Source organism: Motilibacter aurantiacus (assembly GCF_011250645.1).
GTDB lineage: Bacteria > Actinomycetota > Actinomycetes > Motilibacterales > Motilibacteraceae > Motilibacter_A > Motilibacter_A aurantiacus.
Genome location: NZ_JAANNO010000001.1, coordinates 159486 through 216553 on the forward strand (window position 1 = coordinate 159486; position 57068 = coordinate 216553).

51 protein-coding genes and 1 riboswitch (2 of these 52 cut by a window edge) are annotated in these 57068 nt (G+C 75.7%); of the genes, 24 read left to right on the plus strand and 27 right to left on the minus strand.

The window, feature by feature from the left end:
- The 5 genes from G9H72_RS00765 to G9H72_RS22715 form a co-directional block, all read right to left on the minus strand.
- Positions 1 to 113 carry the 5' end (the start) of a hypothetical protein gene (locus G9H72_RS00765; protein WP_166166187.1) on the minus strand. 130 nt of this gene lie to the left of the window's left edge, so the window shows 113 of its 243 coding nt (coding positions 1-113); it begins with the start codon at positions 111 to 113; its stop codon lies off the left edge, out of view.
- 104 nt (positions 114 to 217) lie between these two features.
- Entirely contained in the window at positions 218 to 2434 is a 2217-nt protein-coding gene (locus G9H72_RS00770) for an MMPL family transporter (RefSeq protein WP_166167638.1), read from the minus strand.
- A 153-nt stretch (positions 2435 to 2587) separates the two neighbouring features.
- Positions 2588 to 3274, minus strand: a complete 687-nt coding sequence (locus G9H72_RS00775) for a response regulator (RefSeq protein ID WP_166166189.1) — start codon at positions 3272 to 3274, stop codon at positions 2588 to 2590.
- Positions 3271 to 4473: a sensor histidine kinase gene (locus G9H72_RS00780; protein WP_166166191.1), complete on the minus strand. Its 1203-nt coding sequence runs from the start codon at positions 4471 to 4473 to the stop codon at positions 3271 to 3273. Before G9H72_RS00780 ends, G9H72_RS00775 begins: the two co-directional genes overlap by 4 nt.
- A gap of 55 nt (positions 4474 to 4528) precedes the next feature.
- Positions 4529 to 4786: a WhiB family transcriptional regulator gene (locus G9H72_RS22715; protein WP_166167641.1), complete on the minus strand. Its 258-nt coding sequence runs from the start codon at positions 4784 to 4786 to the stop codon at positions 4529 to 4531.
- Positions 4787 to 5236: 450 nt separating this feature from the next.
- Here G9H72_RS22715 and cofD point away from each other — a divergent pair, with 450 nt between their 5' ends.
- The 3 genes from cofD (at position 5237) to G9H72_RS00800 (ending at position 8022) form a co-directional block, all read left to right on the plus strand.
- Positions 5237 to 6226: a 2-phospho-L-lactate transferase gene (cofD, locus tag G9H72_RS00790; protein WP_166166193.1), complete on the plus strand. Its 990-nt coding sequence runs from the start codon at positions 5237 to 5239 to the stop codon at positions 6224 to 6226.
- On the plus strand, positions 6223 to 7533 hold the full coding sequence (locus tag G9H72_RS00795) for a coenzyme F420-0:L-glutamate ligase (protein WP_166166195.1): 1311 nt from the start codon (positions 6223 to 6225) through the stop codon (positions 7531 to 7533). The genes cofD and G9H72_RS00795 overlap by 4 nt, the downstream gene beginning before the upstream one ends.
- 141 nt (positions 7534 to 7674) lie before the next feature.
- A complete protein-coding gene (locus tag G9H72_RS00800; protein ID WP_166166197.1) occupies positions 7675 to 8022 on the plus strand; it encodes a helix-turn-helix domain-containing protein in 348 nt (115 codons plus the stop codon).
- 6 nt (positions 8023 to 8028) lie between these two features.
- On the opposite strand, the gene G9H72_RS00805 is transcribed toward G9H72_RS00800, so the two are convergent.
- The 3 genes from G9H72_RS00805 to G9H72_RS00815 form a co-directional block, all read right to left on the minus strand.
- On the minus strand, positions 8029 to 8310 hold the full coding sequence (locus G9H72_RS00805; protein WP_231126159.1) for a PspC domain-containing protein: 282 nt from the start codon (positions 8308 to 8310) through the stop codon (positions 8029 to 8031).
- Between the two features lie 126 nt (positions 8311 to 8436).
- Complete coding sequence (locus tag G9H72_RS00810; RefSeq protein WP_166166199.1) at positions 8437 to 9177, minus strand: ABC transporter permease; 741 nt, start codon at positions 9175 to 9177, stop codon at positions 8437 to 8439.
- Between the two features lie 25 nt (positions 9178 to 9202).
- Positions 9203 to 10144, minus strand: coding sequence for an ABC transporter ATP-binding protein (locus G9H72_RS00815; RefSeq protein ID WP_166166201.1), 942 nt, complete (start codon positions 10142 to 10144; stop codon positions 9203 to 9205).
- 109 nt (positions 10145 to 10253) lie between these two features.
- Between G9H72_RS00815 and G9H72_RS22720 the strand changes: the two genes are divergently transcribed.
- From G9H72_RS22720 to G9H72_RS00830, 3 genes are read left to right on the plus strand one after another with little or no spacing between them, the layout of a single operon-like run.
- The gene (locus tag G9H72_RS22720) at positions 10254 to 11435 is read left to right on the plus strand and encodes a sensor histidine kinase (RefSeq protein ID WP_166166203.1); all 1182 of its coding nucleotides are present in this window, start codon (positions 10254 to 10256) and stop codon (positions 11433 to 11435) included.
- Positions 11432 to 12049, plus strand: a complete 618-nt coding sequence (locus tag G9H72_RS00825) for a response regulator transcription factor (RefSeq protein ID WP_166166205.1) — start codon at positions 11432 to 11434, stop codon at positions 12047 to 12049. The genes G9H72_RS22720 and G9H72_RS00825 overlap by 4 nt, the downstream gene beginning before the upstream one ends.
- A gap of 45 nt (positions 12050 to 12094) precedes the next feature.
- The gene (locus tag G9H72_RS00830; RefSeq protein WP_166166207.1) at positions 12095 to 12580 is read left to right on the plus strand and encodes a DUF427 domain-containing protein; all 486 of its coding nucleotides are present in this window, start codon (positions 12095 to 12097) and stop codon (positions 12578 to 12580) included.
- Positions 12581 to 12888: 308 nt separating this feature from the next.
- Here G9H72_RS00830 and G9H72_RS00835 read toward each other — a convergent pair whose 3' ends face one another.
- Positions 12889 to 13899: a DNA-3-methyladenine glycosylase family protein gene (locus tag G9H72_RS00835; protein WP_231126160.1), complete on the minus strand. Its 1011-nt coding sequence runs from the start codon at positions 13897 to 13899 to the stop codon at positions 12889 to 12891.
- A gap of 118 nt (positions 13900 to 14017) precedes the next feature.
- Here G9H72_RS00835 and G9H72_RS00840 point away from each other — a divergent pair, with 118 nt between their 5' ends.
- The gene (locus tag G9H72_RS00840) at positions 14018 to 14752 is read left to right on the plus strand and encodes a DUF3105 domain-containing protein (protein ID WP_166166209.1); all 735 of its coding nucleotides are present in this window, start codon (positions 14018 to 14020) and stop codon (positions 14750 to 14752) included.
- Between the two features lie 357 nt (positions 14753 to 15109).
- Positions 15110 to 16435, plus strand: a complete 1326-nt coding sequence (locus G9H72_RS00845; protein ID WP_231126161.1) for a peroxidase family protein — start codon at positions 15110 to 15112, stop codon at positions 16433 to 16435.
- Positions 16436 to 16492: 57 nt separating this feature from the next.
- Here G9H72_RS00845 and manB read toward each other — a convergent pair whose 3' ends face one another.
- Both manB and G9H72_RS00855 read right to left on the minus strand, forming a co-directional pair.
- Entirely contained in the window at positions 16493 to 17569 is a 1077-nt protein-coding gene (gene manB / locus G9H72_RS00850) for a mannose-1-phosphate guanylyltransferase (RefSeq protein WP_166166213.1), read from the minus strand.
- Positions 17570 to 17691: 122 nt separating this feature from the next.
- The gene (locus G9H72_RS00855; RefSeq protein WP_331271865.1) at positions 17692 to 18681 is read right to left on the minus strand and encodes a lysylphosphatidylglycerol synthase domain-containing protein; all 990 of its coding nucleotides are present in this window, start codon (positions 18679 to 18681) and stop codon (positions 17692 to 17694) included.
- Between the two features lie 94 nt (positions 18682 to 18775).
- On the opposite strand from G9H72_RS00855, the gene G9H72_RS00860 reads away from it, so the two are divergent.
- Genes G9H72_RS00860 through G9H72_RS00870 form a run of 3 tightly spaced genes read left to right on the plus strand, consistent with a single transcriptional unit; the run spans position 18776 to position 21712 of the window.
- Positions 18776 to 19831 (plus strand): hypothetical protein, encoded by a 1056-nt coding sequence (locus tag G9H72_RS00860; RefSeq protein WP_166166215.1) that lies wholly within the window; start codon positions 18776 to 18778, stop codon positions 19829 to 19831.
- Positions 19832 to 19838: 7 nt separating this feature from the next.
- Positions 19839 to 20972, plus strand: a complete 1134-nt coding sequence (locus G9H72_RS00865) for a glycosyltransferase (protein ID WP_166166217.1) — start codon at positions 19839 to 19841, stop codon at positions 20970 to 20972.
- Complete coding sequence (locus tag G9H72_RS00870; protein WP_166166219.1) at positions 20969 to 21712, plus strand: class I SAM-dependent methyltransferase; 744 nt, start codon at positions 20969 to 20971, stop codon at positions 21710 to 21712. The genes G9H72_RS00865 and G9H72_RS00870 overlap by 4 nt, the downstream gene beginning before the upstream one ends.
- A gap of 97 nt (positions 21713 to 21809) precedes the next feature.
- On the opposite strand, the gene G9H72_RS00875 is transcribed toward G9H72_RS00870, so the two are convergent.
- Genes G9H72_RS00875 through G9H72_RS00885 form a run of 3 tightly spaced genes read right to left on the minus strand, consistent with a single transcriptional unit; the run spans position 21810 to position 26346 of the window.
- Positions 21810 to 22736, minus strand: coding sequence for a glycosyltransferase family 2 protein (locus G9H72_RS00875; RefSeq protein ID WP_166166221.1), 927 nt, complete (start codon positions 22734 to 22736; stop codon positions 21810 to 21812).
- 53 nt (positions 22737 to 22789) lie between these two features.
- Positions 22790 to 24916: a hypothetical protein gene (locus G9H72_RS00880; RefSeq protein ID WP_166166223.1), complete on the minus strand. Its 2127-nt coding sequence runs from the start codon at positions 24914 to 24916 to the stop codon at positions 22790 to 22792.
- A complete protein-coding gene (locus G9H72_RS00885; RefSeq protein WP_166166225.1) occupies positions 24913 to 26346 on the minus strand; it encodes a DUF2079 domain-containing protein in 1434 nt (477 codons plus the stop codon). The genes G9H72_RS00880 and G9H72_RS00885 overlap by 4 nt, the downstream gene beginning before the upstream one ends.
- Positions 26347 to 26398: 52 nt before the next feature.
- On the opposite strand from G9H72_RS00885, the gene G9H72_RS00890 reads away from it, so the two are divergent.
- On the plus strand, positions 26399 to 27160 hold the full coding sequence (locus G9H72_RS00890; RefSeq protein ID WP_166166227.1) for a TIGR03089 family protein: 762 nt from the start codon (positions 26399 to 26401) through the stop codon (positions 27158 to 27160).
- Between the two features lie 25 nt (positions 27161 to 27185).
- Here the strand turns inward: G9H72_RS00890 and G9H72_RS00895 are convergent, their stop codons facing one another.
- On the minus strand, positions 27186 to 28793 hold the full coding sequence (locus G9H72_RS00895) for an amidohydrolase (RefSeq protein WP_166166229.1): 1608 nt from the start codon (positions 28791 to 28793) through the stop codon (positions 27186 to 27188).
- Positions 28790 to 30289 (minus strand): APC family permease, encoded by a 1500-nt coding sequence (locus G9H72_RS00900; RefSeq protein ID WP_166166231.1) that lies wholly within the window; start codon positions 30287 to 30289, stop codon positions 28790 to 28792. Before G9H72_RS00900 ends, G9H72_RS00895 begins: the two co-directional genes overlap by 4 nt.
- Positions 30290 to 30410: 121 nt before the next feature.
- Here G9H72_RS00900 and G9H72_RS00905 point away from each other — a divergent pair, with 121 nt between their 5' ends.
- The 3 genes from G9H72_RS00905 to G9H72_RS00915 all read left to right on the plus strand — a co-directional run bounded on the left by G9H72_RS00905 (position 30411) and on the right by G9H72_RS00915 (position 31962).
- Positions 30411 to 31028 carry a TetR/AcrR family transcriptional regulator C-terminal domain-containing protein gene (locus G9H72_RS00905; RefSeq protein WP_166166233.1) on the plus strand — a complete coding sequence of 206 codons (618 nt, stop codon included), beginning with the start codon at positions 30411 to 30413 and terminating at the stop codon, positions 31026 to 31028.
- Positions 31029 to 31147: 119 nt separating this feature from the next.
- The gene (locus tag G9H72_RS00910; RefSeq protein WP_166166235.1) at positions 31148 to 31768 is read left to right on the plus strand and encodes a LysE family transporter; all 621 of its coding nucleotides are present in this window, start codon (positions 31148 to 31150) and stop codon (positions 31766 to 31768) included.
- Between the two features lie 32 nt (positions 31769 to 31800).
- Positions 31801 to 31962 carry a hypothetical protein gene (locus G9H72_RS00915; protein ID WP_166166237.1) on the plus strand — a complete coding sequence of 54 codons (162 nt, stop codon included), beginning with the start codon at positions 31801 to 31803 and terminating at the stop codon, positions 31960 to 31962.
- On the opposite strand, the gene G9H72_RS00920 is transcribed toward G9H72_RS00915, so the two are convergent.
- Genes G9H72_RS00920 through G9H72_RS00935 form a run of 4 tightly spaced genes read right to left on the minus strand, consistent with a single transcriptional unit; the run spans position 31910 to position 37337 of the window.
- A complete protein-coding gene (locus G9H72_RS00920) occupies positions 31910 to 32446 on the minus strand; it encodes a WapI family immunity protein (protein ID WP_231126163.1) in 537 nt (178 codons plus the stop codon). The two genes, G9H72_RS00915 and G9H72_RS00920, sit on opposite strands and share 53 nt — an antisense overlap.
- A 9-nt stretch (positions 32447 to 32455) precedes the next feature.
- Entirely contained in the window at positions 32456 to 33571 is a 1116-nt protein-coding gene (locus G9H72_RS00925; RefSeq protein WP_166166241.1) for a hypothetical protein, read from the minus strand.
- Positions 33568 to 35361, minus strand: a complete 1794-nt coding sequence (locus G9H72_RS00930) for a SpoIID/LytB domain-containing protein (RefSeq protein ID WP_166166243.1) — start codon at positions 35359 to 35361, stop codon at positions 33568 to 33570. The genes G9H72_RS00925 and G9H72_RS00930 overlap by 4 nt, the downstream gene beginning before the upstream one ends.
- Complete coding sequence (locus G9H72_RS00935; protein ID WP_166166245.1) at positions 35358 to 37337, minus strand: N-acetylmuramoyl-L-alanine amidase; 1980 nt, start codon at positions 37335 to 37337, stop codon at positions 35358 to 35360. Before G9H72_RS00935 ends, G9H72_RS00930 begins: the two co-directional genes overlap by 4 nt.
- 676 nt (positions 37338 to 38013) lie before the next feature.
- Between G9H72_RS00935 and G9H72_RS00940 the strand changes: the two genes are divergently transcribed.
- Both G9H72_RS00940 and G9H72_RS00945 read left to right on the plus strand, forming a co-directional pair.
- Entirely contained in the window at positions 38014 to 39498 is a 1485-nt protein-coding gene (locus G9H72_RS00940) for an LCP family protein (RefSeq protein ID WP_166166247.1), read from the plus strand.
- Between the two features lie 67 nt (positions 39499 to 39565).
- The gene (locus G9H72_RS00945) at positions 39566 to 39892 is read left to right on the plus strand and encodes a tetratricopeptide repeat protein (RefSeq protein ID WP_166166249.1); all 327 of its coding nucleotides are present in this window, start codon (positions 39566 to 39568) and stop codon (positions 39890 to 39892) included.
- A gap of 80 nt (positions 39893 to 39972) precedes the next feature.
- Here G9H72_RS00945 and G9H72_RS00950 read toward each other — a convergent pair whose 3' ends face one another.
- Positions 39973 to 42180, minus strand: a complete 2208-nt coding sequence (locus tag G9H72_RS00950; protein WP_166166251.1) for a sensor domain-containing protein — start codon at positions 42178 to 42180, stop codon at positions 39973 to 39975.
- A 120-nt stretch (positions 42181 to 42300) separates the two neighbouring features.
- Positions 42301 to 42414: riboswitch (TPP riboswitch) on the plus strand.
- Here G9H72_RS00950 and thiO point away from each other — a divergent pair.
- The 4 genes from thiO (at position 42405) to G9H72_RS00970 (ending at position 45187) form a co-directional block, all read left to right on the plus strand.
- Positions 42405 to 43577: a glycine oxidase ThiO gene (gene thiO / locus G9H72_RS00955; RefSeq protein ID WP_166166253.1), complete on the plus strand. Its 1173-nt coding sequence runs from the start codon at positions 42405 to 42407 to the stop codon at positions 43575 to 43577. (Overlaps the previous riboswitch by 10 nt.)
- An 8-nt stretch (positions 43578 to 43585) precedes the next feature.
- The gene (thiS, locus tag G9H72_RS22150; RefSeq protein WP_166166255.1) at positions 43586 to 43774 is read left to right on the plus strand and encodes a sulfur carrier protein ThiS; all 189 of its coding nucleotides are present in this window, start codon (positions 43586 to 43588) and stop codon (positions 43772 to 43774) included.
- A gap of 1 nt (position 43775) precedes the next feature.
- Complete coding sequence (locus G9H72_RS00965) at positions 43776 to 44585, plus strand: thiazole synthase (RefSeq protein WP_166166257.1); 810 nt, start codon at positions 43776 to 43778, stop codon at positions 44583 to 44585.
- Positions 44582 to 45187: a thiamine phosphate synthase gene (locus G9H72_RS00970; RefSeq protein ID WP_166166259.1), complete on the plus strand. Its 606-nt coding sequence runs from the start codon at positions 44582 to 44584 to the stop codon at positions 45185 to 45187. The genes G9H72_RS00965 and G9H72_RS00970 overlap by 4 nt, the downstream gene beginning before the upstream one ends.
- Positions 45188 to 45205: 18 nt before the next feature.
- On the opposite strand, the gene G9H72_RS00975 is transcribed toward G9H72_RS00970, so the two are convergent.
- From G9H72_RS00975 to G9H72_RS01000, 6 genes are all read right to left on the minus strand, one after another.
- A complete protein-coding gene (locus G9H72_RS00975) occupies positions 45206 to 46453 on the minus strand; it encodes a hypothetical protein (protein WP_166166261.1) in 1248 nt (415 codons plus the stop codon).
- A 79-nt stretch (positions 46454 to 46532) separates the two neighbouring features.
- Positions 46533 to 48341, minus strand: a complete 1809-nt coding sequence (locus tag G9H72_RS00980) for a hypothetical protein (RefSeq protein WP_166166263.1) — start codon at positions 48339 to 48341, stop codon at positions 46533 to 46535.
- Positions 48338 to 50044, minus strand: coding sequence for a glycosyltransferase (locus tag G9H72_RS00985; RefSeq protein WP_166166265.1), 1707 nt, complete (start codon positions 50042 to 50044; stop codon positions 48338 to 48340). The genes G9H72_RS00980 and G9H72_RS00985 overlap by 4 nt, the downstream gene beginning before the upstream one ends.
- Entirely contained in the window at positions 50041 to 50928 is an 888-nt protein-coding gene (locus G9H72_RS00990; RefSeq protein WP_166166267.1) for a hypothetical protein, read from the minus strand. The genes G9H72_RS00985 and G9H72_RS00990 overlap by 4 nt, the downstream gene beginning before the upstream one ends.
- 14 nt (positions 50929 to 50942) lie before the next feature.
- A complete protein-coding gene (locus G9H72_RS21080) occupies positions 50943 to 51632 on the minus strand; it encodes a class I SAM-dependent methyltransferase (RefSeq protein ID WP_166166269.1) in 690 nt (229 codons plus the stop codon).
- On the minus strand, positions 51629 to 52927 hold the full coding sequence (locus G9H72_RS01000; RefSeq protein ID WP_166166270.1) for a nucleotide sugar dehydrogenase: 1299 nt from the start codon (positions 52925 to 52927) through the stop codon (positions 51629 to 51631). The genes G9H72_RS21080 and G9H72_RS01000 overlap by 4 nt, the downstream gene beginning before the upstream one ends.
- 124 nt (positions 52928 to 53051) lie before the next feature.
- On the opposite strand from G9H72_RS01000, the gene wecB reads away from it, so the two are divergent.
- From wecB to G9H72_RS01015, 3 genes are all read left to right on the plus strand, one after another.
- The gene (wecB, locus tag G9H72_RS01005; protein WP_166166272.1) at positions 53052 to 54119 is read left to right on the plus strand and encodes a non-hydrolyzing UDP-N-acetylglucosamine 2-epimerase; all 1068 of its coding nucleotides are present in this window, start codon (positions 53052 to 53054) and stop codon (positions 54117 to 54119) included.
- A 125-nt stretch (positions 54120 to 54244) separates the two neighbouring features.
- Positions 54245 to 56230 carry a heparinase II/III domain-containing protein gene (locus G9H72_RS01010; RefSeq protein ID WP_166166274.1) on the plus strand — a complete coding sequence of 662 codons (1986 nt, stop codon included), beginning with the start codon at positions 54245 to 54247 and terminating at the stop codon, positions 56228 to 56230.
- Positions 56231 to 56354: 124 nt separating this feature from the next.
- A protein-coding gene (locus G9H72_RS01015) for a hypothetical protein (RefSeq protein WP_166166276.1) crosses the window boundary here: on the plus strand, positions 56355 to 57068 show its 5' portion. 396 nt of this gene lie beyond the right edge of the window; 714 of the gene's 1110 nt are visible here — the first part of the coding sequence; its start codon is at positions 56355 to 56357; its stop codon lies off the right edge, out of view.

A 57068-nucleotide genomic window follows, 5' to 3' on the forward strand; every position in this document is an offset into this window, starting at 1 on the left:
GCGGACGCGCTGGTCACGTCCCGGACCGGCATGACCACCTCGTGCGATCTGTCCGAGCCCGACACGGCCACCCGCTCCTGCAGCTGTGGCCCCGTGGGGAACTGGCTCGCCATACCGCCCGCCTTCCGCCTCCGCGACTGCGCCTACGTCCGGAACGGGACGGGCGGCCCCGGCATTCCACACCGAGGCCAGCCTCTCCCGCCCCTTCGCCGCCCGCTCACCGCAGCACGAGCTCCTCGTCGCGCGGGTCGTCCCGCTCGGCCGCCTGCCTGAGGCCGTGCCGCTCCAAGCCGGCGCCCTCGATGTCGACGTTCGGCAGCAACCGGTCGAGCCAGCGCGGCAGCCACCACGCCCGCGTGCCGAGCAGCGCCATCACGGCGGGCACGATGGTCATGCGGACGACGAAGGCATCGACGGCGACCCCGAACGCCAGCGCGAAGCCGATGCTCTTGATGGTCGCGTCGTGGCCGAAGACGAAGCCGGCGAAGACCGAAGCCATGATCAGGGCTGCAGCGGTCACGACCCGCGCCCCGTGGCGGAAGCCCCCGACCACCGACTCGTCCGGTGCGGCCCCGTGCACGTGGTCCTCGCGCATCCGGCTCACCAGGAAGACCTCGTAGTCCATGGCGAGGCCGAAGAGCAGCCCGATGAGCAGGATCGGCAGGAAGCTCAGGATCGGGCCGGTCTGCTGGACGCCGATCGGCTCGGCCAGCCAGCCCCACTGGAACACCGCGACCAGCGCGCCGAACGTCGAGGCGAGGCTCAGCAGGAAGCCGAGCGTCGCCTTGAGCGGCACCAGCACGGAGCGGAAGGCGACGGCGAGCAGCAGCAGGGCGAGGCCGACGACGACGGCGAGGAAGACCGGCAGGGCGCCGAGCAGCTTGGCCGACACGTCGATGCCGATCGCGGTGTTGCCCGTGACGTAGACCTCGGCCCCGGTCGCCCGCTCGAGGGCCGGCCGGTCGTCCCGGATCGCCTCGACGAGGTCGTTGGTGGACTGCTCGGACGGCCCACCGTTCGGGATGACCGTCACGATGGCAGTCGTGCCCGCCGCGTTGAAGACCCCGTCGGTCACGTTCACCACGTCGGGGAGCTCGCGAACGGTCGTGACGGCCTGCGCGACGGCAGCCCGTGGGTCGGGGGCCGAGGCCGCGTCCACGACGACGGTCAGCGGCCCGTTGAAGCCGGGGCCGAACCCCTCCGAGAGCAGGTCGTACGCCTTGCGCTGGGTGGTCTCGGCGGCGAGGTTGCCCTCGTCGCCCATGCCCAGCCGCAGGTCCAGCGCGGGCACCGCGACGACACCGAGCCCGATGACCGAGGCCAGCAACACCGGAAGCGGACGTCGGGTGATGCCGCGCGCCCAGCGCGTGCCGAAGCCGTCGCGCGTCTCCAGCCGTGCCTGCCGCTTGCGCAGGCCGGGGACGGGCCAGCGGTTGAAGCCCGCACCGGCGAAGCCGAGCATGGCGGGCACGAGGGTGAGCGAGACGAGGACGGCGACGCCGACCATGGCCGCCGCGACGAGGCCCATGGTGGACAGGAAGGGGATCCCGACGACGGAGAGCCCGGCCAGCGCGATCATGACCGTGGCACCGGCGAACACGACGGCGCTGCCGGCGGTGCCGACCGCCCGGCCGGTCGACTCCTCCGGTGACATGCCCTCGGCGAGCTGCTGCTTGTGCCGGCTGGCGATGAAGAGCGCGTAGTCGATGCCGACGGCCAGGCCGATCATCAGCCCCAGCGTCGGGGCGGTGCTCGTCAGGTCGACGACGGCGGACAGGGCGAACGTCCCGGCCATGCCGACGGCGACGCCGAGGAGCGCGGTGAGCAGCGGCAGGCCCGCGGCGAGCAGCGAGCCGAACGTCACGGCCAGCACGAGCAGCGCGACCAGCACTCCGATGGCCTCGGCGGCGCTCTGCCCGGGCACGGCCTGGGTGGCCTCGCCGCCGAACTCCACCTCGAGCCCCTCGGACCGGGCCGGCTCCGCCGTGGCCAGCAGCTGCTCGCGGGCCGTGTCGGTGATCTCGTCGGGCTGCACGCCGTACGTGACGGTCGCGTAGGCCACGCGGCCGTCCTGCGACACGGCCTGCGCCTGGTAGGGGTCGGTGACCGCGACGACCTGCTGGGCGGAGGCGGCGGCGTCGAGCACCGCGGTGACCTGCGCCCGCACGGCGGGGTCGGTCACCCGCTCCCCCTGCGGGGCGGCGAGGACGACGCGCGCCTCCGCACCACCGGCGCCGCCGTCCGGGAAGCGCTCCTGCAGCAGCTCCATGGCGGTGACGGACTCCACGCCCGGGATGGTCAGCTGCGCGTCGGAGTTGCGGGAGAACGCCCCGGCGAGCCCGCTGAGCACGACGAGCAGCAGGACCCACGCGCCCACGAAGGACTTCTTGCGGCGGAAGGCGAGCCGCCCCAGCCGATACAGATAGCGCGCCATGTACGCCTTTCCCGAGGTCGAAGCGGACGGCACGTCGCGCAGGTCGCGACGGGGCTGCCGAGCCTCGACCAGCATCGCCGTGCGGCGGCGTCCCGTCGTCGTCCGCGAGACGGCGATCCCGCCTACTGCAGCTGCAGTACGCCCGGCCTCCGGCTACGACCTCGGCAGGGGCTCGCCGGCGCGCACGAGCCCGGACTGGTACGCCATGACGACCAGCTGCGCGCGGTCCCGCGCGCCGAGCTTCGTCATGGCGCGGTTGACGTGGGTCTTCGCGGTGAGCGGGGAGACCGTGAGCCGGGCCGCGATGTCATCGTTGCCGAGGCCCAGTGCCACGAGCACGACCACCTCGCGCTCGCGCTCGGTGAGCGAGGCCAGCTCGGGGGCGACCACCTGCGGCGCGGCCTCCTGCGGCTGGGCGAGGAAGCGGGCGATGAGGCTGGCGGTCGCCCGCGGCGAGAGCAGCGCGTCACCGGCGGCGACGACGCGTACGGCGTCGAGCAGGTCGACCGGCTCGACGCCCTTGCCCAGGAAGCCGCTCGCGCCGCTGCGCAGCGCGGCCAGCACGTACTCGTCGGACTCGAACGTCGTCAGCACGACGACGCGGACGGCGCAGAGCTGAGGATCGGCCGTGATCTGCTCGCAGGCCGTCAGCCCGTCGGTCCCGGGCATCCGGATGTCGAGCAGCACGACGTCGGGCCGCAGCTCGCGCACCTGGCGCACCGCCTCCCCGCCGTCCGCGGCCTGGCCGACGACCTCCATGTCCGGTGCGCTGCCGACGAGGGCGGCGAACCCCGCTCGGATGAGGGCCTGGTCGTCGGCGAGCACCACCCGGATCGTCATCGCCCCGCCCCGGCCGGCACCGACGCGCCGTCGGCCGCGGCGGCGAGCGGCAGCTCGGCGCGCAGCAGCCAGCGGCTGCCGCGCGGGCCGGCGGTCAGACCGCCGCCGAGCGCGTCGACCCGCTCGCGCATCCCGACGAGCCCGTGGCCCGCGCGCCCACCCGTGCCCACGGAGCCGTCCGCCCGCAGGGGGCTGGTGACGAGCAGTACCAGCACGTCCGCCTTATATCTGATCTCCAATTCGGCACTTCCACTGCCGTGCTTCGAGGCATTCGTGAGCGCCTCCTGGACTATCCGGTACGCCGTGAGGTCGAGCAGCGGTGGCAGCGGACGCGCCGCGCCCACCACCTCGCAGCTGACGCGCAGCCCCGCCCGGCCCATGGACTCGACCAGCTCGCCGACCCGCTCGAAGCGGGGCGCGGGCGCGACCGGGGCGCCGTCCTCGTTGGTCCGCAGCACGCCGAGCAGGTGCGCCATCTCGTCGAGGACCTGCCCGCTCGCCCGGCGTACGTGGGTCACGGCGTCGCGCGCCTGCTCGGGGTCGCTGTCGAGCAGGTGCAGCGCGACGCCGGACTGGACGTTCACGACCGAGACGTGGTGTGCCACCACGTCGTGCAGCTCGCGTGCGATGCGCAGCCGCTCCTCGGCCACCCGGCGCTGGGCCTCCTGCTCGCGGGTCTGCTCGGCCCGCTGTGCGCGCTCCTCGGCCGCGGCGAGCACCGCGCGGCTGCTCTGCACCGCCAGCCCGATGGCGGTGGACAGCGCGCTCCAGGTGAAGGCGCCGTACGTCGTGGGGCTCTGCCAGTTCGACGGGTCGGAGACCATGAGCCCGCAGACGGTGGCCACCGCCGTCGTGAGCGCGAAGCGAACGGCCTGCCGGCGGGGCCACCGGGTGGCCAGGGTGTAGAGAGCCACGGCCGTCGGGAACGTCGCGGTGGTGGCGCCGGCCGAGTGCCCGACGCCGACGGCGCCCACCAGCACGGTCGCGGCCCAGACGTGCACCGGGCGCCGTCGCCGGAAGACCAGGAGCACGCAGCCGAGCACGATCAGGGCCGTGGTCTCGGCGTCCGGCGGGGCGATCCGGCCGGGCTTGTCGGCCGGGACCAGCAGCGCCAGCACGAGCACATGCCAGGCGAGCAGGGCGTCGGCGGCCAGCGGGTGTGCGCGCAGCCACGGCTTCACCGCGGCGAGGAGGCGCATGGCGCCCACGATAGGCGGGCCGGGAGGGCTCAGCCCCCGACGGCCGGGGGCCGGGTCAGACGGCCTGCCGGCGCAGCTTGCGCCGCTCGCGCTCGGACAGCCCGCCCCAGATGCCGAAGCGCTCGTCGTGCGCGAGGGCGTACTCCAGGCACTCGACGCGGACCTCACAGCCCAGGCAGACCTTCTTCGCCTCGCGGGTGCTGCCGCCCTTCTCCGGGAAGAACGCCTCCGGGTCGGTCTGCGCGCAGAGCGCGCGCTCCTGCCACCGGAGCTCCTCGTCCTGCTCCTCGGCGGTCAGCTCCACCAGGCGCAGCGGGTCGGCGGCGGAGAGCTCCTCCAGCCGGCTGTCGAGCACACCGTCGAGCGCGTCCTCCAACCCGCTGTCGAGCCCGCTGTCGAGCCCGCTGTCGAGCCCGGGCACGCGGTGCGCCGGCGAAGTCGCGAGCGAGACGCCGCGCGACACGTCCTCGACCCGCCCGGCGCCCAGGGCCCCGTCGATCTCGTGCATTGCGCCTCCCGTACGTCTGCCTGACGCCCGGCCCGGTGGGCCGGGCGAACTTCCCGGACGATCACTGACTCGACCCGCCGGAGGGGTGGCCCCGGCCTCAGCGCCTCCGGAGCCGATCAGGCCGCCGGAATGACACGCCTGAAATTACACGCGCGTCGCTGCCTTCCCGTCAAGCCCGGGGGTGGTAGTGACCGGGAGCACCCCCCTCCGGCACCCTCTGCCGGGCCTGCCACGGGGGTGGACGAGGATGGGCCGGTGCGCATCGTTGTCCCGGCCGGCGGTACCGGCGGCGCTCGCTTCGTGCGCGGCCTGCTGGCGGCGCTGGCCGGGCCCGCGGGGTCGCCCGGCTCGACCGTCACGGTGATCGGCAACACCGGGGACGACCTCACGATGTGGGGGCTGCGGGTGTGCCCCGACATCGACACCGTGCTCTACACGCTGGGCGGCGGGATCGACGACGAACGCGGCTGGGGCCGGCTCGGCGAGACGTTCACGGTCAAGGAGGAGCTGTCCGCGTACGCCGTCCTCCCCAGCTGGTTCGGCCTCGGCGACCGTGACCTGGCCACGCACCTGACCCGCACGTCCCTGCTCGCCGGCGGGGCGACGCTGTCGGAGGCCACCGCCGTCCTCGCGTCCCGGTGGGGCCTGCCCGAGCGGGGCGTGCGGCTGCTCCCGATGAGCGACCAGCCGGTCGAGACCCACGTCCGGCTCACCCCGCCCGGGGAGGCGACGTCCCGGCTGGTGCACTTCCAGGAGTACTGGGTGCGCTGGCGGGCCGAGCCCGCGGTCGAGGGGGTCGTGTCGGTGGGCGCCGAGGCGGCCTCGCCCGCGCCCGGGGTGCTCGAGGCGATAGCCGAGGCCGACGTCGTCCTGCTGCCGCCGAGCAACCCCGTCGTGTCGATCGGCAGCGTCCTGTCCGTGCCGGGCATCCGGGACGCGATCCGGGAGAGCCTGGCCCCCGTCGTCGGCGTCTCCCCCATCGTCGGCGGGCGCGTCGTCCGCGGGATGGCCGACAAGCTGCTGCCGGCGATCGGGGTCGAGGTGACGGCGGCCGGGGTGGGGCTGGCGTACGGCCCGCAGCTGCTCGACGGCTGGCTGGTGGACACCTCGGACGCTGCGGACGTGGAGCAGGTGGCGGCCGCCGGCATCGCGTGCCGCGCCGTCCCGCTGCTCATGACCGACGTCGCCGCCACGGCGGAGATCGCCCGGCAGGCGCTGGCACTGGCGCAGCTGGTCGAGCGTTGACCGAGGGCCTGCGCGTCCTCCCGGTCACCGGGCTGCCCGAGGTGCGCGCGGGCGACGACCTCGCTGCCCTCCTCGACGCGCGCCTTCCCGAGCTGGCCGAGGACGACGTGCTCGTCGTGTCCAGCAAGGTCGTCGCCAAGGCGGAGGGCCGGCTGCGTCAGGGCCTGTCCCGGGCCGAGGCGGTGGCCGCGGAGACCGTGCGGGTGGTCGCGTCGCGCGGGGAGACGCGGATCGTCGAGACCCGGCACGGCCTGGTGATGGCGGCGGCCGGCGTCGACGCGAGCAACGTCGACGCGGGGGCCGTCCTGCTGCTGCCGGAGGACCCGGACGCCTCCGCGCGGGCCCTGCGCGCGGCGCTCCGGGCGCGGCGGGGGCTGCGCCGGCTCGGGGTCGTGGTCAGCGACACGGCCGGCCGCACATGGCGCGAGGGTCAGGTGGACCTGGCCGTCGGGGCGGCGGGGGTGCTCCCCGCGCTCGACCTGCGTGGCACGCCGGACGCCGGTGGCCGTGTGCTGGACGCGACGGTCATCGCGCTCATCGACGAGCTCGCGTCCGCCGCCGAGCTGGTGAAGGGAAAGTCCGCGGGGGTGCCGGCGGCGATCGTGCGCGGCGCCCCGGGCCTGCTCGACGACGACGGCCCCGGCGCGCGGGCGCTGGTCCGCCCGTCCGCGGGCGACCTCTTCCGGCTGGGCACCCGGGAGGCGATCGCGCAGGGCCGACGGGAGGCGGTGCCGGCCCGGCGCACCGTCCGCAGCTTCACCCCGGAGCCCGTCGACCCGGCGGCCGTCCGGCGGGCGGTCGCGTCGGCCCTGACCGCTCCCGCCCCGCACCACACGACGCCGTGGCGCTACGTCCTGCTCGAGAGCGCGCCCGCGCGGGTGCGGCTGCTCGACGCGATGCGCGACGCCTGGGTGGAGGACCTGCGAGCCGACGGCCGCTCGGCCGACGAGATCGAGCGCCGGGTGCGCCGCGGCGACGTGCTGCGCCGGGCGCCGTACCTCGTCGTGCCCTGCCTGGTCACTGACGGCGCGCACGCCTATCCCGACGCCCGACGGGCCGCGGCTGAGCGCGAGATGTTCCTGCTGTCGGGCGGGGCCGGGGTCCAGGCCCTGCTCGTCGCGCTGGCGGCCGAGGGCCTCGCCTCGGCGTGGGTGTCCTCCACGCTGTTCTGCCCGCACGTCGTCCGCGCCGAGCTCGGGCTGCCCGCCGGCTGGGAGCCGCTGGGCAGCGTCGCCGTGGGGCACGCCGCCGCGCTGCCTCCCGAGCGGGCGCCGCGCGACCCCGGCGACTTCTGCGTGGTGCGCTGACCCTGGGAGCCCACGTTCACCTGGGTGCACCGCCGGCCCGGTCATCACCCGGCGCCACCGCGCAGGAGGTCGCGGCGGGCGGGCCGGCGGCCGGAATGCCATGCTGGGAGGCTCCAGCTGCCGAGCCACCCGGAGGCCCTGATGATCCTGCTGCGCCGGCTGCTCGGGGCCACGCTGCGGCGTGCCCGCCAGGAGCAGGGCAAGACGCTGCGCGACGTGTCCGCGGCGGCCGACGTGTCGATCGGCTACCTGTCCGAGATCGAGCGCGGCCGCAAGGAGCCGTCGTCGGAGGTGGTGGCCGCCGTGTGCGGGGCGCTCGGCCTCAGCCTGTCGGACCTGCTCGGCGAGGTGCACGGGCAGGTGCGGGTGCTCGAGCTGCAGGCCGCGGGCACCGGCACACCGGTGCACACGTTGCGCCCGCACGCCGTCCCCGCGCCGGCTGTCCCCGCGCCGGCCGGCACGGGGCAGGCCTCGCTGCGCGCCGCCTGACGTCCCTCAGCGGGCCGCCACCGGCCCCACGTAGCCGCGGGGCAGGCGCTCGTCGGGCAGCAGCGCCCAGAGCAGCGGGTAGACCAGCAGCTGGCTGCCGGGCACCAGCAGCAGCGCGAGGACGAACACCAGCCGTGCCTGCCACGGGCCCAGGCCGACCCGGCGTCCCAGCCCGGCGCACACACCGGCCAGCAGGCGCCCGCTGTCCGCACGGACGAAGCCTTCGCGGCGGAGCCGGTCGTGGATGCGCGTCATCGTGTTCCTCAGGTCGTCGGTCGTCGTCTGCATGCGTCGACCATGCCCGGGGAGCCGGCTGCGGCGCATCGGGGAACGCCCCTGGCAAGCCCCTGACCCTGCCCCGAGGAGCGGGTCCGGGACCTCCCGGACGGAGAGCCCGGAAGCAGGAGATGCGGGTCAGGTGCGGGCGTCCCAGCGGAACGCGCGCCGAGCGGCCCAGGCGGCCAGGTACGCCAGCAGGCAGGTCCCGACGACGGCCGGCACCGCGTCGGCGAGGCTGCCCGCGCCGGTCATCGCGCGCTGCACCAGCTCCGCCGTCGCGCCCCCGGGCACGAGCCGGTGCCAGACCTGCAGGTCGTCCGGGTCGACCGTGAGCACCCAGAAGGCGCCGCCGAGGAACACCACGTAGAACGGCATCGTCACCCACTGCGCGGACTCCGCCGTCCGGGTGTACGCACTGGTCAGGACGGCGGCGGCCACGCACAGCGCGGCGGCGGTGACCGCGGCGGCGACGAGCAGGGCGGGGGCGACGGGCAGGGGGACCTGGATCGCGAAGGTCACCGCGAGGAGCGCGGCGACGAGCAGCAGGCCGAGCAGCACGACGGGCGCCAGCAGCCCGGCGAGGATCTCGCCGTCGCTCGCGTCCGAGGTCCGCAACCGCGACAGCTGCCGGTCCTGCCGCCGGGCCACGAGCGTGGAGGTCGCGGTCTGGTAGACCGCGAACAACAGGACGAACTCGAGCTGGAGCGTGATGACGGACGCCCAGCCGCCGAGTGCGCCGTCCTCGGGCAGTCCTTGCAGGGCCATGAGGCCCCCGAGGGCGAGCGGCAGCGCCGTCGCCGTCAGCAGCACGGCACGGTTGCGCCACACGAGCAGAGCCTCCGAGCGCGAGAGTGCCAGCACATGGTGCAGGTTCATGACTTCTCCTTCAGCAATCGTGGGTTCAGGCGTCCACTGATCGGAACACGTCGTCCAGCGACGCGCTCCGCGCCTGCAGCCGGGCGAGGGGCAGCTGACGGCCCTCGGCCCAGGACAGGAGCGCCCAGAGGTCCGCCTGGACGTCCACGGAGCCCAGCTCGACCGTGTCGACGCCCGGCCGCGGCCCGGCGCCGGCGGTCACCGGCAGGGGACGCGAGGTCCGGGGCAGCTCCCCGGCGGACACCCCTGCGGGAAGCACGAAGGAGATCTGCGAGGGCACCGCGGCGAGCACCTGCGCCACGGTCCCGGACAGCTGGATGCGGCCGCGGTGCAGGATCGCGAGCCGGTCGGCGAGCGCCTCGGCCTCGTTGAGGTAGTGGGTGGTGAGCAGGACCGTCGTGCCCGACGCGACGAGGTTGCGCAGCACGTCCCACGTGTGCTGCCGGGACGTCGGGTCGAGGCCGGTGGTCGGCTCGTCCAGGACCAGCAGCTCCGGCTCGCCCAGAGTGGCCAGCGCCAGGTCGAGCCGCCGGCGCTCACCCCCGGACAGCTGGCGCACCGGGACGTCGCGACGGTGGGCGAGCTGCAGCACCTCGAGCTGGTCGTTCCAGTCCGCGCCGTGGGCCGTCCGGCGCAAGGAGGACCACAGCCGGCAGGTCTCCGCGACCGTCAGGTCACCGGCGAAGCCGCTTTCCTGCAACACCTCTCCGGTACGCGAGCGCAGCTCGCGGGCCTGCGTGCCGGGGTCGAGCCCGAGCACCCGCACACTCCCGTCGTCGGCGCGCCGCCGCCCGGCGAGCGTGTCGAGGGTCGTCGTCTTGCCGGCGCCGTTGGTGCCGAGCAGCGCGAACACCTCGCCCCGGCGTACCTGCAGGTCGATGCCGTCGACCGCGGTGTGGTCGCCGTAGCGACAGATGAGGCCGCGGACGGTCACGACGTCGTCGGTGTCGGGCGGGGTCGTCGTCATGTGGCCCAGCGTCGTGCGGGCCGGCGCCGGCCACCAGTGGCCCGGTGTCACGCCTCCTCGTGACATCTGTCAGTCGCCCGCGCGACACGGGCAGGGTTAGGTTCGCCTGGTGGACGACGTACGCAGGCCTCTGGTGGCGGTCCGGCGCTTCGTGCTCTGGTCGCTCTGGCCCGCGGCCGTGGCACTGCTCGTCGTCCAACTGGTCTGGGTGGCACTGCTCGCTGGGGAGTCTGCGCTCGCCGCCGCCGTCGCCCTCCCCCTCCTCGTCGCGGCGACCTGGGCCCAGGTGCGGCAGACCCGCAGCGCGCTGGCCGAGCCACCGGGGCCGCCGCCGCCTACGCGGGCAGCCGTCGCGCAGGTGGCCGCCGTCGCGCTGCTCGCGGGGCTGCTGCCCGCGGCCACGGACGAGTCCCCCCGCTGGTACGGCTCGCTGATCGTCGGCTCCATGGTCGGCCCTCTGGTCGAGCTGGTGCCCCGGCGCCGTCGGCTTCCTCTCCTGGCGGGCTTCGGCACGCTCACCGCGCTCGCCGCATGGCAGCTTCCGGACCGGGCCCTCGGCGGCGAGCCCGGGCCCCTGCTGGCCGCCGGGCCCTTCGCGGCGGGCCTGGCGGCGCTCTTCATGGCCGGCGTGACGTGGTCGAGCTTCTGGTACTGGTCGACCGTCCGCACCCTGGACGAGGCGCGGCGGCGGGCGGCCCAGGCCGAGCTGGAGGCCGAGCGGCTACGCTTCGCCGCCGACCTGCACGACGTCCAGGGGCATCACCTGCAGGTCATCGCGCTCAAGGCCGAGCTGGTGAGCCGGCTGATCGAGGTCGACCCCGCAGCCGCCCGACGGGAGGCGGACGAGGTGCGGGCACTGGCCGCGCAGACGCTCGCCGACACGCGCGCGGTGGTGCGTGACTACCGTCGCGTCGGCCTCGCGACCGAGGTCGACAACGCGGTCGCGGTGCTGCGCTCGGCCGGGGTGGACGCCGTCGTCGACGGGGACGCGACGCTCGTCCCGACGGCGCTGCAGGGGGCCGCCGGGCACCTGATCCGCGAGGGGACGACGAACGTGCTCCGGCACGCCCGCGCCCGTCGCGTGCGGGTGAGCCTGCACTGCGGGCACGAGGGCGCGGTGGTCGCGATCGAGGACGACGGGGCACCGACGGCAGGCCGTGTCACGCGCGACGGGACCGGGATCGCCGGGCTCCGGGAGCGTTTCGCCGCGTTGGGCGGCGACGTGGAGGCCGTCCCATTGCCCGAACGCGGCTTCCGGCTCGAAGGCCGTCTCCCGATGAGCCGGGCATGAGCGGCACAGGAGGCATCCGACTGCTCCTCGCCGACGACGAGGTCCTGATCAGGGAAGCGCTCGCCGCCCTGCTCGCCCTCGAGCCCGACTTCGCAGTCGTCGGGCAGGCGTCGGACGGCAGCGAGGCGGTCGAGCTCGCTCACCGGCTGACGCCGGACGTCGTCGTGCTCGACCTGGAGATGCCGGTGCTGGACGGGATCGAGGCGGCCATGCGCATCGCCGCGGGGACGGACGCGGCGACCGTGATCGTCACCCGGCACGCCCGCCCGGCCGTGCTGCGCCGTGCGCTGACGGCGGGCGTCCGAGGCTTCGTGCCGAAGACGACGCCGGCGCAGGAGCTGTCCCGCATCCTGCGGGAGGTCCATGCCGGCGGGCGCTACGTGGACTCGGAGATCGCGGCGTCCGCGCTCACCGAGAACGCCTGCCCGCTGACCGACCGGGAGCTCGAGGTGCTGCGCCATGCCCGCGACGGCGGCACCGTGGCCACCATCGCGGCCCGGGTGCACCTGGCCCCCGGCACGGTGCGCAACTACCTCTCCTCGGCCATCACCACCCTCGGCGTCAGCACGCGCGCGGAGGCGGCGCGGCGGGCGTGGGACGAGGGGTGGATCTGACGGTGCCGACGTGCGAGGGCCGCTGAACCGGCGCACGATGGGCCCGTGGACGTGCGACGAGTAGGCCTCGAGTCCGTGTGGGACTACCCGCGCCCCCCGGCGGCTGTGCCGTCCGACGAGCACGTCGTCGTGCGGCTCGGCGGCCTCGTCATCGCTGACACACGAAGCGCGATTCGTGTCTTGGAGACCAGCCATCCGCCGACCTACTACCTGCCGCCCGACGCGTTCTCGCACGGGGCGCTGGTGCGGGGGGCGGGCTCGTCCTGGTGCGAGTTCAAGGGGCAGGCGGCGTACCTGACGGTGGTGGGCGGCGACGGGCGGCGGGAGGAGCAGGCCGCCTGGACCTACCCGGTCCCCTCCCCGCGCTACACCGCGCTGCGGGGCTACGTGGCGCTCTACCCGGGCCGCATGGACCGCGTGACGGTGGACGGGGAGCAGGTCGTCGCGCAGGAGGGCGGCTTCTACGGCGGATGGATCACCTCCCGCGTGGTCGGCCCCTTCAAGGGCGGGCCGGGCACGTCCGGCTGGTGACCCCGGTTCCCCGACGGCACGCGCCGGGGCGCCCGGCGCCACGGCACCGGCCTCGCCGCCGACGCAGGGCACCGCGTTGCAGGTGTCCCAGGACGAGCGCCCGCGCCCGCCCGAGGTCACGGCGCCCGCGACGCCGCGGTGGCGGCCCCTCAGCGGGAGCCGAACCGGAAGGCAGCGCGGTCACGCCCATCCCGGCCCCCTCGGCTGGTGAGGGGAGCGGCAGCGGCCCGCAAGGGGCGGAGCACGGCCGGGGGCACCGTGACGAGGCCGCGCACCGCCGGTCACGCACGGGAGGAACGGCCGCCGGCTCACATGCGGCGGAAGTCGCGCGGCGCGTAGCGCGGCGCCCTGCGCGGCACACGTACCAGCCCCGCAGCCGCGGCCAGCTCGACGAGGCGGACGGCGCGCTGGCGGTGCCCGGCGTACGGCGCGAGCAGCTCGAGCATCCCGTCGTCGTCGACCTTGTGCCCGACCAGGGCGTGGCCGACGAGCCCGGGGACGTGCAGGTCGCCGACCGAGGGCGAGTCGGCGTCGCCGTGGGCCCGCTGCAGCGTCTCGGCCGCGGTCCAGACCCCGATCCCGACCACGCTGCGCAGCGCGCGCTCCGCCGCCGACATCTCCCCGCCCACCCTGCGCGGCACCTCGTCCGCGGTGGCCTCCAGCCGGTCGGCGACCCGGCAGGCCGCGAGCACCGCCCGCGATCGCTTGCCGTCCACGCCGGCCCGGTGCCAGTCCCAGGACGGCACGCGCAGCCATTCGGCCGGCGACAGCGGCACCCGCAGCCCCTCGGGGGCCGGGCCGGGGGCCGGCTGGGCGTACCACCGGAGCAGGTCCCGCCAGGCCCAGCGCGCCTCCGTGCTCGTGACCTTCTGCTCGAGGACGGCGGGGACGAGCGCCTCCACGACCCGGCGCGAGCGGGGCGCCCGCCACCCGGCCCAGCGGCGGTACGCCTCGACGAGCAGCGGGTGGCGCGGCTCGAAGCCCGCCGGGTCGTCGTCGGCGCCGAGCAGCCCGGGGACGCTGTCGATCAGCCACCCGGCGCCCGGGCCCCAGGCCCGGGCCTCCACCACCGCCTCGTGCGGCCGGGCCTGCAGGCGCAGCGTCCCGGGGCCGTCCGGGGTACGCACCCCCCGCCAGACCGCCCCGTCGGGCGTCCGGGCCCACGCCGGGTCCCCGGCCCCCCGCCGCATCGGCCCGAGCACGACCGCGAGGTCGACCGGGTGTGGCGAAGCCCACGAGCGCGACGCCTCCCCGCGCGGGCCGGGCACCCGGAGGGCCTGGTCCGCGGGGTGTTGGGAACTCCCGAGCGCCTGCTGCACGTACCCATCCTCGTCGAAGGTTCGTCCGGGAGCGCTTTCTCTCCGTAGGGTGTCCCCGGTCCAGATGCACAGCAGCAACGCGAACCGGCCGTCCCCGGCCGGCTCGAGAGGAGCAGGAGTGAGCAGCAGGACGCGGGGCTCGGAGAAGTCGCGCAAGGAGACACTCGAGGCTATGCGCCGCGAGCAGCGTGCGGCCGAGCGGCGCAAGACCCTGCTCTTCGTCGGCATCGCGGCCGTCGTCGCGCTCGCGCTGGTCGGTGTCGGCACGTTCGGCTTCCTGCGCGAGCGGGCCAACGACCCGGCCTCCAAGCCGTTCACCGACTTCGGCGTCGCCGCCGCGTCGGCCTCGTGCGACGAGGTCATCTCCGAGCCGGCCTCGGGCAGCTCGGTCCACGTCGGCCCCGGCACCGATCAGCCGGACAAGACCACGGTGCAGTACGCGAGCGCCCCGCCCACCTCCGGCGAGCACTTCGTCGACTGGGACATCAGCGGCCGCAACTTCTACACCAGCGACGACGTGCCGCCGGTCGAGCGCCTGGTGCACAACCTCGAGCACGGCTACAACATCCTCTGGTACGACGACAGCGTGCTGAGCGACCAGCGCGACGTGCTCGAGGGGCTGGCCACGCGCGCCGCCGCAATGGACGAGGCCGCCGGCAAGATCAAGGTCGTGCCGTGGGACACCTCGCGCGGCGAGTTCCCCGAGGGCAAGCACGTCGCGTTCAGCCACTGGGGCGGTGGCGAGGAGCAGATGGGCCACCGGCAGTACTGCGGTGAGCTGTCCGGCGAGGCGTTCGAGAGCTTCGTCAAGCAGTACCCGCGCACCGACGCGCCCGAGCCGAACGCCTCCTGACGGGCTCGCCCTCCCCGTCGTAGCGACCCTCCGCCGCCCGTCCCCCCTGCGGGGCGGGCGGCGGACGTGTTCTGCGGGCGGCAGGTAACGCAGCAGAGCGGCGCGAAGCCGGCGTATCAGGCGGCGGGCCTGCCCGGCTCCTTCCGGATGCGGGCAGAGCCGCCCGCATCCGGAACCCGCACGCCGGGAGGCGATGCCATGTCGCACGGCCACGCACAGCTGGGCGAGACCACGCCCCGATCTCGGTACTACGACTCCGGCAGGTTCGGGCGCCTGTTCCCGACGCTGCCCCCCTTCGCCCCGGACACCCCGCTCGTCCGCGACTGCCTCAGACGGCTCGGCGCCAGAGGCGGCCCGATGGACGCGGGCGACGACCTGACCGACCCCGTCGCGCTCATCACCTCCGCCGCGCTCAGCGAGCACAACGCGGACAACCCGCGGATGACGGCGGGGATGACCTTCCTCGGGCAGTTCCTCGACCACGACATGACGTTCGACCCGACGTCCAGCCTCGCCCGCCGCCAGGACCCCGAGGCCATCCGCAACTTCCGGGTCCCCGCCCTGGACCTGGACAGCGTGTACGGCGGCGGCCCGGTCGTCTCCCCGTTCCTCTACGACCAGGCCGTCGACTCCGGCCGCACGACCTTCCTGGTCGACGACATCCCCGGCTGCACCGCCGTCTCCGTCGGCGGCACCCCGCGCTTCGACCTGGCCCGCAACCGGCAGAACGTCGCCCTGATCGGGGACCCGCGCAACGACGAGAACCTCGTCCTGTCCCAGCTGCACCTCGCCTTCCTGCGCTTCCACAACGCGACGGTCGAGCAGGTCCGAACGCGGCTCGGGCCGGCGTTCGGCCCCGGTGAGGTCTTCGCCGAGGCGCAGCGGCTCGTGCGCTGGCACTACCAGTGGCTCGTGCTGCACGACTTCCTGCCCACCACCGTCGGGCAGGAAGTCGTGGACGACGTCCTCGCCGACGGCCCACGCCACTACCGCTGGCGCAACGAGCCGTACATCCCCGTGGAGTTCTCGGTCGCGGCGTACCGCTTCGGCCACTCGCAGGTCAGGCCGAGCTACCGCGCCAACTTCGGCACGAGCACCACCGACGTCGGCCAGCAGTTCTTCGCGCTGATCTTCGACCCCACGCTCGCCGACCTCGACGACCCGGCCGACCTGCGCGGCGGCAAGCGGGCCGCCCGCCGGTTCATCGACTGGCAGACCTTCTTCGACTTCGGCGACGGCCGCGCCAGGCGCAACAAGAGGATCGACACGACGCTCTCGTCGGTGCTGTTCGAGCTCATGGGGCAGCCGGCCGAGGAGGCGAGGTCGCTGGCGACGCGCAACCTCGAGCGCAACCTCACGATGTGCGTCCCGTCCGGGCAGCGGGTCGCGCAGGCGATGAGCCTGGAGCCGCTCGCCGCCTCCGACCTCGAGGACCTGCGCGACTTCCACCTCGACGCCAGCACGCCGCTCTGGCTCTACGTGCTGCGCGAGGCCGACGTGCAGCAGAAGGGCGAGCGGCTGGGGGCGGTGGGCGCGCGCATCGTCGCCGAGGTCATCGTCGGCCTGATCCGGGGCGACAAGCAGTCCTACCTCAACCAGGCGCCGGACTGGAGGCCCGAGGGCGGCGACTTCGGGATCGTGGACCTGCTGCGCGCGGCCGGCGTGGTCGCCACGCTCTCCTGACGGCCCACCACGGCCCTTAGGGGGTACGCCGGGCCGCCCCGGCGTACCCCTTCGGCGTCAGGACGCGTCGCTGCTGAACCGCACCGCCTTGTCCGGGAGCTCCGCCCCCGCCCACACGCGAGCGCCGGCGAGCAGCTCGTTGTGGGCGCCGATGCGCGCCGCCTCGCCGACGACGACGCCGTCGAGCACGGTCCCCCGGCCGACCGCGGCGCCCGCTCCGACGACCGAGCTGCGCACCACCGCGCCCGCCTCGACCAGCGCACCGTCGAGCAGCACGCTGCCGTCGACGACCGCTCCCGCCCCCACCGTCGCGCCGGCCCCGACCGTCGAGCCGCCCGTCACCTGCGCGTCGGGCGCGACGTCGGCGCCGTCCAGCACGAGCCGGTCCCCCACCGGGCCCGGGAGAGCGGTCGACGCGATCGTGCCGAGCACCAGGTCGCGCGAGCCCTTCACGAACGCCTCGGGGGTGCCCAGGTCCAGCCAGTACGCCGCCTCGACGTAGCCGTAGACCGGCGCGCGGGCCGCGAGCAGGCCGGGGAACGTCTCGCGCTCGACCGAGACGACCCTGCCCCGGGGGATCGCGTCGATGACCGAGCGGCGGAAGACGTAGCAGCCGGCGTTGATCCGGTTGGTGGGCGGGTCCGGCGTCTTCTCCAGGAACGCCTCGACCCGCCCGTCGGCGTCGAGCGGCACGCAGCCGAAGGCGCGCGGGTCCTCGACCTCGGTCAGGTGGAGCGTCACGTCCGCGCCGCGGTCGCGGTGCAGGGCGAGCTGGGCGCCGATGTCGTGGCCGGACAGCACGTCGCCGTTGAAGATGATCACAGGCTCGTCCGGGCCGCTCTCGAGCAGGCCCGCGACGTTGCGGATGCCGCCCCCGGTGCCGAGCGGCTCGGTCTCGGTGACGTAGGAGATGCGCAGCCCGAGCTGGGACCCGTCGCCGAAGTGCGCGGAGAACGTCTCGGCGCGGTACGAGGTGGCGAGCACGACGTGCTCCACCCCCGCCGCCGCGGCCCGGGCCAGCTGGTGGGTCAGGAAGGGCACGCCCGCCGTGGGGATCATCGGCTTGGCGCAGGTCAGGGTCAGCGGCCGTAGCCGGGTCCCCTTGCCGCCCACGAGCAGGATGGCCTCGAGCATGTGTCCCCTCCACCGCGGCTGCGCCGCCTCACCGATCGACCACGTCCACGAGGAGGCCCCGGCGCCCCTCGCGGGCCCATCCTCCCAGGCCCCGGGTGTCGGCCACGTTGATCATGGGCGTCTCAGCGCGGAACGCGGCGTGTCCCGCTGACCTGCCGATGATCATCGGGCTCCAGGGCGGGGGCGCCCCGGCCGCGTCGCCCGGCCCGCCACGTCAGCGCCGCCGCGCCCGCGGTGACCACGTCCCCGCCGGTCATGAGCAGCCGGGAGACGAGCGCGACCGCGGTGCCGTCGTGCGTCGTCAGCACCGGGGACAGGATCGCCACCAGGGCCACCTCACGGGCGCCGGCGCCCGCGGGGGCGACGATGAGCAGGAAGCCTGCGCTCCATGCCAGCGCGAACCCGCCCACCGCCAGCGGCAGCGCCCGGCCCGCAGGGGCGCCCAGGTCGACCGCGAGCAGCTCGACGTGGAGCCCGAACGCCAGCCAGGACACGACCGACCAGGCGAAGGCGGTCATCGTCCCGCGCCCCGTGAGCGGCTGCTCCGGCGGCTCGCGCCGGGCCAGCGCCAGCACCCGGGCCAGCAGCGGGTTGAGCACGCCGGGGTGCAGCAGGAGCAGGAAGAGCGGCGCCAGCAGCACCACCCAGCGGTAGCCCCCGGCCTCCTCGCTGGCGAACGGCAGTGCCACCGCGCCGACCAGCAGCCCGGCACCGAGGTAGATCAGGATCGTCAGCGCGATCGCGGAGGCGCTGCGCCGCCGCGGGACGCCCGCGTCGCGCCCCATCTCCATCTGCGCGACGACCGGCCAGAGCGAGCCGGGCAGGTACTTGCCCAGCTGTCCGACGAAGAAGATGCGCGCCGCCGTGGGCACCGGCAGCGGGGAGCCCATGTCCGCGAGCAGGGCGCGGTAGGCCAGCATGCTGCCGACGAGCCCGACCAGCACCGCCGCCAACGAGCCCACGAGGGTCAGCGGCTCGATCCGCCCCAGCGACGCGGACACGTCGCCCCACTGGGAGGCCACCGCGTACGCCGCGAACGCGACGACGGCGGCCAGGAACCCCACGCGCACCCATCGGCTGGCGAGAAGCGCGCGTGCCCGGTCGCTCCTCACCGGCGCAAGCCTAGCCGCGGGATAGCCTTCGACCTGCGCCGGCGACGGGGACGGCGCGCTCCCCGGCCGCCCCGTCGTGCGACAGGAGGCCCCCTTGCCCCGCCCGACCACCCGCTCGTACGCCCTGCTCGCCGGCCTCGTCGCCGCCCTGGTGGCGCCCCTGGCCGCCGCGCCCGCGTCCGCCGCCGGGCTGCCGCGCGTCGCCGTGCCGGGGACGGTCGGCGTCGACGTGAGCAAGGAGCAGGTGGGCGACGAGCTGCCCGGAAGCGACCGCGCCGGCTTCGGCGTCCTCAACGTCAACGGCGGCAACTTCGGGCTGAGGAACCCGGACCTGGCCCGCCAGTGGGCGTGGGCGACGTCCCTGCCGGGCGCGCCGCAGCTCTACCTCACCCCCGCCAACCCGGGCCCGGGCGGAAAGTACTGGCACAAGGGCGGGCCGCGGCCCTGCTCCGGCGGGCGGACGCCGGGCTGCGCCTACGACTACGGCTACGTCGGGGCCCAGCAGGCCGTGGCCTGGGCCCGGGAGGCGGGGCTCGCGCCGGGCCAGAAGGTCCAGTGGTGGATCGACATCGAGGACGACGTGACGTGGGACGACGCCCACCCGGCGCTCAACGCCGAGGTGCTGCGCGGGGTGCGCGACGGCCTGCGCAGCAGCGGCACGGCGAGCTCGGTCGGCATCTACGTGCTGGCGGCGCACTGGACGTCCCTGGTGGCGCCGACCGCGGCGCTGCAGAAGCGGGCGTCCGACCTCGCGGCGCTGCCGGTCTGGGCGGTCGCGGGCGGGGCGGCGACGTCCGCACAGGCACGCCGCCGGTGCGCGGAGCCCTCGCCGACCGGCGGCCCGGTCGTCATGGGGCAGTCGTTCGCGGAGCCCGGTGAGATCAGCGTCGACATCGTCTGCCCGGTGAAGGCCCCGCGCCGGGTACGGGTGAGCCCGGCGGGCGTCGCCGTGCTGTCGGGCAAGGCGCTGCCGGGGACCTCGGTGTCGCTGACCGTCACCCAGCCCGGGCGCAAGGCGCGCATCGTGCGCGCGACCGCCGACGAGCTGGGAGCGTGGACGGTGCCGGCCCGCTCGCTCGCGCCGAAGGCGGGCGGCTCGGTCCGGGTCTCCGGCTCCTCGCAGGTCGTCGCCCTCCTGCCGGCGCGCTGAGCGCGGCGTGCGCGTCCTGTTCTTCGGTACCTACGACGTCCGCTCGCACCCCCGGGTCGGCGTGCTGGCGGCGGGGCTCTCGCGGCACGGGCTCGACGTCCGGCAGCTGAACGCGCCGCTGGGCATCGGAACGGCGGGGCGCGTCGCGGTGCTGCGCCAGCCGTGGCGGCTTCCGGGCTTCGCCTGGGCCCTGCTGTCGCGCTGGGCGTCGCTCGCCCGGCGGGCCCGCAGGCTGCGCGGCGCCGCCGCCCCCGACGTCGTGGTGGTCGGCTACCTGGGCCACTTCGACGTGCTGCTCGCGCGGCGGCTCTTCCCCCGCTCCCGCATCGTCCTCGACCACCTCATCGGGGCGAGCGACACCGCGCTCGACCGCGGGGAGTCCGGCAGTCTGAAGCAGCGGCTGCTGCGCGGGCTCGACGAGGCGGCGCTCGCGTCCGCCGACGTGGTCGTCGTCGACACCGAGGAGCACCTGGCCACGCTCCCCGAGGAGCACCGGGGCCGGGGCGTGGTCGTCGCCGTCGGGGCCCCGGACGCGTGGTTCGCGCAAGCCGCTGCGCCGGCTCCTGATCACGCGAGCGCGTTGCGGGTCGTCTTCTTCGGCCTTTTCACGCCGCTGCAGGGGGCGCCCGTGGTGGGGCGGGCCCTGGCGCTGCTGGCGGGCACCGGCGTCGAGGCGACGCTCTACGGCATCGGGCAGGAGCTGGCCGCCACCCGCGCGGCTGCCGCCGGCGCACGCGGGGTCACCTGGCAGGACTGGGCCGCGGCCGAGGACCTGCCCCGACTGGTGGCCGCGGCCGACGTCTGCCTGGGGATCTTCGGCACCGGGCCGAAAGCGCTGCGCGTCGTGCCGAACAAGGTCTTCCAGGGCGCAGCGGCAGGGTGCGCCGTCGTCACCTCCGACACGGGGCCGCAGCGCCGCATGCTCGGGGACGCGGCCGTCCTCGTGCCGCCCGGCGACGCCGCCGCGCTCGCGGCGGCGCTGCGTGCCCTCGCGGCCGACCGCACCCTGCTGGAGCGGCAGAAGCAGGCGGCGCGCGCCCTCGCCGAGCGCGCGTTCCGCCCCGAGCGCGTGGTCGTCCCCCTGGTCGAGGTGCTCACCGGGCGGCTCGACGGCGGGGGCCTGGAAGGATCTGTCCCGTGACGTCCGCGCAGCTGCCCCCGCTCACCGCCAACGCCTGGCTCCGCTGGGACACGGTCTCGCGCCTGCTGCCCGCCGGGCCGCTCGACGTGCTGGAGGTCGGGTGCGGGCAGGGCGCCGCCGGGGCCCGGCTGGCGGCGCTGGGCCGCTACGTGGGGCTCGAGCCGGACCAGCAGTCGTACGCCGTCGCCGTCGAGCGGGTCGGCGCGGCGGGCGGGACGGTCCGCCACGGCTCCCTGGAGACGCTGGCGCCGGACGAGCGGTTCGACCTGGTGTGCGCGTTCGAGGTGCTCGAGCACATCGAGGACGACCGTGGCGCGCTGGCCGCCTGGGTCGACCGGCTGCGTCCCGGCGGCTCGCTGCTGCTGTCCGTCCCGGCGTACCAGCGCCGCTTCGCCGCGGCCGACGAGCTCGTCGGGCACTACCGGCGCTACGACCCGCCCGCGCTCCGGCTGCTGCTGCGCTCGGTGGGGCTCGACGCGGTGGACCTGCGGCTCTACGGCATGCCCGTGGGCTACGCGCTCGAGGCGGCGCGCAACGTGCTCAGCGCCCGCAAGCTGGCCGCGGCCGGCTCCATGCAGGAGCGGTCCGGGCACAGCGGGCGCTACCTGCAGCCGACCGAGAACTGGCAGAGCACGCTGATCCGGCTGGGCACGGTGCCGTTCCGGGTCGCCCAGCGCTCGTTCCCGGGCCGGGGGCCGGGCATCGTCGTCCGGGCCGTCAAGCCCGCGTCACACCTCTGACCCCGCCCCTCGCCGCTGATCATGCGTTCGCGGCGAGTTGTCCGCAGCCTGTGGGCAACTCGCCGGATGTGCATGATGAGCGAGGGAGGCGGGGGCGTCAGTAGTCGTCGCGGCTGCGCACGATGAGGTCGGCGAGCAGGCCGAGCACCGCGATGAGCACACCGGTGACGAAGATCAGCACGGTGTTGCTGGCGAACCGGACCGGGTGCGCGATGAGGTCGTAGATGCCCTTGCCCACGCCGACCGTCAGCAGCGTGAGCGCCACCGGCATGAGCACCTTGAGCGGGTTGAAGTACATGACCATCCGCAGCACCTGCAGGATGTAGCGGTAGGCGTCCCGGACGAACTTGAACTTCGACGTGCCGGCCCGCTTGGCGTAGTCGATCGGCACGTAGCGCACGTCGTGCTGGTTCGACAGGAACGCCAGCGTGATGGTCGTGACGCAGGAGAACCCGGGGGGCAGCAGCCGCATGTACGGCAGCGCCACCGAGCGCCGGAAGGCGCGCAGGCCGGAGTTCAGGTCGGGGATCTTGGAGTTGCTGAGGACCTCGGCGAGCTTGCGGATGAACCACTTGGCCGGCACCCGCAGGAAGCGGTGCGAGCCCTGCTCGGAGGTGCGTGCCCCCACGACCTGGTCGACGGTCGGGTCCTCGTCGAGCATCCGGACGAGCTCGGGGATGCGCTCGTTCGGGTACGTCATGTCCGCGTCGGTCCAGACGACGATCTCGCCGCGCGCCTGCTGGGTGCCGATGCGCCGCGCCGTGCCGGACCCGCCGTTGCGACGGAAGGGCAGCAGCCGCATGTGCGGATGGCGCAGCAGCGCCTCCTGCAGGACGCGCAGCGTCCCGTCGGTCGAGGCGTCGTCGATGACGAGCAGCTCGTAGGCGTAGCCACTGGCCTCGAGCGCCTTGGTGATGCGCTCGATCTCGAGCAGCACGTGGTCCTGCTCGTTGTAGCAGGGCAGGACGACCGTGACGTGGACGGCGTCGGCGGTCGGCGGCGTGGAGGCGGGGGCGCTGGTCATGACTGCCGAGGAGGCTACCTGCTCCGCCTGCCGTCCCCCGCCGCGCCACGTCGTCAGGCGGTCCGCCCGATCCAGAGCCGGACGGCGAGCGGGACGGTCTCCTCCGGCCGGACGAGCAGCGTGCGGTCGTCCTCCCGGGTGCGCAGCCGCACGGCCTCGACCGGCTCGACCCCGGCCGCGGAGATCCGCCGCGGGTGGTCGGCGGCGACGAGGACGGGGTCGTTGCCCGCCTCGCGCACCTTCGCCACGAGGCGCGCGAGCTGCGTGCGGTCGAGCACCCCGACCGTCGGCACCCCGCACACCCCGCGCAGCGGCTGGGACCACTCGCGGCGGGCGCGCAGGTCGAGCAGCAGCGCCACCTCGTTGGGCCGGAACTGCCGGCACGCCTGCTGCACCGCCGCCAGCTCGCCGGACTCCGTGCGCTGGTCCAGCAGCGGCCGGGAGGCGAGCGCGGGCGGCACGAGCAGGGCGAGGACGCCGATGCAGGCGACGAGGGCCGCAGCGGTACGGCCACCGGCCCCGGGCGCCCGGCGGCGCGCCCAGCGGGCGGCCGCGACCACGGCCGCGGCCGCGCAGAGCGCGACCAGCGGGAGCACTCCGGGGACCAGCCGACGGTCCGCCCAGGGGTGGTCGGGCGTGATGCCGGGGCGCCAGAGCACGAGCAGGCCGGAGGCCAGCAGCACCCAGAGCACGGGCCCGGCCGCCGCGTACCGCGGGTCGTCGCGCCGGCCCCAGGCCGCGTGGGCGAGCCAGGCCGCCCCCGCGACGGCCAGCAGCACCGCCGGCCACCCCGTCCACCAGGCGACCCACTCCGGCGTGCGCTCGGCGTAGGTGCGGCTGCCGTCGGCGACGATCTGCTCGGCGCGCTGCAGGCCGGCGACGGCGCGGCCGCCCGGGCTCGCCGGGTCCTGCCGGCCCCAGTCGAGCAGCGGGCGGGCCGCGAGGACGAGAGCGGCGAGGAGGACCAGCGCCGCGCTGAGCCGGGGCCCCCGGGCCAGCAGCCGGGCGGTTCCCGCGGCGCCGAGGGCCCGGTCGGCGAGGGCCCGCAGCTGCCCGCTGCGGGCGAGCCCCGCCAGGCCGGCGGCGACCACGGCGAGCAGCGCCCCGCCGACCGCGAGGGGGACTACCGAGCCGCGGATCTCGGCGACGTACGGCTCGGCGAGCACGGTCATGTCCAGGGCCCCGACCAGCACACCGACCGCCAGCCCGACGGCGAGCGCGCCGCCCGCGGGCCGGCGACGGGCGGCGAGGGCCGCGCAGACCGGGATGAGCAGGGCGGCCTCGCGCAGCGCCTCGACGCGGACCAGGGTCGCCGCGCCCAGCACCCCGCCCGCGAGCAGCGCGACGACGACCGTCTCCCGGCGCGAGGCGCTGCCGGCCCGGGGCGCGACGGCGTCGACCAGCAGGGCCAGGCCGCCGAGCAGGAGCAGCTGGGCCAGCGGCTCGCTGTAGGTCGAGCGGGCGACGTGCTGGACCGGGTACGCCAGGGCGAGCGCGGCGGCGGCCAGCACCCCGGCCGGGCCTCCCAGCAGCCGGGCGGCGAGGCCGCCCATCGCGAGCAGCGCCAGCGCGCCGAGCACGGCCGGGGCGAGCAGGGCGCCGGAGACCCCGCCGAGCCAGTCCCCGACCGCGACGACCATGTGCTGGCCGGAGAGGAACTGCGGCACCAGCGAGTCGCCCGCGGGGTAGTAGGCCGGGCTCTCGGCGACGAGCGCCGGGTCGGGGCCGCCGAAGGCGCTCCAGTCGACCGGGATGTCGCGCGTCCCGTGCTCGGCGACCCAGAGCCCGGTCAGCGCGTACGCCCCGGGGTCGCGGCGCAGGACGAGGTGCTCGGAGGAGTACCACGCGGCCAGGACGCCGGCTCCGACCGCCACCAGCAGCACGGCCGCGACCGCCCACCACGGCGCGGGCGCCGCACGGCGGGCGCTGACCCGGGCCGACACCAGGGCGGCCAGCAGCCCGCACGGCACGGCGACCAGGCCGACGGTCAGCGGGACGAACGCGCCGAGCGCGAGCAGCGGCCACGCGACGGCCAGCGCGGTGACCAGGCCGGCCGACGGCGCGGTGGACAGGGCGGCGAGCAGCTTCCCGGCCCGCGGGCTGCCCGCCGGCCGGGGCATGGCCTCGCCGGCGAGCCGCTGGGCCCCCGGCGGCCCGGCGGTGCTCGTCACCAGGGTCACGGCCGGCGCAGCACGGCGTAGCTGCCGTTGTCCAGCACCAGCTCGTAGCCGCGCGACTGCAACAGGGCGACGCGGTCGCGCTGGACCGCCAGGGAGTCGATCGGGAACGACGAGCGGGCCACGTCGACGACCACCCACGGGGCGTCGCGGGGCGTCTTGTCCAGGAGCAGCACGGTCCCCCGGTCCGCCAGGTGCGGGCCGATCTCGTTGTCCGCCTCGACCGTCACGCCGTCGGGCACCGCCGCCACGGCCTGGGCGGCCGCCCGCTCGTGCGCGTCCAGCCGCCAGGTCTCGCGGTCGGCCAGGTCGGCGAAGGGGAACCTCGCGCAGAGCACGACGGCGGCCAGCACCGCGTACGCCGCGAACGCCTGCCGCCAGCGCAGCGGCAGCCGACGGGCGGCCTCGACCGCGGCGACGACGAGGACCGGGAGGAGCACCGCGTTGTAGTGCTGCTCGAGGCCCCAGTGGTTGGGGTTGGAGGAGATGGCCCTCTCCCCCAGCTGCGGCAGGGTGAGCAGCACGACCGGCGACGCGAGCGGCAGGAACGCGAAGGGCGCCAGCAGCCAGAGGACGGTCTCCTCCTTCTGCACCGGCGTGAAGATGACCTCCAGCGTCTCCACCGGGTCGGGCAGCGCGGCGAAGAACGCCTCGTAGTAGTCGCCGTCCGGGGACCCGTGCCCGTAGAACGCCGGCACGATGACCGAGGTCGAGAGGTACGCCCCCAGCAGCCCCGCGGCGGCGAGACCGGCGCCCAGCCGGCGCTGACCGCGCAGCGCGAGCAGCACCCCGAACATGACCGTGACGAAGCCCATGTCCTCCTTGACCAGCATCAGGGAGGCGGCCCAGGCGGCGGCCTGGCCGGGCCGGTGGGCTTGCAGCCGCTCGCAGGCAAGCAGGATCAGAGGTACGGCAAAGAGGACTTCATGGAAGCCGACTACGGACGCCTCCTGCAGCGGCCAGGCCAGCCCGGTCGCGACGGCCACCGCGTACGCGATGCCGGGTCCCAGCGCCCGGCGGGCGATCACCCAGGCGAGGCCGATGGACACCGCGATCAGCGCGGCCTGGGCCAGGATCAGCATCCGCGGGTCGTCCCAGACCCAGTAGAGCGGCGCGAGCAGCACGAGGATCGGGGAGAAGTGGTCGCCGAGCGCGATGAGGTCGGGCCCGACGTCGAGGTGGACACCGAGGGCGGGCTGGACCGGGGACCCCCACCCGGCGTAGCCCCTGACCGTCTCGTCGAAGAGCAGCAGGTCCCACGAGCCGACCCGGAAGTTGCGGTACGCGAGCAGGCCCAGGGTCGCGTGCACCGCGGCCAGCGCCAGCGCCACCGCCGGCACGGCGACCGCGTGCGGGCCGACCGGTCGCCGCGGCGCGCGCCCGGCACCCTCCAGCTGGGGCGGGCGCTCGAGCAGTGGGGGGCGCTCCGTCACCCGCGCGACGGTACAACGTGGGGCGCAGGGGCGTGGGCCTACGCTGCCGGACGTGGCCTCCCCCGACACCCCCATCGGCCTGCTGCGGAACGCGCTGACCGCGGACCCAGCCCGGCCTTTCGTCACGTTCTACGACGACTCGACCGGTGAGCGGGTCGAGCTGTCGGTGCTGACGTTCGACAACTGGGTCGCGAAGACCGCCAACCTGCTGCAGGACGAGCTCGCCGTCACGCCCGGCCAGACGCTCGCGCTCGTCCTGCCCGCGCACTGGCAGGCCCCGGTGTGGCTCCTGGCGGCCTGGTCGGTGGGGCTCGAGGTGACCCCGGCACGCCCCGGCGACCCGCTGCCGCAGGCCGACGTGATCGTCACCGGCCCGGAGAGCCTCGACGACGCGGTCGCGGCCGGGGCGGGCGAGGTCGTCGCGCTCAGCCTGCGGCCCGCGCTGCTGGCGGCGACGACGCCCGGGCCGGCTCTGCCCGCGGGCGTGATCGACGGGGACGCGGAGGTCCCCCCGCAGGGCGACCGCTTCCTCGCCTACGCCCCGCCGGCGCCCGACGCCCCGGCCCTGGACTGCCAGGACCAGGCGCTCACCGCCGCCGGGCTCGCCCGGTCCGGGCGCGACGCCGCGGCCCGGTTGGGGGCCCGCCCCGGCGCACGCCTCCTGACCGGGCGGGCCTTCGACACCGCCGAGGCGATCGTGGAAGCGCTGCTGGTGCCGCTCGCCGTGGGCGGGTCCCTGGTGCTGTGCCGCAACGCCGACCCCGCCGCGGCCGACGCCCGGCGCGACGTGGAGCAGGTCGACCTGGTGGTGTGAGGACGGGCCCGCCGGAGGCGGCCCGTCAGCCCGGGGCCCCGTGCACCACCTGCCCGCCCACGACCGTCGCCAGTACGGGCAGCCCGGGCAGCTCCTCCGGCGCGCAGGCCACCGGGTCGCCGCCGAGCACGGTCAGGTCCGCCCGCATGCCGACGGCGAGCCGGCCGGCGACGGCCTCCTCGCGCAGGGCGTACGCCGGCCCGGTCGTCATCGCGGCGAGAGCCTGCGCGGGGCCGAGCGCCTGCCCGGCCCCGCCGTACGCCGGCCGGCCCGTGCCGACGGGGGCGCGCAGCGCCGCGCTGGCGAGCGTGCGCCGGGGGTCGCTGCTGCTGATCGGCCAGTCGGACCCGAGCGCGAGCGTCGCTCCCGCGGCGGCCAGGTCGCCCAGCCGCCACGCGCGGCGCACCCGTCCCGCGCCGACCCGCCGGGACCAGGGGTCGGCCAGCCCGGGGTCGGACCAGTCCATGTGCGCCGGCTGGACCGAGCCGACCACGTCGAGGGCGCGGAAGCGCCGGACGTCTGCGTCCGCGAGCACCTCGAGGTGCTCGACCCGGTGCCGCGCCGTCCGCGGCCGCGGGGCCAGCGCGTAGGTGTCGAGGGCGTAGGCGACGGCCGCGTCGCCGATCGCGTGGGTCCACGTCGGCAGCCCGGCGTCGGCGGCGGCGAGCACGGCCCTCCGGTAGTCGACGGGGTCCAGCCACTGCGGGGCCTGGCACTCGCCGCAGGCGTCCGGCTCGGCGAGCCAGGCGGTGCCGGCGTCGACCACGCCGTCGAGGAACGCCTTGACCGCCGCGACCCGGTAGCGCCGGCCGGGCCGGCCGGCCCGGGCCGCGGCGAGCGCGACCGTCTCTCCCGCGGTGCCCGCGGTGCACCAGGGGGCGCTGACCACCCGCAGCGGCAGCCGCCCCTCGGCGTCCAGCAGCGACAGCGCGTCGTGCGTGTCGCCCCAGGAGTCGAGCACGTGCACCCCCGTGAGCCCGGTCGCGGCCTTCGCCTGCAGCAGCGTCTCGAGCCGGTCGGCCAGTTCCGGCACCGTCCCGGCCGGCAGCGCCCGCGCCGCGAGACCGACGGCCGACATCTCCCGGACCACGGCGGCGCCGTCGACGGCCACGCTCGACCGGTCGGCGAAGCGCTCCGCCCCGGTGAGGCCGCCCAGCCGCACGGCGGCCGAGCTGAGCAGGACCGTGTGCAGGTCGGCGAGCCACACCCAGGCCGGGCGCCCTCCCGCCGCCGTGTCCACGTCCCTCGCCGCGGTGGCCAGGTCGTCGACGGCGCCGTAGTCCAGCCCGTGCGCCACCACCCACTCGCCCGGGGCGGTGGCCGCTGCGGCGGCGGCGATCGCGGACCTCAGGCCGGCACGCCCGGCCACGGCGGACAGGTCGACGCCCCGCTCCTGCTCGAGCCCGATGCCGAGGTGGACGTGCGCGTCGACCAGGCCGGGCACGACGACCTGCCCGGGCGCCTCGAGCACCTGGGTACGCCCGCCGATCGTGGTCTTCACGTCGCGCTCGTCCCCCACCGCGACGATGCGGCCGCCGCTGACGGCCAGGGCGGTGGCCGGGGCGGCGCCCGGGACGAGGGTGTGCACCCGCGCCCCGAGCACGGCCAGGTCGGCCTGGGGAGGCGCGCTCACCGCGCACCGCCGCCGGCGAACGAGGAGGCCGCGGCGACGCGTCGGTGCGGCTGCGCGACCAGCAGGTAGAACGTGCCGGCGGCCAGCGCGAGGACGGTCACGAGAACGGCGGCCCAGACCTGGTACCACGGCGCGTCCGGCGGGGCGAGCTGCTCGCGCGGCCACGCCACGTTGACGAACTCGAAGCCCAGCCACGCCACGGCCGCGACGTTGAGCGCGAGCCCGCGTCGGGCGCGGCGGGCACCTCCGGCGGGCTGCCAGCGGCCGGTCAGCCGCCCGATGAGCGCCGCGACGGCGATGAGCAGGAAGACGAGGTACGCGACCGCCGTGCCGAACGCGAGCAGGCTGCCCATCGCGGTGGAGTCGAGGCCGAGCAGCAGCCCTGCGCCCCCGACGAGCGTCACGCCTGCGATCGCGCCGACCGGGGCCTGGTGGCGGTTGAGCCGCTGCAGGGCGCGCGACCCCGGCAGCACCTCGTCGCGCGACATCGACCACATCATCCGCGCGGTCGCCCCCTGGGCGGCCATGCCGCAGGCGACGAAGGCCACGAGCACGAGCACGGCGAACGGCTTGGTCGCCCAGTCGCCGAAGCCCTGGGTCACCGCGGTCGTGACCGGGTCCACGTCGGCGCCGGCGGGGACGAGCGACGGGTCCGGATGGGCGAGCGTGACGGCGACCGCGTCGAGCACGACGATGGCGCCGACCGACAGCAGCGCCGCCCAGACCGCGCGCGGCACGTGGCGGGCGGCGTCGCGCGTCTCCTCGCTGGAGGCGATGCAGGCGTCCATGCCGAGGAACGCCCAGCCCGCGACCGCGAGCACGGCGAGCCCCGCGGCGAGCGACGACCCGCCGAAGGCCGCTTCGGCACCGAGCGAGTCGGTCAGGACGGACAGGCCCTGCTCCCGGAAGGCAAGCAGGAGCACCAGCCCGACCACGACGGAGGCCACGATCTCGGCCGCGATGCCGAGGGACACCAGCCGGCGCAGCGGCTCGATGCCGTACGTGTTGACGGCCGAGCACGCCAGGAGGAACACCGCCGCGGTGGCGACGTGCAGGGCGGGGCCCGGGGTGTCGCCGAGGGCGGCCCACACCCACGGCGCGGCCAGATAGGCGATCGTGGTGTTGGCCGCGAGAAAGGCGCACAGGGACAGCCAGCCGGTCATCCACGCGTACCTCGCGCTGGGCAGGACGCGTCTGGTCCATTGATAGGCGCCGCCGGCCACGGGGAAGCGCGCTGCGAGCTCGGCGTAGACGGAGACCAGGCAGGCCTGGCCGGCGAGGGCGACGGGCAGCGCCCACACCCAGAGCCCGCCGGCGACGGCGAGCCCGACGAGGGCGACGCCGTAGAGCCCGACGACCGGGGAGATGGTGGCGAAGCCGAGGGCGAGGTTGCCGCGCATGCCCAGGCTGCGCCGCAGCTGCTGCTCGTAGCCGAGCAAGCGCAGGCGCGCGGCGTCGTCGGCCGTGGTGACGTCGAAGGTGGTCAGGGTGGACATGGTGGTCCTCTCGGATGCGGATGGGAAGGGCCTCCAGCGTGACCTAACATCGTTAGGAGGCACCGTGGAACCTAACGCTGTTAGGAAGCGGGCGCAAGACCCATTTCGCCAGGAGATCGACATGCCACGCACGACCACCGCGCCCCTGACCCGCGACTCCATCGCGCGCGCAGCGCTCGACCTGCTCGACGAGCGGGGGTCGGCCGGCTGGACCATGCGGGCGCTCGCGGACCGGCTGGGCGTCCGAGCGCCGTCGCTCTACAGCCATGTCGCGAACCAGGACGAGATCCTCGACGCCGTCCACGAGCAGATCAACTCCGAGATCGACCTCGACGCGCTCGAGGGGGACGACCTGCGGACGGCGCTGACCGACTGCGCCCGCTCGTACCGCGCCGCGTACGTCCGGCACCCGCACGCGACCGCGCTCATCGCGCACCGGCCGATAGGCACCGACTCCGCCCTGCGGGTGTACGACGCGATCCTGCGCACGCTGCTCCGGCACGGCGTGCCCGCCGGCGAGGCGATGCGCTTCACCGCCGTCCTCGACTACCTCGTGCTCGGGTCGGCCGTCGAGACGTTCATCGGCGGGTTCGGCGAGGCCGCCGACTACCGCGAGGCGTACCCGTCACTGGCCGCCGCCCTGCAGGCGTGCGACCGCGACTGCATCGACGAGGAGGGCTTCGAGCTGGGCCTGGCCCGCCTCGTGGAGGCGGTGGTGGCCGCGAGCACGGAGCGGTGACAGCGGGTCTTGACCCAGCTCCCTAACGGCGTTAGGTTTCCTAACACTGTTAGGCGCCGCGTCCGTCGGCGTCGCTGACCGCAGGCCGCTCCGCCTGCCCGGCCCGCCGAGGACCCCCCATGACCACCTGCCTGCCGCTGGCCCAGGCCCTCGTCACCGGCGCGCTCGCCGGCCTGGCGCTGTCGGTGCCCTTCGGTGCGCTCAGCTCGATGCTGATCGACACCGGCATGCGCTCGACGCGCCGGGTCGCCGCGGCAGCGGCCGGCGGGGTGGCCCTGACCGACTTCTCCTTCGCACTCGCCGCCGGCGCCGCAGGCGCGTCCGTCACGGCCACCCTGCAGCCGTGGGAGCGGCACGTCCACGGGCTCTCCGCCGCGGTGCTCCTCGCCCTCGCGGCGTACTCACTGGTCGGCGCGCGCAGCCCGGCGCCGCCGGGCCCGGCCGGGCCGGGCAGCGGGCTGCGCGCCTGCCTTCGCTTCGTCGCCGTCACCGCCGCCGACCCGCTGACCGCCCTCACACTGGCGACCGCTGCCTCCACCCTGGGCAGCACCTCCGCCCTCACCGCGGCCTGCTTCGCCCTCGGGTGCGGCCTCGTGTCCGTCTCCTGGCACAGCGCCCTCGCGCTCGGCGGCAACGCCATCGGGCGCCGCCTGTCGCCCACGGCCCGGCGACGGGCCGGATATGCGGGAGCTGCCACCACGGTGGCCCTCGCACTCCACCTCGCGGTCTCGGCCGCATGAGCCCCGACCATCGACAGCAGAGGAGTACTTCCATGCAGCGCACTTCGCCGATCGTGTCCGCCGTCCTCGACTTCGGCTACTACTGGCCGTTCCTCGACCCCGCGGCCGACCCCATGCCGACACCGGCGACGCCGGTCCCGCTCACGCGCCGGCCGGCCGGCCCCACCGCCGGGGCCTGCTCCGCGGCGGGGTGAGCCGCACCGGGTATGCGGCGAGCTCGTGCTCCCACCGCTCGGCCGCGTGCAGCAGTCCGGCGCGCAGGACGACGAGCCTCAGGACGTACTCGTACGGCTCACGCTCGAGGCCGTCCGGCGGCTCCGCCTCCAGCGAGAGGTGCGCTCGCACCGTGCAGGCCGTGCCCGAGACCGCCGCCACGCTGAAGGCCAGGACCGGCTCCAGGAACGTCAGCAACCCGGGCGAGGTGTCGTCCCACAGTCCGTCCGCCGGGGCGGGCAGCGGAGCCACGTCCCCGGCCGCAGCCGCTCGCAGCCAGGTCCCGAGGGCTGCCGCTTCCCCGGTGGACAGGCAGGGGCTGGAGAAGGCCCAGGCCGCCCCTGCCGCCGCCCGGGCCTCGCCCCGGACGACGAGCCAGTTCGCGTCGTCCTCCTCCCGAGCGGCGGGGAACTCGTACGCCGAAGGGACAAGCCGCAGTGCAGCGCCGTCCTCGCCCTCCAGCAACACGTGCGACTAGCGCTTCGCCGAACTCGACTTCGGCTTGGACGTGGCCTTGGGCGTCGGCGCCGCCTTCGGCGGCGCGGGCGGCGCGGCCGTGAGCTTCACGACCGACGTCAGCACCCAGTCCGCCTGCCGCCGGTAGCTCGGCCTCGCCGAGACCTGCACGACGACCGTGGACCTGATGAAGACGTCACAGGTGCGCGCCGCGGGCGCCTCCGCGTCGCAGGAGACCTTGTACGCCCGCCCCGCGGACGAGGTGAACTCGCCCGTGTGCGTGATGCCGTTGGCGTCCCACTTGGCCGACGTGACGTCCAGGAACGTCGTCCGGTCACGGGCCCATCCGGTCACGGTCTCGTACTTCTTCGCCGTCGCGTTGTAGACGACCCGGGTGGACTTGACCTTCGCCTCGCACGTCGCCGAGGGCGGGCTGCCGTACGTGCAGGTGACGTCCCACCACTTGCCGTCGATCAGGTGGATCCCGGGCGTCGTCATCGGGTCGAGCGACCACCAGGTGGTCCGCTTGAGGGCGCCGGCCCAGGACAGGCTGATGTGGATGTGGTCCGAGTGCGCCTCGGCGCCGGTGTAGGGCAGCCAGCCGGCGCCCGGGCGGTAGGCCCGCCAGATCTGCTTGTCCCAGATGATGTACATGACGCCGAGCCGGCGCGCCATGGCCGCCTGGTTGCCGTAGGCGTCGGGCGCGGTCAGCCAGTCCACGATCGACTGCGCGGTCGCGTCCTCCTCGGGATCGCTCGCGTCGAGCATCACGTCGAGGGCGCGGCCCTCGTGGTGCTCGCTGATGGCCTTGCTGCAGGCGCGGGTGATGCCGAAGCCGGAGATCGCCGGGTACGTGGCCGCGAGCAGCTCCTGCAGGCCGACGGTGCCCGGCTGCGCGGTCTTGACGCAGGTCTTCTGCTCCTCGTAGCCCGCGAGGTCGTCGATCCACTCGGGGAACTGCGGAGTGGCCGGCGGCGGCGGGAGCGGCACCGCGGGCGCCGTCGGCGGCGCAACGGGAGGGGCCGGCGTGGCGGCAGGGGCCGGCGCCGGGGCGGCGTGGGCGACGGTGGCGGAGCCGGTCACGACGGCGACGGCCAGCGCGACGGCGGCCGCGCCGCGGGAAGGGGCGCTCACCGCGGCACCGTCAGCCGGACGTAGCGCTGCACGACCCAGGTGGGCCTGGCGACGTAGCGGTAGCCCCCGGCCGTCGTGACCCGGGAGATCAGCTTCTTGTTGACGGAGACCGTGCACTGGCGCGGCCCGGTGGCGGCGGTGCACGTGGTCCTCCAGGTGAGGCCCTTCGCGTCCTTCCAGGTCCCGTTCCGGCCGTACGGGCTGCGGTCCCACGCCGCGGTCGCCGGGGTGTCGTACGCGGTCGCCATCGGCTTGTAGCCGACGCGGCGGGCGTAGCCGCCCCGGGCGCTCTTGTCCCGCACGTAGAACGTCGCGACGCCGTACGCCGTGCAGCGGTGGGTCTGCCCGTAGTCGATGCAGGTGGTGCGCCACTGCCGGCCGTTGTGCGTGCGCTCGCCGGGCTGCCGGTAGACGATCGAGAGCGTCGGCGGGTCGACCGCCGGAGGCGCGGGCGGGGTCGGGGTGCTGACCGGGGGCACGTCGAGCGAGATCGACCGCACCCATGCGGACCTGAGGCCCAGCTTGGTCCGGAAGACCTCGCCGTCGAGCTGCTTGCTCGTGCCGTCCGGGCCGGTCGCGGTGACCGCGGTCGCGGCGTCGGAGCCGTCCTTCTCCGTCACGGCCAGCGCGGCGATGCCGGAGAGGCCGAACGCGGAAGCGACCTTCGACGCGGCGACGCTCACCGTCCAGGAGCGGTTCGGGTTGTAGGAGCCGTTGCTCCAGCGGTCGTCCACGGACTTCGCGTAGCTCAGCGGTGACGTCCAGACCCACTCGCTGTTGCGGGTGCGCCCGCCGCTGGAGGAGAAGTAGTACGTGCGGATCGGGCTGCCGGACGCGTCCTTGACGACGAGCCCGGAGTCGGCCCCGACGGTCGTCGCGTCGACCGCGGCCCGCCAGCGGTCCCCCCAGACCGTCGACCCGGAGCGCTCGCCCTCCTTCTTCCAGCCGGTGTAGACCTGGCTCGCGTCGGTGTCGTAGACGTTGCAGTCGCCGCAGCCGCGCGTGCCCCCCGGCTTCGCGAGCACGATGCCGAGGGCGTACGAGCGGGCCGCGATGGCCTGCGCGCGCAGCGCCTCGGTCGGCCAGGAGGACGGGACCTCGGCCAGGCCGTAGAGGTACTCGTCGTGCAGGCTCAGCACCCCCACGGCCTCGAGCCGGCCCTTCGACCCGCCGTACGCGGCCGAGGGGAGGATCTCGACCGAGCCGCGGCGCAGCTGGTCCGACCCCACCGACACGACGGTGGCGGGCGAGCCGGCCAGCGCGCCGGCACCGCCGCCCCACTCGACCGCGAGCCGGCTGCCGGCGTACTGCTCGGCGGTGCCGTCGGCCCGGGCCACCGCGACGGCGACCGAGGAGTCCGAGGCCGTGGCCGTCGCCCGGTCACCGGCGGCCAGGCCGACCGGCGTCGCGTCGATCGTCAGCTGCCACGCGCCGCCTCCGGCCGCGACCGCCGTGCTGGACAGCGCGAGGCTGCTCACCCCGTGCGCGAGGTTGACCCGGATCGGGCGGGCGTCGGGCGCGGCCGACACCGTGGTGCCGGTGAAGTAGTGCGGCAGGATCTGCTCGGCCGTGCGCCCCTCCTGGGCCTGGCCGTAGGCGCCGTACTGGCTCATCCCGACGCCGTGGCCGAACCCGGCGCCGGTGACCGTCACGGTGGACGCGGCCGGCAGCGCGGCGCGGGTGACGGGCGCGGCCTGGGCGGCCTGCCCGACCGCGCCGGCGAGCGGGGCGAGCGACGCGGCGAGGCCGAGGGCCGTGACGCCGGCCAGGCCGCGGGCGAGGCGGGTCACCGGACCACCGTCAGCCGGACGTAGCGGTTGAGCTTCCACACCTCGACGGCCTTGTAGGTCACCCTGCCGCCCTTGCCCTTGACCGGGGTGAGCACCTTGGTCAGCACGTCGCTGCGGCAGCGGCGCGGGCCGCTGTCGGCGGTGCAGGTGACCTTCCACTTCTTGCCGCCGATGACCTTCTCGCCCGGGGTCGCGTAGGGGCTCGTGTCCCAGTTGGCGGTCGCGGGCGAGGTGTAGCCCCAGCCGGAGAAGACCTTGCCGTACTTCTTGAGGACCTTGCCCTTGCCCTGCGCGTAGTAGGTCGCGGTGACGTAGGTGGAGCAGCGGTGCAGCGCCCCGAAGTCCTCGCAGGACGTGGAGAACTTGCGCCCGTTGTAGGTCGTGTCCCCGGCGTCGGTGTAGACCTTCGCCATGATCGGCGGGTCCTTGACGACGGGCTTCGGTGGGGCGACCACGGGCGCTTGCGCGGAGGCCTTGACGTTGAAGGTCGAGACGTACGGCGCCACGGGCGCCCCGCCCTCGGTGGTGCCGGTGAGCCGCAGGGTGTAGAGGCCGGCCGGGGCCGGCTGGCCGTTGACGGTGCGGTTCCACGTCGCCGAGATGCCCGGCAGCTGGCCGGTCGTGTGCCCGCTCTGGCCGCGGACCACGGTCCCCGCCGAGTTCGTCACCGTCATCTTCCACAGCTGCGGCTCGGAGGACCGCGCCGTGAGCGTGACGTTGCCGGCCGGCGCGGTGAAGAGCGTGGTGCCGTCGGGGGCGGTCCCCGTGGCGACCGCGTTGACCGCCGCGGGCGAGGTCACCGGGTCGAAGAACGACGGGCCCATGAGCTCGGTCACCCTGGACCGGATGGCGGGCAGGTCGTCGTAGAGGTAGCGGCCGGGGCAGGCGGTGGCCCCGACGTCACGGTGTCCGGCGACGACGGGGACGGTCGCCCGCTCCCCTGACCGGTAGCGGGACGTGCCGCCACCGGCGCTGGTGACCGTGACCGAGGCGTTCGGGTCCCGGTACGCCGACGCGAGCTTCCACGCGAGCACCTGCGAGATGGACTCGACCATCGGGCCGGGGGCGTCGGTGGTGTCGTAGTTGCCCAGCGCGGAGACGCCGAAGCTGTCGGAGTTGAAGCCGCCGGTGTGGGCGCCGAGCACGGCCCGGTCGATCCCGCCGGCGCGCCCCTCGTAGACCGTGCCGAACTTGTCGACGAGGAAGTTGTAGCCGATGTCCGACCACTTGTTGACCTTGGTGTGATACGCGTAGATCGCCCGTACTTGCGCAGCTGCCGTCTCGGCGCTGTAGCTGTTGGTCGAGGCCGTGTGGTGGACGAAGCCGATCTTCGGCGTGCCCGTGTAGTTGGGGGTACGCCCGCGCAGGCTCTCGTCGGCGCCCCACTGCGCGCGGGTGACGATCGCCGGCGCGGCGACCGCCGCGTTGGCGACCGCTGCCGGGCGCACCGGGCGCCGGCCGTCCGCGGCGGAGCGCCCGCCGTCGATGAGCTCGGCCTTGACGTCCTGCGGGGCCTTGCCGCCGACCGCGTCGACGCGCACCTGGACCCCGTCCGCGCCGTCGACGAGCAGCATGGCGCTCGCGGTGCGCGACTGCGCCGCGGCGTCCGGGGTGCCTGCGTCGGGGCCGTCGTCGGACCGCTCGAGCGCCTCCCACGCGCTCCACCGCCCGTGCTCGCGGACGCGCACCGTGATCGCGGTGCCGGCGCCCTCGCTCCCCTTCTCCCAGCTCACGGAGACCAGGTCGAAGCGCGCCGTGCGCACCGGTGGCGTCAGCACGGCGGGGCGGACCGCGCCGGCCGACAGCCGGGTGACGCCACCGAGAGCAGAGGCCGCCTTCGGGTCGACCCCGTCGAGCGCCAGCTCGACGACCTTGGGCTCGACCGCGTGCGCGCTCGGGGCGGGCGGCGTGACGACAGGCAGAGCGAACGCCGCCGGAACGATGCCGACGGCGAGCAGAGCGGAAGTCGGGCGCACGTGCGTTCCTTGCTGCGGGGCGGTCAGAGCGGCCGGTCGAACGACGCCGGCCGGGGCCGGCGACGGTCGTCCGCGTACGGGCCGGACCGGACGGCCAACCTTCCCCGGGCGCCGACGCCTCCTCCTAGGAGGACGTGCCGTGCGCCCAGCTCGGTAGGCGCGACTGGCACCGATCCGCGGGCGCGGTCCCCTGTCCCTCGGCAGGAGCACCGTCCGACATGAGGAAGCAACTCCTCGTATCGGACGAAGCACATGCGACAGCATCAGGAGACGACAGCAGTCACTGTAGTCACAGCAGCACCGCCGTGTCTCCCCTCCGGAGCGTTGCACATGCCTCAAGGATTTCCGTGAACCCGCGCGGCGTGTCGCCGTCTCGGCCTGCCGGCGCCCCCGATCGCGCGGCCGTCCGGCGCGCCCTGCCCCGGCCCCGTCGACGGGAGCCGGCCGGCGGCCGCGGCAAACCCCCCGAGCGGGAGAGGTATGCCACAGCCTCCGGCTGCCAGGACAGCGACGCCGGTAGGCTGGAAACGGCTCGCCCCGTTGTGGCGTTGATGCCGCTGGGCCCGTCCTGGTGACGCGCCCCCCGGGTCACCGGCAACCCCGACCCGGACTGCACCGGAGTGATCGGCAACCGTACGAGCCCCGCCGGGTCGCCCGGCCAGACCCGAAGGAACCCATGCGCCGTTCCGCTGGCATCCGAGCGCGCCACGCCCGTGCCCCACGCGTCTGGCACCGGGTGCTCGTCGCCCTGGGGCTGACGCTCGCCATGACCTTCGTCGGGGTCGGCGCGGCGGCGGCCCTGCTCTACCGGCGGCTCGACGGCAACATCACCCAGAAGTCGATCGACGAGGCGCTGGGGACCGACCGCCCGACCAACGCGCCGGCGGTCGAGGAGAAGCACGAGCCGGTCGACATCCTGGTGATGGGCTCGGACACCCGCGCCGGGGACAACGGCTTCGTCGGCGGCGACGAGGTCGACGAGCGCTCCGACACCACGATCCTGCTCCACCTGTCCGGCGACCGGCAGTCGGCGTACGGCATCAGCATCCCGCGCGACTCGATGGTGGAGATCCCCGACTGCGAGCGCACGGACGGCAAGGGCCGCACCTACCGCTCGGACGGCTCGCTGCACATGTTCAACGAGGCGTTCACCATCGGCGGCGCCGCCTGCACCGTGAAGACGGTCGAGCACATGACCGACGTGCGCATCGAGGACTACGTGGTCGTGGACTTCAAGGGCTTCACCTCGATGGTCGACGCGCTCGGCGGGGTGCGGGTGTGCATCCCGGAGGCGATCAACGACCGGACCGGCAACATCTCCTTCGCCGCCGGGCCGCACAACCTCAAGGGTGAGAAGGCCCTCGACTACGTCCGCCTGCGCTACGGCATCGGGGACGGCACCGACACCCAGCGCACGGTGCGCCAGCAGCTCTTCATCGCCGCGATGATCCGCAAGGCGACCTCGAAGGGCATCCTGGCCCGCCCCGACAAGATCTACAGCTTCCTCGACGCGGCGACCAAGTCGCTGACCACGGACATGTCGATCTCCTCACTGGCCAAGCTGGGCCGCGAGGTGCAGAACATCGGCCTGGGCAACATCGCCTTCACCACCGTGCCGACGCAGGAGTGGCCGGTGGACCGCAACCGCCTCATCTGGACCTCGGCGGCGGACGGCATCTGGGAGGCGGTCCGGACCGACCAGCCGCTGCCGGGCCAGAAGGTCAAGCGCACCTCGACCCCGTCGCCGACGCCCACCCCGTCGACGGCCCCCACGCCGCGGGTCCAGACCGCCCCGAAGGACGTCAAGGTCAAGGTGCTCTCCGGGACCGGCTCGCTCGCCGACGCGGAGACGGCCGCGGAGGCGCTGCGCGCGCGCGGCTTCCAGGTGGAGTCGGTCGAGCTCGGCGAGCAGACGGGCGTCACGGCCTCGGTCGTGCGCTACGACCCGCGGTGGGACGAGTCCGGCCGCACCCTCGCCACCTCGGTGATCGGCGCGACGTCCGAGCAGGTCGAGGGCCTGTGGGGCACGCTCGAGCTCGTCGTCGGCAGCGACTGGAAGGGCGTGCGGGCCGTCCGCGTCGGCGCAACCGGGTCCGGCAAGCCCTCCCCGTCGGCAACCCCGCTCGAGCTGCGCACCGCGCTGTCGGACACCTGCGCGTAGCCCGGACGGCCGGGTCGGAAGGGATTCCCCGCCGCCGCTGTTGAGCGGCCACCGAAGGAGGAATCCCATGACCACCACCCCCGACCTGTACGCCGAGTTCCGCCGCGGGGACTTCCTGCTCGAGCTGGGGCAGCCCGCCGAGGCCGCCCGGGTGCTCGCGCCCGTCGTCGCGGCGGCGCCCGAGCACACCGGGGCGCTGGAGCTGTACGCCCGCGCCCTGTTCGCGTCGGCGCAGCTGCGCCGCGCGGAGGAGGCGCTGCGCACGCTGGTGGACCGGCGGCCGGACGACGGCTGGGCCCGCATCGCGCTGGCCCGGGTGCTCGAGCGGCAGAGCCGGCCGGCGGACGCGGCCGAGCACCGGCGGCTGGCGCAGGCGCTCGGGCAGGCGGCCTGACCCAGCCGCTCCCGTCGGAGCAGGCTGCGGCCCCCGGAGGGCGCCCGGGGGCCGCAGCGCGCCCGGGCGTGCTGGCCCGGTCAGCCCGAGGCGTCGAGCGACCCCGGCCGGCCGAGGAAGTAGCCCTGCCCGTGCGTGACGCCGAGGGCGCGCAGGCAGTCGAGCTCCTCCGCCGTCTCGATGCCCTCCGCGACCAGGAACGCCCCGGTGTGCCGGGCGAAGGTGGTGAGGGCGGCGGCCAGCGCATGACGGGTCGGGTCCAGGTGCACGTCGCGGATGAGGCTCATGTCCAGCTTGATGAACTCCGGTGACAGCGCGAGCACGTGCCGCATGCTCGCGAAGCCGGCGCCCGCGTCGTCGACGGCGAGGCGCAGCCCGCGTGCCCGGAGCGGGGCGAGGTGCTCCAGCAGGCCGCGGTAGTCGTCCACCCGCTCGTGCTCGGTGAGCTCGAGCACCAACGTGTCCAGCGGCTGCCCCTCCAGCGCGCGCGCCAGGCCCGGTGACGCGGCCACCGAGGGCGTGACGTTGATCGACAGGAACCCGCCGACGGCCGGCCGGTGGGCCAGCGCCGCGCGGACGGCGGCGTGCTCGAGCTGCTCGCCGGCCCCCACACGGGCGGCGTCGGCGAACCACTGGTCCGGCAGGCCCGAGGGGAAGCGGCTGAGCGCCTCGGCGCCCGCGAGCCGCAGCTGCGCGAGCTCGACGATGGGCTGGTAGACGGGGACGGGCCCACCGGCCCGGCGCAGCTCGTCGAGGCGCGCGAGCACGCTGCGCCGCTCGGCGGCCTGCTCCTCGTCCCGCGTCACCAGCTCCCCGAGCGCCTCCGCCAGGATCTCCAGCACGCTCGCGTCGCGGGGGCGCAGCTCCGGCTGGGCGTCGGCCGACAGGGCGCACAGCACCCCGTAGTCACTGCCGTCGCGCAGCCGGACCGGCACGCCGACGTACGCGCCGATGCCCAGCGCCTCGGTGATCGCCAGGTCCCGGGTGACCGGGTGCGCCGCGGCGTCCGGGACCACGGGCGCCAGCCGCCCGTCGAGGACGCGCTGGCAGTAGGACCCGGCACGCTCCCAGGTGAACCCGTGCGGTGCGGGGACGCCGGCACGGGCCGCGAGATGGCGGATCGACCAGGTGTCGCCCTGAAGGCTGCCGAGGACCGCGACGTCCATCCCGAGCTGGCGGCGCGCCGAGTCCAGCAGACGCAGGATCTGCTCGGCTCCGGCGACGGGCTCCGGCCCGGCGGCCCGGCGCGAGCCGGAGCGGCGGGGGGCGGACGAGCTGCCCCCGGCGTCGGCAGCAGCGGCCCGAGCGGCCTTGTCGGCGTACATCGCGGCGTCCGCCTGGCGCCACGCCTCGACCAGGCCCGAGGACGCTCGCCGGGTGGCCGCGCCGATCGAGGCGCGGACGTCGGCGTCGTCGAGGCTCTGCCGGAGGCGGTCGACCACGGTGACGAGGCCGGGCGCGGTCGCACCGGGCAGCAGTACGGCGAACTCGTCCCCACCGAGCCGGGCGACCAGGTCGTCGGCGCGGAACTCGCGGCGCAGCACGTCGGCGGCGCGCTGGAGCAGGGCGTCGCCCTCGGCGTGCCCTCCGCTGTCGTTGAGCGCCTTCAGGCCGTCGAGGTCGAGCACGAGGACCGACGCGGTCAGCCCCAGGCGGCGGGCCCGGGCCTCCTCCGCCTCCAGCGCGCGGTCCCAGGCCCGGCGGTTCCCGAGCCGGGTCATCGCGTCCCGGCAGGCGTCGTCCTCCGCGACCTGCGCGCGGCGCGCCTCCTGCTCGAGGCGGGCCTCGTACGCGAGCAGCGTCCCGAGCAGCCCCGCGGCGAGCTCCACGTCGGGCAGGCGCAGGGCCAATGACGGGTCGACCGGGGAGCGGGACCCGGCGCAGACGGTGCCGAGCAGCTCCCCGTCCGGGCCGGCCATCGGGACGGTCAGGTACGAGTGGAAGGGCAGGCCGGTGGCGGCCCGCGCGTGCGCCCACCCGGGGACGTCGTCGACCTCGACGGCGAAGCGCGGCGCGTCACCGGCGATGCTCGCCGCGCAGAAGGTGTCGTCCCAGGGCAGGACGTCGTGGGCGGCGACGCCCACCCCGCCGGTGTCGAGCGCGGACAGCACCACGTAGTCCTCGCCGTCGCGGCGCGACACCGCCCACATGTCCATGCCGAGCTGGGCGTGCAGCCGCTCGAGCGTGGCCCGCGCCGCAGAGGTGAAGTCGGCGACGGAGCGGGTGGGCTCCGCCCACACCGCGGAAGGGCCGCCGGCAGGAGCCGACACCGGCTCGATCTGGGTCACCTGCGGGAGATCGGCACGTCCCCCTGGAGCTTGAGCGCCTGCCCAGACGGCACCGGCCGCGGCACGCGGGCCGCGTCGACCTCCCGGTCCCCGCCCCGGACGGCCGGGTGCATAGACTCCGCGGCGCTGATCGGGAGCTCGGGACGACCGGGCTGAGAGGGCGGCTACGACGCGCCGCCGACCGTTGGAACCTGTCCGGGTAATGCCGGCGTAGGGAGCATCGCGTGACCGTTCCTGCCCGTGCCGCGAGCGACGGCGCTGACGTCGTCGTCACGGGCGGCGGCCTCGTCGGGCTGGCCGTCGCCTGGCGCACCGCGCAGCGCGGCCTGCGGGTCAGCGTCGTCGACGAGGCCCCGGGCACGGGCGCGTCGTACGCCGCCGCCGGGATGCTCGCCCCCGTGGCCGAGGCGGCGTACGGCGAGGAGGCGCTGCTCGCCCTCGCCCGGCTCTCCCTGGAGCGCTACCCGGCCTTCGTCGCGGAGGTCGAGCGCGCCGGGGGGCTGCCCGTGGGGCTGCGGACGGCGGGCACGCTCCTCGTCGGGTTCGACGAGGACGACCTGCGTGCGCTGCTGGCGCTGCACGACTTCCACCGCGAGCTGGGGCTGAGCGCCGTCCGGCTGACGGCGGGCGCCTGCCGACGGCGCGAGCCGGCCCTCACGCCCCGGGTGCGCGGCGGGGTGCTGGTCGACGGGGACTACTCGGTGGACCCGCGCGCCCTGCACGCGGCCCTGCTGGCCGCCGCGGACGGCGCCGGGGTGGAGCTGGTGCGTGCCCCGGTCGCGGCGCTCGCCGTCGAGGACGGGCGGGCTGTGGGCGTACGCCTCGGCGACGGGCGCCTCCTCCGGGCCGGCGCCGTCGTGCTGGCCCTCGGGCCGTGGAGCGGCCGGCTGCCCGGCGTCCCGGCGGGCGCGGTCCCGGTCCGCCCGGTCAAGGGGCAGGTCCTGCGGCTGCGCGGGGAGCAGCTGCTCAGCGGCACGGTCCGCGGCCTGGTGCGCGGCCGCGGGGCCTACCTCGTCCCGCAGTCCGACGGACGCCTGGTCGTCGGGGCCACGTCGGAGGAGCTCGGCTTCGACGGGCGGGTCACCGCCGGGGCCGTGCACGACCTGCTGCACGACGCGGCCGAGATGGTGCCCGGCGTCTCGGAGCTCGAGCTGGTCGAGACGCTCGCCCGCTGGCGGCCGGGGACTCCCGACAACGCGCCGCTGCTGGGCGCCTCGGCGCTGCCCGGGCTCGTGCTGGCGACCGGGCACCACCGCAACGGGGTGCTGCTGGCACCGGTGACGGCGGACCTGGTCGCCGAGGTGCTCGCCACCGGCTCCTTCCCCGCGGCGGCAGCGCCGTTCTCGCCCCAGAGGTTCCAGGCAGTCGACGAGCAACCGGAGGTCGCGGCACTGTGATCGTCTCCGTGAACGGGAAGCAGGCGTCGGTCGACGAGGCCGCGACGGTCGCCCAGGTGGTCCGTCGGTCGGCGCCGGAGGCCCGCCGGGTGGCCGTGGCCGTGAACGGCGAGGTCGTCGCGCGCGGCGCCTGGCAGACGACGGTCCTCGCGGCGGGCGACGCCGTGGAGGTTCTGGCACCGGTGGCAGGAGGCTGAGATGGCGGCGGAGGCGACGCCCGCGGCGCGGGCGGACGAGGCGGCGGACCTGCTCGAGCTGGGCGGGGCGGTCTTCGGCTCCCGGCTGCTGCTGGGCACCGGCGGCGTGCCGAGCCTCGAGGCGCTCGACCGAGCGCTGGCGGCGTCGGGCAGTCAGATCGTCACGGTGGCCCTGCGCCGCGTGAGCCCGGCCGACGGCGGATCGTTGCTCGACGTGATCGAGCGGGCGGGGGTGCGGCTGCTGCCCAACACCGCCGGCTGCATGACGGCCCGTGAGGCCGTGCTCACGGCCAAGCTGGCCCGGGAGGCCTTCGAGACCGACTGGGTCAAGCTCGAGGTCATCGGCGACGAGCGGACCCTGCTCCCGGACCCGGTGGAGCTGCTGGACGCGGCCGAGCAGCTCGTCCTGGACGGCTTCCGGGTCCTGGCCTACACCAGCGACGACCCGGTCGTGGCCCGCCGGCTCGCGGACGTCGGCTGCACCGCGGTCATGCCCCTCGGCTCGCCGATCGGCTCGGGGCTCGGCATCCGCAACCCGCACAACATCTCCCTGATCCGCGAGTCCGTCCCGGTCCCCGTGGTGCTGGACGCGGGGATCGGCACCGCGTCCGACGCCGCCCTGGCGATGGAGCTGGGCTGCGACGCCGTCCTGCTCGCCTCGGCGGTGACCCGGGCGCGCGACCCGGAGCGGATGGCGCTGGCGATGCGGCACGCGGTGGAGGGCGGGCGGCTGGCCTACCGCGCCGGCCGGATCCCGCGGCGCTGGCACGCGGAGGCCTCCACGCCGATGGCCGGCCTGCCGCAGCTGTGAGGCTGCCGCCGCTGCTCGTCCTCACCGACCGGCGGCTGTGCCGCCGGCTCGAGGACACCGTGGCGGCAGCGGTGGACGGCGGCGCACGGGCCGTCGTGCTCCGGGAGAAGGACCTGCCGCTCGTGGAGCGGCTGCGGCTGGCCGACCGGCTGCGGGCGGAGCTCGAGCCGGTGGGCGGGCTCCTCGTGCTCGCGGGGGCGGCCGCCGGCGCGCCCGCCGTCCACCTCGCCGGCGCGGAGGCGTTCCCCGCCGACCGGCCGGCAGTCGTCGGGCGCTCCTGCCACTCGGCGCAGGACGTGCGCGACGCCCTGGCCGAGGGCTGCGACTACGTGACCGTGTCCCCGGTCTTCCCGACGCCGTCCAAGCCGGGGTACGGGCCGGCGCTCGGCCTCGACGGGCTCGCCGCGATGGCCCGCGTCGCCGGGGCGCTGCCGGTCGCCGCGCTCGCCGGCGTGGGGACGGGGAACGCCGCCAGCTGCCTGGCCGCCGGCGCCGCGGCCGTCGCGGTCATGGGCGAGGTGATGCGGTCCGACGCCCCGGACCGCGAGGTCGCGCGGCTGCTGGCCGCCCTGGACGGACGGCCCGCCGCCGCAAAGGCCTGACCGCTCGGCCCGCGGCCCCTACGCCCGGGGCCGGGTCAGCACCACGTGCCGTACGCCGCGCCCCAGCGCCGCGGTGCGCGGCACGACGACGTCGAGAGTGGCCCGGCGGGCCGTACCGGCCGGCACGCGCAGCGCGAAGCCTCCGGCCGGCCCCGTCCGCGCAGTTGCCTGCCGCCGCCGCCCGGACCACAGCTCCACCCGCAGCCCACGCCGCCGCGGCTCGACCGTGCCGCGCACGGTGCCCGACCGGCCGCTGGCCAGCGCGAGCCGGGCGGGGACGACGATGCGCGGGGTCAGCTGCAGGGTGGTGACCGCCGAGCGGGTGGTGCTCCCGGGCAGCCGCAGCTGGTACGCGGTGGTGACCCGCGGCTTGACACCCGCGGCGACGCGGCCGGCCGCCGTCGGGCGCAGGACGGCCGTCCTGGACCAGCGCCCGGCCGCGGGCCGCGACCAGAGCTCGACATCCACGGTGGTTACGGGGGCCCCGGTGCCGGAGAAGAAGCCGCGCAGGACCGCCGTCCCGCCCGTGCGCACGGCCGCGGGCGGGGAGTCGAAGCGCAGCGTGGCCGCGGGCGCGGGCCGCCGTGACGTACCGGGCAGGAGCGCGGCGCACTGGGCCTCGTCGACGAACTCGCCGAAGGCGCGCCAGCCCTCGCCCGCGCAGTCCGCCCGGGACGCGGTGCGCACGACGAGCCGCAGCCGGCCGTAGTTGTCGCCCGCGTTCACGTCGCGGACGCGGAACGCGATGCGCTTGCCGGTCCCGACGACGACGTAGGTGTAGCGGTGGTCCGGGCGGGGCGTGGAGTACGGGCCCCCCACCGCCTGCGGATGGGTGAAGCCGCCCCCGGCGTCGATCAGCAGGTCGCCGAGGTGACGCGGGAGCGGAGCGTCGTCCGCGTCGCAGGCGTAGGACTGCGCGAACTCCACCTCCGCGTCCTGGCCGACGAGGCCCTGCCCCCCGCCGGCGCTGGGGAACGCCGGCGACGGCTCGGGCACGCCGCACACGCCCCGGGTCCCCCAGACCGCGCCGGCCCAGCGGGAGAACGTGCCCTGCGCCTCGACCACGGCGTACGTGCCGGAGGGCCAGGCCTGCCGGGTGAGAGCGCCCGCCCGGCCGGCGTCGTCGTCCCCGCCGGCCGCGGCGTCCAGCAGGACGGCCTCCACGGCGGGGGCCGTGCGCTCGGCCGGGGTGGCGGCGGCGTCCGCGGCCGGGAACGAGGCGAGGAGGAGGGCAGCCACCACGGCGGTGACGGGCGTACGGGGCATTGCGTGGAGCTCCTGCGGGGTGGACGGCACGTGCACGGTAGGCGCCGGCCGGGGCATCAGCGCCCACGGCCGGCCCGCGTCACCCGTGCGGAGGGGGCGCCGCGCCGAGGAACGGCGCGAGCACGGCCGCCGAGTAGCGGCCGTCGTGGAACTCGGTCACGAACGCAGGGCCCTGCGCCGCGGTCGCGCGTGCGGCGTCGCGGTCCGCGCAGATCCCGCGCAACACGTCGGCGAGCGTGCCGGCGGTCGCCTCGATCGTGGGGATCGGGGACGGGACGCGGCTGCGGACGCGGTCGGAGATGTGCGAGACGCTCACCCGCCCGGTGGCCATCGCCTGGCAGGTGAGCACCCCGTAGTTGCCGATCACGAAGTGGTCGAGCACGACGTCGGCGTCGGCGAGCGCGGCCGGCATCTGCTCCGGCGGGATGCCCTCGAGCCGCCGGTACTCGATCAGCCCCTCGGCCTCGAGCTCGGCCAGCACCGGCTCGATGCGGGCGGTTCCCTTGAGGGCCTTGTTGGACGGGGCGTGCACGACGACCGGTCGGGCGCGCTGCAGCGGCTCCGCCTGCGGGGCCCACACCGAGGTGTCGATCACGACGGGCAGCCAGAGCCCGCCGGGCACGTCGTCGAGCAGGTCAGGCGTCGAGAAGAACCTCGGCCCGTCGAAGGCGGCGACCTTGGGGGCGAGCTCGTCGACCTGGCGCTGCAGCCGGGCGGTCAGCTCCGCGTGCGGGTCGCGGAACGGCGACTCTGCGTAGAGCTCGGCGTGCCGGCGCGGGTCGCGGATCTCCGAGCCGTGGAAGACCAGCCCGACGGCGATCCCTGCCGAGCGCAGCACGTCGACGTCGGCGGCGAAGTCCCGCCCGTGCAGCGTGCCGAGCAGCGGGCGGCCGGCCTCGAGCAGCGTGTGCGTCGCGGTGTCCAGCACGTGGGCGGTCCAGCCGCGCTGCCAGGCGGGGTTGCGGGCGAAGTCCTGGGCGCTGACCCGGGTGTCGCTGACGAAGGCGAGGTTGCCGCGCGTCACGGTGAGCACCTCGGCGTCGACGCCGAGCCCGCGCTCGGCCGCGCGTGCCCACTCCCAGCCCTGCCCGGCCATGTTCGCCGGGCCGATGAGAAGGTACGGCCGCTCCCGCCGCTTGGCGCGGGCGACCTCCGTCACGTTCGCCGGCACCGCGACCGGCGCCAGCCCGGCCGCGAGGTCGCGCACCTGCTGAGGGACCCCGTCGCCGGGCCGCGCCACCAGCAGCGGCCGCCCGGCGGCGGCAGCGCGCTCGGCGGCCCGTGTCGCGAGGCCCTGGCCCGCCGGCCCGACGCCGAGCACGACGGTCGGCTTCAGCGCGTCGAGGACGGGGCCGAGCGCCAGCTCCAGGTCACCCACCCGCGGGTCGCCCCGCCAGCCGGCACGGGGCAGCCGGCTGCCCGCCGACGCCAGCGCTCTGCGCCCCGCCGACCAGGCCCGGGCCACCACCCGACGCTGGGCCGCGGAGCGCACCCGCACGAGCTCCCCGCGTCCCCGCCAGTACGCGGACGCGACCGCCGCGGCAGCGCCGCCCCGTGCTGCGGCGTCGGCGGCGGCCAGCTGGGCCCGCAGCCGGGCCGCGCGTTCGTCGGCGGCGTCCGCGTAGCCGAGGACGCGCGGCGCGGCGGACCGCCGCCGCTCGCGGGCGGCGGCCGCGTCGCACAGTGCGGTGCCGACGGGGACGCGCACGACGTGCACCGGGCCGAGGTCGGCCTCGGAGCGGCGGGCGGCGGCCGCCGGCAGCACGAGGCTGGTGCGGAGGCCGAGCCGGGCGATCTCGAGCGCCGCTGCCCGGGCCGCGTCCGCCGCGCCCGCGTCGGCGACCACGACGGCAGCGGGCGCTCCGGTCGTGGGCGGGCCGCCCGTCACGGCATCGGCTCGTCGTCGGCGGCGCGGCCCGGGGCGGGCGTCAGCTCGTCGGCCGCCTCCCCGGCGCCCTCGCCGCTGAGCCGCCCGAGGGCGTCCGCCGGCCGGGCGGGGACCGCAGCGCCCGCCCACGGCTCGTCGGGGCCGCCCACGGGCTCCTCCACGTGCTCCGGGCCGCCGCTGCCCGGCTGCTCGACCAGGTCGGACATCCGCAGGTCCTCCGGCGGCAGCGTCAGCGCGCGGCCGAGCAGCTTCTCGTAGACCGCGCGCAGCTCCTCCTCCTGGCCCCGCCAGGAGTACGTCCCCAACAGCGACTCCTCGTGCAGCGGCGCGAGGTAGCGCTTCCGCCCGGCCAGCACGGCCGTCGCCGCCGCGGCGAGCCCGGCGGCGTCGCCGGCGGCGTGCACCTCGCCGATGCCGTGCCGGCGCACGAACGCGGCCTGCGCCGCGCAGTCGCTGACCACCACCGGGACGCCGGCGTGGATGTACTCGAAGAGCTTGTTGGTGAGGGCCATGTCGTGGCTGCCGAAGTGCATGAGCGGGATGAGCCCCACGTCGGCCCCGGACAGGTAGGGCACGACGTCGGCGGGCGCCACCGGCTCGAGCAGGTGCACGCGGTCGAGCACGCCGGCCCGCTCGGCCTCCTCCCGCAGGTTGCCGACGGCGATCGTGCGCGTCGAGGGCACCGCGACGACCGCGAGGTGGGCGTCCGGCATCCGGGTCAGCGCCTCGACGGCGGTGCCCACCCCTCGGGCGGCGGTCACGCCGCCGGAGTAGAGCAGCAGCGGGACGTCCGGGCCGAGCCCGCAGCTGTCGCGGACGTCCTGCTCCGGCGGGGGTCCCGAGGCCCCCTGCGAGATCGCGTCGCTGACCGGGGTGTTGAGGACGACGGCGGGGCGCTCCGCGAGGGAGTACTGCGCCTGCAGCCGGTCGGCGATGTCCGGCGAGACCGTGACGACCCGGGCCGCGCTCCGGACGTACTCGGCCTCGAGCGCCGCCCACGCCGCCCGCACCCGCGGGGTGCGCCCGCCGTAGATCGACAGGCCGCGGACGTACTCGTGCGCGTCGTAGACCCACTGCACGTCCCGGCCGGCGGCCCGCGCCCGGGCGGCCGCCTGCGCCGCGACGACGGTCATCTCGACGTCGTGCGCGTGGATCACGTCGGGCGCCAGCTCGTCGAGGACCGGGCCGTAGGCGAGGGCGTAGTCGAGGACCTGCGGCAGCACGCGCCGCCAGGGGGCGACGACGGGCACCGAGTGCGCCGCCTTGTCGAACACCCGCCAGGCCCGGCGGTAGGTGAAGCCGAACGCCGTCTGCCCCCGCCGGCGCACCTTGACCAGCTGGCCGCGCGCCCGCCACACGTTGCGGCTCACCTGGGCGGCCGCCCCGCCACGCAGCGTGGCCTCCTCGAAGCCGAGCCGGGCGCGCACCCGGGCCTCGCGCTCCTCGAAGCGCGAGGCGTAGCCGAGCACCCGCGGCGTCGCCCGCCGGCGCTCGCGCCGCTCGCGGACCGTGTCGCGCAGGCCCCAGACCACCGGCACGCGCAGCACGCGGACCGGGCCGATCCAGGACTCGCTGCGCTCGCCCTCCGGGGCGTACGCGAGCAGGGTGACGTCCAGCCCGAGCCGCGCGAGCGACAGCGCGGCCTTGCGGATGCGGGTGTCGGTCGCCACGTCGTTCGCGGCGAGCATGACCACCCGGGTCACGCCCGGCCTCCCCCGGTGCCGCGGCTCGCCGAGCCGCTCCCTGAGCCACCGCCCGAGCCGGGGCGGGCGCCGGACCGCTGCCGGGCCAGGGCCGCCACCTCGACGGGCAGCCGGAGGGCCCCGCGGGCGCTGCGGGCCGAGGCCAGCGCACGGCCGAGCCGAAGCGCGGAGGAGGACTCCAGCCTGGCCAGCCGGGCGCGGGCGGCGGCCGCCTCGCTGCGGGCGGCCTCCAGCTCCCCCTGCGGTGGCGGCTGGGTGCGCAGCACGTCCGCCTCCGCGCGGACAGCGGCCAGCTCGGCCGTCAGCTGGCGTTCGCGCAGGCTGGTGAAGACCAGCTCCCCGGCGAGCCGCCGGGCCGTGCGGCGCTCGGAGTCCGAGAGGCCGCCTGCCGGCGCCGGCGGCAGCATCCCGTCGGGGCCGGCGAGATAGCGCGCCGGCGGCACGAGCGCGGCGCCCCCGGTGACGAGCACCAGCAGCGGCCAGTCCCCCGCCACCGGCACCGCGTCCAGCACCTGCCCGCCGGCCGCGACGGTCACGTCGAGCAGCTGCGGCCACGGGGCGTCGAGCGGCCCGCGGTCGAGCGCCACGGCGAGGGCGGTCCCCGGCTCGGCCTCGGCCAGCGCCGCGGCGACCCGGTCGCCGGCCGAGGCGTCCCCGACGGGCCAGCCCAGCACGGTCAAGGTCCCGGGCACGACCGGAGGCGGCCCGCCAGGCGTTGCGCCGACGGGCGCGGCGCCCTCCGCCACGGCCGTCACCTCGGCGCCGTCGAGCAGCTGCAGGTGACGGACGAGGTCGTCCGCGGCCGCACCGGTCAGCCCCACGACGCGGACGCGCGGGGCGGCGGGCAGGTAGGGGCGCAGCGCGTCGCGCAGCTGCAGTGCCACGGGGTCGGTTCCTCTCAGCCGGTCCGACGGAAGACGTGGAAGCCGACCGGGCTGCCGCGGAAGCCGTCGGGCACGAAGCCGTCCCGGCCCAGCCGGCTGCGCTGCAGGCCGGACGCCGCGAGCAGCTCGTCGTACTGCCGGCGCGCGCGGACCACCTGGTAGCTGCCGAGCACGCGCCGCTCGGGCACGTCCCAGTCGCTCACGGCGAGCAGCCCGCCGAGCCGCACGAGGGCGGCCAGGTTGCGCACCGAGGCGGCCCACTCGGCCTCGTCGACGATGTGGAAGAGCACGTCGACCGAGTAGACGACGTCGTACAGGCATCCGGGCCGCCAGGCCGAGAGCGTGGAGACGGCGTAGCTCGGCGGCCGTCCCGGTGCCGTGGCGCTCGCCGTGCGGGACGCCTCGATCGCGGCGGGGCTGGCGTCGATCGCGTCGACGCTGTGGCCGAAGCGGGCCATGGCGCGGGCGAACCACCCCTTGCCGCATCCGGCGTCCAGCAGCCGCAGCGGCTCGGCCGCGGCGTTGGCGTCACCGACGACGTCGAGCAGCCGCCCGAGCCGCACCGCGTAGAAGATCTCGTTGGTCGGCTCGTCGAAGTGGACGTTGCCGCCGGAGGCGAGGTCCCCGCGCCGCCGGTGCCGGTCGTCCCAGTACGCCGCGGCCTCCTCGCTGGTGAGCACGGAAGGTGGGACCGGCTGGGTCACGCGGCGCCGATCACCCGGCGGACGACCCCGGGGAAACGGGCGGGGTCGGTCACGCGGCGGCCGTCGACGATCGCCTTGACGCCGGGCAGGTCGTCGGTGCCGAGCGTGCGGTACTCGGCGTGGTCGGCCTGGACCACGACGGCGTCGACCGGCTGCCCCAGGGCGTGCGGTGCGAACCCGAGCCGGTCGAGCTCGTCGTCGGAGTACATGGGGTCGTGCACCGTCACCTGCGCCCCGCGCGCCTTCAACGCCTCGACGGTCGGGAAGACGCCGCTGAACGCCGTCTCCTTCACCCCGCCGCGGTACGCGGCGCCGAGCACCGCGACACGCGCTCCGGCGAGGTCGCCGTAGGCGCCTTCGAGCAGCGCCACCGCGTACTCCGGCATCTGGGCGTTGGCCTCGCGGGCCGCCCGCACGACCGTCGCCTCCGGGTCGTTCCAGAGGTAGAAGCGCGGGTAGATCGGGATGCAGTGGCCGCCGACGGCGATGCCCGGCGAGTGGATGTGGCTGTAGGGCTGGGAGTTCGAGGCCTCGATCACCTGCAGCACGTCGATGCCGTGCTCGCCGGCGAAGCGGGCGAACTGGTTGGCGAGGCCGATGTTGACGTCACGGTAGGTCGTCTCGGCGAGCTTGGCCAGCTCGGAGGCCTCCGCCGAGCCCAGGTCCCACACCCCGTTGAGCCGGTTGAGGTCGGGGCGCTCGTCGAAGTCGAGCACCGCCTCGTAGAACTCGACGCCCCGCTTGGCGCTCGCCTCGTCGATCCCGCCGACGAGCTTGGGATAGCGGCGCAGGTCGGCGAAGACGCGCCCGGTGAGCACCCGCTCGGGGCTGAAGACCAGCGCGAAGCCGGACTCCGAGCCGTCGGCCACCAGGCCGGAGCCCTCCTCGAGCATCGGCAGGAAGCGGTTGCGCGTGGTGCCGACCGGCAGCGTCGTCTCGTAGGAGACCAGCGTGCCGGGCTTGAGCCCCTTCGCGATCGCGCGCGTCGCGTCGTCCATCCAACCGAAGTCGGGGACGCCCTCGCTGTCCACGAAGAGCGGCACGACGACGACGACGGCCTCGCTCCGGGCAACGGCGGCGGCCGTGTCGGTGGTGGCCGTGAGCAGCCCGGCGTCGACGGCCTCGCGCAGCTTCTCGGCCAGGTGCGCCTCGCCGGGGAACGGCTCCTCCCCCGCGTTGACCAGGTCCACGACCCGCTGGCTGACGTCCGCGCCGAGGACCATGTGGCCCTTCGACGCGAACTGCACGGCGAGGGGCAGCCCGATCTTGCCGAGGGCGACGACGCAGACCTTCACAGCACGCTCCAGGGCGGGGGACTTGACCTGCCTAGGCTAGCGTCCGCTCGAACCCGTTCCGCGCCACGCACATCTCCCGGAGAGATCGGCGTCGCGCCCGCCCGGACCTGTGGAGGAACCGCCGGTGAAGGTGCTCAGCGTCGTCGGCGCCCGCCCCCAGTTCGTGAAGCTCGCGCCCGTCGCCCGCGCGTTCGCCGGCACCGGCCACGAGCACGTGATCGTCCACACCGGCCAGCATTACGACGCGGTGATGAGCGACGTGTTCTTCGCCGACCTGTCGATCCCGTCCCCCGACGTCCACCTCGGCGTGGGCTCGGGGAGCCACGGCGTGCAGACCGGCGCGATCCTCTCGGCGATGGACGCGGTCCTGGACGAGCACCGGCCCGACTGGGTGCTGGTCTACGGCGACACCAACTCCACGCTCGCCGGGGCGCTCGCCGCGGTCAAGCTCCACCTGCCCGTGGCGCACCTGGAGGCCGGGCTGCGCTCCTTCAACCGGCGCATGCCCGAGGAGCACAACCGCGTGCTCACCGACCACGCCGCCGACCTGCTGCTGGCTCCGACGCAGGTGGCCGCCGACCACCTGGCGGCCGAGGGGCTGGCCGGGCGGGCCGTCCTGGTGGGCGACGTGATGACGGACGTCCTGCTCACCGTCCGTGACGGCATGGCCGACCGGGTGCCGCAGCTGCCCGAGGGCGTCGACCCCGCGGCGCCGTACCTGCTCTCCACCATCCACCGGGCGGAGAACACCGACGACCCGGAGCGGCTGCGCGCGATCGTCGCCGCGCTCGCGGCCCTGCCGCACCCGGTGGTGCTGCTCGCGCACCCGCGGCTGGCCGCGCGCGCGGCCGCGCTCGGCCTCGAGCTGCGGACGGGCTCGCTGCACCCGACGGCCCCGCTGCCGTACCCGGAGATGGTCCGGGCGGTCATGGGCTCCGTGGGGGTGGTCACCGACTCCGGCGGGCTGCAGAAGGAGGCGTTCCTGCTGCGCGTGCCCTGCACCACCCTGCGCACGGAGACCGAGTGGGTGGAGACGGTCGACCTCGGCTGGAACGTCCTGCGCGCCGACCTCTCCGGTGTCGCCGAGGCGGTCACGCGGCCGCGCCCGGCCGACACGGACGCCGCGCCGTACGGCGCCGGCGACGCGGCCGAGCGCGTCGTCGCCACGCTCGCGGAGCGCCTGCCGTCGTGAGCTGTCCTGCGGCCGGTACGCGGCGGGTACGCAAGCGGGCTGCGATCGGCCCCTGACGGGATGGGCGGGGAGATCGTCGGGGTTCTCCTCCTCAAGTCCGCACCCAAGGAGCCGAAAACCCGCCTATGCGCCTCACCTCCCGTACGCGAGTCGCCGCCTCCCTCGCCCCGCTCGCGGTGGTTGCCGCGGGCATCGTCGCCCCTACGACCAGTGCCGCTCCCGCTGCGGCCGCGACCATCGCCACCCGCACCGCCGTCGGGGCGTCCGCCTGCCTCGGCTACAGCGGGCTCGACAACCCGCGGCTGCTGACCGGTGACCCCAAGGGCGACCTGGTCGGCTTCGTCATGCGTGACGGCTTCAAGGCCCCGGGCATCGGCGCCCGCGTCGTCGGCAACGGCAAGGGCGACGTCACCTGGCGCCAGCCGTCGTTGGGCGTCTCCGGCACCGCGTGGCTGCACTCTCTCAAGTGGCTCGGCTCCCTGCTCAGCCAGGAGCGCGACTTCACCTACCCGCGCAAGCCCTACTGGCGGAACTACACCCCCGCCGAGAAGAGCGCGCAGTACGCCCGCGCCGTCACGGTCACCCAGGACTGGGCCCGCGACAACCCCAGCTGGGAGAAGACCGACCCGCGCGGCTCGTCCCGCGGCATCGTCTCCAACGCCGGGCACCGCCTGCAGTTCCTGCTCTGCCTGCGCCAGACCGTCGGCGCCCAGGGCTGGCTCGACTCGACCATCGCTCGCCACGTCTCGTTCCTCATCGGCTCCTCGTCGGACAAGCTCAGCAACCGCCGGGACGCCGACTCGCGCCGCTACGTCTACCCGAGCTGGCGCCCGGCCGCCGACTGGCCGCGGTGGCAGGGCCCGAACAACATCGGCCTGGACCAGAGCCTCGGCGTCATCAGCGCCGGCTGCGAGCTCGGCCGGCAGGACTGGCTCGACGTCGGCCTGCGCCGCATCGGCAAGCACGCGAACAAGGTCTACGACGCCCAGGGCGTCGACAACGAGCAGGCGCCGGGCTACAGCGCCTACAACTTCGGGCTCTGGACCAAGGCGCTGGACCGGCTCAAGACGTGCGGCGCGCTGAGCGTCGGCGTCGGCGCGCAGCTGCAGAACGCGGTCAGCTTCGTCGCCGCGGCACACCGCCCGGACGGCAAGCTCGAGCAGCTGGGCGACACCAAGGCGGTCGCCTCCCCGATCTACGGCACGGTCGCGGAGTACGCCGCCACCCAGGGCGCGAGCGGCCCGGCCCCGACCGAGCGGGTCGGCGTCTACAACAGCCGCACCAACGGCGGCTACGTCTTCGGCCGCAGCGGCTGGGGCGTCGAGCGTCCGTTCGCCCAGGAGAGCTTCTACTCGCTGCGGTTCGGCGCGGGCCGGATGTATCACGGCCACGACGACCACACGTCGGTGACGTTCTTCGCCCGCGGCCGCCAGATCCTGACCGACGGCGGCCACTCCGGGTACACCAAGGGCGCCTACCGCAACTACATCATCTCGCCGGAGGCGCACAACCTCGTCACGGTCGACGGCCTGGCGCACGAGCGGTACGCCCGGACCAGCCTCACCGCGGCGACCGTGTCCGGCAACGGCGACGCGTACGTCATGCAGGACAAGCCGTACGCCGGGGTCGACCGCAAGCGCAGCGTGCTCGCCCTGGTCACGCCGCAGCCGGACGCGCTGATCGTCGCGGACACGCTGACCTCGAAGGCCAAGCGCCACTACAACCAGCTGTGGCACCTCGGCACCTCGTTCGTGGCGTCGCCGGCGGGCAACGGCGCGGTGGCGACCGGCGGTGACACGACGGCGCACGTCCTGCCCATCGCGGTCCTCGGCGGCACCCAGACGGCGACGAAGATCGTGCGCGGGGCCACCAGCCCGTACCAGGGCTGGACCTCCCCGGTGCCCGGCACCCGCCAGGCCGTCAGCACGGTGATCGTCGGCGCGACCGGCACCAAGGTCACGATGCTGACCGCGGTCGTCCCGGCCGCGGCCGGCTCCGCGGTGAGCGCCACGGCCACCCCGAACGGCGCCGGCGGCTACACGGTCACGCTGACCATCGGCGGGACGACGGTCAACGCGACGCTCTCGGCGGACGGCACGCTCAGCCGCTGAGCCCCGCAGTGCCCGGGCCCCGTACGCCATCGCGTACGGGGCCCGTTGCTGTGCCCGGGGCAACCTGCCGCCCCGCCCGACGTCTCCTGCCCTAACGGAAGACGATGTCGGAAGGACAGACCTCATGAAGCGCCCCCTCGCCCTCACCGCCGTGGCCGCACTGGCCACGGGTCTCGCGGCCGCGCCGCCCGCGGCCCAGGCCGCGGAGGACGACACGGCCCTCACGTCCCTGGTCGTGACGGTCTCGGACGACTCGCTCGTACGCTCCGAGCTCGTCACCCTGACGGTTCAGGCCCGGCTGACCGACCCCGACGGGGTGACGCACCGCCGGGGCGGGGTCGGGGGCGAGGCCGAGGACGACTGCCCGTGCGTCGTGCTGCGCGCCGACGGCGGGGTCGCGCCGCAGGCGTACAACGTCCGGGTCGTGCGGCTCCGGCTGATCGAGGGCACGCCACAGGACGGGCTGTGGAGCGGCTCGGCCGTGCTCGGCGCGGTCAACGCCGGTCGGTGGCGGGCGACCGCGGTGAACGCGGGCGACCTGCAGCTGCCCGACCTGACCGGGGCCGGCCCCCAGCCGGTGCCGGTGAAGCGGTTGCTGGGCGTGGAGCCCGCAGTGAACGTGCGCGGCCGTGACTGGCCGCTGGCGACGCTCGTGACGCCGAAGCCGGGCAGCGTGCGGGCGGGCAATGCCTACACGGTGCGCGGCACCTTCCGCTACTCCCGCTCCGGCGCGCCGGCGCCCGGGCAGCGGCTCACCCTGCGCAGCTGCATCGGGGACCTCAACGAGACCGGCACCCTGCTCGCGACCGTCGCCACCCGCGCCGACGGGACGTGGTCG

Coding starts and splice junctions, on each gene's coding strand:
- G9H72_RS00940 (WP_166166247.1), top strand. CDS start 38,014: ATGCGCCGTTCCGCTGGCATCCGAGCGCGCCACGCCCGTGCCCCACGC.
- G9H72_RS00975 (WP_166166261.1), bottom strand. CDS start 46,453: ATGCCCCGTACGCCCGTCACCGCCGTGGTGGCTGCCCTCCTCCTCGCC.
- G9H72_RS00965 (WP_166166257.1), top strand. CDS start 43,776: ATGGCGGCGGAGGCGACGCCCGCGGCGCGGGCGGACGAGGCGGCGGAC.
- G9H72_RS00875 (WP_166166221.1), bottom strand. CDS start 22,736: ATGACCAGCGCCCCCGCCTCCACGCCGCCGACCGCCGACGCCGTCCAC.
- G9H72_RS00815 (WP_166166201.1), bottom strand. CDS start 10,144: ATGACGACGACCCCGCCCGACACCGACGACGTCGTGACCGTCCGCGGC.
- G9H72_RS00805 (WP_231126159.1), bottom strand. CDS start 8,310: ATGCAGACGACGACCGACGACCTGAGGAACACGATGACGCGCATCCAC.
- G9H72_RS00845 (WP_231126161.1), top strand. CDS start 15,110: ATGGACGCGGGCGACGACCTGACCGACCCCGTCGCGCTCATCACCTCC.
- G9H72_RS00910 (WP_166166235.1), top strand. CDS start 31,148: ATGACCACCTGCCTGCCGCTGGCCCAGGCCCTCGTCACCGGCGCGCTC.
- G9H72_RS00900 (WP_166166231.1), bottom strand. CDS start 30,289: ATGTCCACCCTGACCACCTTCGACGTCACCACGGCCGACGACGCCGCG.
- G9H72_RS00905 (WP_166166233.1), top strand. CDS start 30,411: ATGCCACGCACGACCACCGCGCCCCTGACCCGCGACTCCATCGCGCGC.
- G9H72_RS00810 (WP_166166199.1), bottom strand. CDS start 9,177: ATGAACCTGCACCATGTGCTGGCACTCTCGCGCTCGGAGGCTCTGCTC.
- G9H72_RS00915 (WP_166166237.1), top strand. CDS start 31,801: ATGCAGCGCACTTCGCCGATCGTGTCCGCCGTCCTCGACTTCGGCTAC.
- G9H72_RS00780 (WP_166166191.1), bottom strand. CDS start 4,473: ATGCGCCTCCTCGCCGCGGTGAAGCCGTGGCTGCGCGCACACCCGCTG.
- G9H72_RS00770 (WP_166167638.1), bottom strand. CDS start 2,434: ATGGCGCGCTATCTGTATCGGCTGGGGCGGCTCGCCTTCCGCCGCAAG.
- G9H72_RS00945 (WP_166166249.1), top strand. CDS start 39,566: ATGACCACCACCCCCGACCTGTACGCCGAGTTCCGCCGCGGGGACTTC.
- G9H72_RS00825 (WP_166166205.1), top strand. CDS start 11,432: ATGAGCGGCACAGGAGGCATCCGACTGCTCCTCGCCGACGACGAGGTC.
- G9H72_RS01010 (WP_166166274.1), top strand. CDS start 54,245: ATGCGCCTCACCTCCCGTACGCGAGTCGCCGCCTCCCTCGCCCCGCTC.
- G9H72_RS00775 (WP_166166189.1), bottom strand. CDS start 3,274: ATGACGATCCGGGTGGTGCTCGCCGACGACCAGGCCCTCATCCGAGCG.
- manB (WP_166166213.1), bottom strand. CDS start 17,569: ATGCTCGAGGCCATCCTGCTCGTGGGCGGCAAGGGGACCCGGCTACGG.
- G9H72_RS00800 (WP_166166197.1), top strand. CDS start 7,675: ATGATCCTGCTGCGCCGGCTGCTCGGGGCCACGCTGCGGCGTGCCCGC.